Raw genomic sequence first — 57,497 nt, 5'->3', positions numbered from 1 at the left:
GGGCAATCCATGCTGTTGCAAAGGAATATTGAAGCGTTTCAATCATATCGAGATATGCATAACATTCAAGCCGGAATCGGCCATGAAATACCAAAAAAATATGCCTTTCGAATGAACCGTTTGCTTATTATCAATGCGGCGACCGGGCGCCGAGATCAATTTGAAATTTTTTCAATAAAATGGATGCGATACTGGCGGAACCATGGTCTTTACCTCCTGTTGCACTTCGACTTTCTGCGGCTTGCAGCCCTTCAGGAGACGATCGTGAGCATCGAAACCACCGTTACCCTCTTCAAGGACAACACCACGTCCCGTCAGGTCCTTCAGGAGCTTTACAACGCCGGCTTCAGGAACGAGTTCTGGATCTTCGGCGACAGCAGCGAAGCCTGGGGCAACGAAACGGCCGGGACGAACCCGATGGAAAGCTCCAAGCACCAGTACGGCGGCGAGACGACGGAAGTCGGCATCCTCAGCCGGCTCGGCGTGCCGGAGAACGAAGCGGAAGCTTATATGGACGATGTCCGGAAAGGCGGCGTGCTGGTGATCGGCCAGGTCAACGATGAGAGGGCGCAGGAGGTCCGTGACATCCTGGGCCGGCACGAGCCGGTACGGAGTTCCATGCCGGCCGGCTGAAGCGGCGGATTAAGTGAAAGACGGCGCGCGAAGCTTCCGGTGCCGATGCCAGCGTCGGCACCGGAAATCCTGCCAGCGGACCATCAAGTAAAATCGCCGTACTAGTTATTGCGAAACGTAGAAGCGGCTCCCAGCCGCTTTTTTCGAAAAATGATTTGTCGAACAATCCGCATTGTGCACACGTAGTTATCAATATGCACACACGAAGCAAATGAATAACAAAATTTTTCAAAATCCCTAAGCACTGCATTAATGATTTTTTAACTCTGAATGAAGTTGCCGTAGTCAGATGCAGAATATACCACAGCCATTACTTGGTTTTATGCCCAAAATCATATGACTAAGAGTTATAACAAATTTGTCTATTATTTTGCTATCGGTTGTTCGTCGGTGCAGACTGTCCGGGATTGGGATGCGATCTGCTGAAGATGGACGCTGAACGCGTTGTTTCACGAAATAGCATTTGGATGAGGTTCCCAAGATGGTTTCGCAGTCGCCTTCGGGCTCGATCAGCTCCCGCTTCAACAATCTGCGGATCGGGACGAAACTGTTCGCGGCATTCGCCATTGTCCTGTTCATCACCGCAGCTATCGGCCTGTTTTCCATACAGCGGTTGAGCGCGGTCAATGACGCGTCCCTGGAAGTTCGGGACAATTGGCTTCCTAGCACCGTCCTCGTTTCCCACCTGCGTTCCGCCGTCCAGAAGTATCGCCTTGACGAAGCCCGGCACATCATGTCGCTGACCGAGGCCGACATGGCGAATGCCGAGAGCGAGTTGAATGCCGATGTCGTCGAGATACAAAAGCTTCGTGCCGAGTATGAACCTATGGTCGGGGCTGGTGAAGAGCGCGGCTACATCTCGGATTTTGACCGCGACTGGCTGGAGTATCAGCAAGGCCATAAGCGCTTGCTTGAACTTTCGCGGAACAATGAGAATGAGAAGGCGGGAAATCTGTTCCGTGGGGAATTTCGTGACCAGTATCTCAAGGTCGTCAAGAGCCTCGAAAACAGTGTAGCGCTGAACATCCGCGAAGGCAGGAGGTCGGCCGATGCTGGTGCGCAGACTTACGAATCGGCGTTTTTCTGGATCCTCGGCGCCCTTGCCGTTGCGGTCGCGCTGTGCATCGCCGTCGGACTGATAGTCGGGACCGGCATCTCGCGTCCCATTCTCGCGATCACCGACACCATGCGCAGGCTTGCCGACCGCGACATGAGCGCGGAGATCGCGGGGGTGGGTCGAGGAGACGAAATCGGCGCCATGGCCAATGCCGTCCAGGTTTTCAAAACCAGTATGATCGAGACCGACCGGCTGACTGCCGTTCAGGCTTCCGAGAACGAAGCGCGGCTTAAACGGACGAAGGCCATCGAAGCCTTGATCGCCGATTTTGACGGTTCGATGGCATCGATCCTGCGCACCGTCTCCTCGGCTGCCACCGAATTGGACAGCACCGCCCAGAGCATGGCGGCAACTGCCGAGGAATCGAGCCGACAGGCCACAGCGTCGGCGACCGCTGCCGAGCAGACTTCGGCCAACGTGCAGACGGTGGCCTCGGCAGCCGAGGAGATGACCGGTTCCTTGCAGGAGATCTCGCGTCAGGTCAGTCGATCGACCGGCATCGCCAACGACGCGGTCGATCAGGCTGAGAAGACCGACAGCACGGTCCAGGGCCTAGCCCAAGCGGCCCAGAAGATCAACGAGGTGGTCGGGCTTATCCAATCCATCGCCGGACAGACCAACCTGCTGGCACTCAACGCCACGATAGAGGCGGCAAGGGCCGGTGAACATGGCAAGGGCTTTGCCGTGGTGGCATCGGAAGTCAAGAGTCTGGCCAACCAGACGGCCAAGGCGACCGAGGAGATCACATCGCAGATCGCTTCGATCCAGGCGGAAACCGGCAACGCCGTCGGCGCCATCCGCGACATAGGCGGCACCATCCGGCAGATGAACGAGATCACCACCACCATCGCGGCCGCGGTCGAGGAGCAGAACGCCGCAACCGCCGAGATCTCGCGCAACGTTGCCCAGGCTGCCGCCGGAACGCAGGAAGTTTCGCTGAACGTCGGTCAGGTCATGGAGGCTTCAGCTCAGACGGGTTCCGCCGCGACCCAAGTGCTGGGTGCAGCGGGTGAACTTTCCCAGCAGGCGGAGATGCTGCGTACCGAAGTCGAGCGCTTTCTGGCCGGTATCCGGGCAGCCTGATGTACGGAACGGCCATACACTTGGCCGTTCCAATCTTCCAAATCCAGACGTAAATGTCGTGACGTGCCGGTGATAATATCATGAACAATTCAAGTGACACCAAATTAGACCAATCCGACTACTTGACGTTGATGGCTTACTGGGCAGCGATACTTCGAGCGCAGGCAGTCATCGAATTCGATCTGGAAGGCAAGGTCCTCACCGCCAATCAAATTTTCCTGGACGCCATGGGATATCGGCTGGACGAGGTCACCGGCAAGCACCATTCCCTTTTTTGCGATGCGGATTACGTTGGTTCCACCGCCTATGGAGACTTCTGGAAGACGCTGCGAGCCGGGGAATTCAGTTCCGGCGAATTCAAGCGCGTGGGCAAAGATGGGCGGAAGGTCTGGATTCAGGCGACCTACAACCCGATCTTCGACGCCGACGGCCAGACGTTCAAGGTCGTGAAGTTCGCCACCGACATAACCAGCGCCAAGCTGGTCAACTCGGAATACCAGGGCAAGGTGGATGCCATCGGACGGGCCCAGGCGGTGATCGAGTTCGACCTGGACGGCAATGTCCTGATGGCTAACAAGAATTTCCTCGACGCGATGGGCTACCGGCTGGATGAGGTGATCGGACAGCACCACTCCCTGTTCTGCGATGCCGACTATGTGCGATCGGACGCCTACAAGGAGTTTTGGCAGGGATTGAGTGCGGGCCGATTCAATTCCGGCGAATTCAAGCGCCTCGGCAAGGATGGCCGCACGGTGTGGATCCAGGCGACCTACAATCCGATCTACGACTCGGAATGCCAACCGTTCAAGGTCGTGAAGTTCGCCACCGATATTACGGCCGCGAAGCTTGCCAATGCGGAATACCAAGGCAAGGTGAACGCCATCGAGCGCGCCCAGGCGGTAATCGAATTCGACCTGGACGGTAGGATCCTGACGGCCAACAGTAACTTCCTGGACACGATGGGCTATCGGCTGGACGAGGTGGCCGGGCAACACCACTCGATGTTCTGCGATCCGGCTTATGTCCGCAGCACCGACTACCGCGATTTCTGGCTCAAGCTGGGGGCTGGAGAATTCCACGCCGGGCGGTATCTGCGCATTGGCAGGCATGGGCTGGAGGTTTGGATCCAGGCGACCTACAATCCGATCTTCGATGCCGAGGGCAAACCGCACAAGGTCGTCAAGTTCGCGACCGACATCACCGAACAGGTCGGCCTTGAACAGCGCGTCCAGGCCAAGACCGCCGCGATGACGGAAGGCATCCGCGACCTGATCTCGTCGATCGCCGGCATCGCGGAAGGCACGCGTAAGGCGACGGAACTGGCCAAGGACAGCCAGGAGGAGGCGGACCGCGGCTCGCGTGCCCTGGAAAGCTCGATCATCGCCATCGGGCTCATCGAAAAATCGTCCGAAGACATCAGCGACATCGTCCGGCTGATCGGCGATATCGCAAGCCAGACAAACCTGCTTGCCTTCAATGCCGCCATCGAGGCAGCCCGGGCAAAGGAGCATGGCCTTGGTTTCTCCGTCGTCGCCGACGAGGTTCGGAAGCTTGCCGAGAAATCGGGGCAGGCGGCGCGTGACATCGACAAGCTGATCCACGAATCGGTCAAACGGATAGCAACCGGGAACGAAGCATCCGGCAAGGTCAAGGAGACGTTCGAGAAGATCGTCAACGGTGTCACGAAGACGACCTCGTCCATCCAGGGGATCGAGTCCGTGAGCGAACGGCAGCTCAGGGTCGCCGAGAAGGTGAAGCTGCTGATCGAGGAGCTTGTTCGGACGTCGCCAAACGGCTGTCCGGCCGAAACCGGACATGCTTCCGGTACAAGGACAAGACCGTGATGGGGGGGAGCCGGTTATACGGAGTTGTGCGGGCCGGCTCAACCGAAGTCGCGATCCCGGCGGACGTCATCCAGGAAGTCGTGAACTGGAATGGAAGTATTTTCCGCAACGTTCAGGATGCCGGCTATATGCTCGGCTTCTTCGATTTTCGGGGCCGAGCCGTTCCGGCGCTGGGACTGAGGCAGTTTATCGACGGCGCCACATCCCCCGACGATGCCAAACATGTCGTGATACTGCACACCCCGAAGGGACGCTTCGGCATAGCCATCGATGCCATCCACGATGTCATACCGATCGCAAGCGACCGGATACAAAGATTCGAGAACCAGTCCGCCAACGTCGCCAACGAGTTGTTGGACGGCGTGTTCTTCGACCCTGGAACTAACAGGGTCATCCGGCTTTTCAATGTCGATGCGTGTCTCGAAAAATCGATGATCCCTTTGCTGGTCGAGAACCAGGCGTCGGCGTCGGACGCGCTCGATACGGAGGAACCCGCATCGCGTTACCTTTGCTTCGACTGCCTTGGACAGGATTTCTGCCTGGATATCGCTGTTATCCACCAGATCGTCCCAAAGCCCGAGATCAAGTCGTTCAATCTTCCGGTCCCGCTTCTCCATGGTATGATGAACCTGAGAGAAGAAGTCGTTCCGGTCATAGACCTGCTGCATCTGCTTGGCTTGAAGAAGAAGCAGGATGCGCAGGACTCCGTTATCGTGCTTAGCCTCGATCAGCAGTATATCGGAATATTGGCGTCCGGTCTGACTACCATGAAAAATATCAGAAAGGACGCGATCCTTGAATTTCCGATCTTCTGGCATCCGGGGAACGGCTTTCTACACGGTGTCTTGAATTCCGACGAAGCGGCTTCCCTCGACAGGAACAGGGAAAGGACTGTATTCGTACTGGACCACGACGCCATCTTCCGAACGCCCGAGTTGAAGTCCATCTGCCGGCTGCACGCTCAGTTGACGAAGGAAATTGCCAAGACCCGCGGAAGCAATGACGGCGCCAACGATCTGGAAGTACTTGTTTTTCAGTGTGACGACAGGAAGTTCATCACGGACCTGTGCATGATCAGTGAAGTCCGCCTCCTGCCCGCCCGGTTCATGAAAATAGAAAATGGGGCGGAGTCGGTAGTGGGTTTGATAACTTTCGGCGGCGTCCTGGTTCCGCTGGTTTGCGTGCGCAAGCTGATCGGAAAGCCGTCGATCGATCCGACCGAGGAAACACGCGTGCTCGTCGTCTGGTCGGATGCCGGGACCTTCGGCTTCGTGGTCGATAAAGCCATCGCGGTCGAACGCGCCTTCATCCACGATGCCGGATGCCGATTCCAGCAGGGCATGCCGGACAGCGAAGATTTGCTTCGTGCGGTGACGAGTACCGTCATGGTCGAGATACGGCGGCAGATGAGCAGCATGACCCTGTTGAACTTTGACGACTTGGCAAGAAGGATCGCGCGAAGCTCGCTCCAGCGTGTCGGCCTCAAGGAGACAGCCGAGGATCTGTTGTGCTGATCCTCAACGGGGTGCGGCGTTCGAAACCGAAGTTTTTTCGCTGAAAGGGTTAGGGTCGCCGCTCCCGCCTTTGTTGTAGGGTGCGAGCTTTCTTTTCGGCGGAGTTCTGCGATGTCTATCAAATCCCTGTCCTGGGGTACGGTCCTGTTTGTTTCTCTGGCGTCCGGATTGGGAACGACTGTTCAGGCCGCGGAGACGGTCACCGCTCCGGTCAAGGTCAAGGTCTTCGCGGCATCCATGTTCGAGATCGGCAAGAATACCGGAGACAGGGCAGGGGAGTTCCAGCACTGGTACGAGCGCTACTGGAAGGACAGCGAGCCGGTCGCGGTCAAAGGCGCCCTCAATCCGGTCTACTGCGACGGCGACGGGGTCTGCGGCTCGGTGCTCGGCATGGGCAAGGTCAGTTCGTCGGCCTCGATGCAGGCGATCCTGCTCGACCCCAATCTTGATTTTTCGCAAGCTTACTTCATCATTTCGGGGGTGGCCGGGACACCGCCGGCGCGCGGCACGATCGGCGAGGTGAACTGGGGAAGCTGGGTCGTGGATTATGACCTGGGACACCGTTGGGCACCGGAGGAAGGCGAACCCGGAGCGCCGACCTTCATGCCGCGCAAGGGCTACGAAGCCGTCCGCCTGTTCCGTTTGAACCCGGATCTGGTGACCTGGGCGATGCGGCTGACGGCGGACACTCCCCTGAAGGATTCGGACGCGGCGCGGGCCTATCGCCAGCGCTATCCGCAGGAAGCGGCACGCCGCGCTCCGTTCGTCGGCGCCGGGACGCATATGACGGGCGATACCTTCTTCCATGGTCCCGGCATGTCTGAGCAGGCGCAGTACATCGCCAAGCTCTACGGCGCCGACGACTACGTGATCACCGAAATGGAGGCTGCCGCGATCACGCTGGTCATCAAGCGCCTGCACGGCGACGACCGCGTCATGAGCCTGCGGGGCGCGGTGAACTACGACCAGGGCAATCCCAACGAAACGACCTTGCAGCACCTTGATCCGGCCCCAGGCCAGACCGCCGGCGGCTTCGCGGAGACGGTCGAGAACGTCGCGGCTGTCGGGTCGAGGATGGTGGACCACATCGTCGGCAATTGGGACACCTGGCAGGCCGGGGTTCCGGCGCCGTCGAAGTGACGGGACAGGCGACACCAGCGTTCCAGGCAGCTCAAGCTTAAGGACCGCTGGTATGATACCAGGGGCCGGGGACATCGACCTGTGAGGACGGTGTTTGTTGGGCCACGGCCCAACCTACAGGCTCCTGCTTGGTAGGTTGGGCCGTGGCCCAACACTTGCCGACCGCCGTACGCCGATGCCCGAAACATGATGGCGCAGGACCCGGCTCATCTCCGATTCGATGCTCTCATTCTCGTAAAATGACTGCATGTTCTCGGTTGACGAATGTGCGATGTGTTGTAGCGGAAATATTCGTTACTGATATTCTATAATAGACATACATTAGTACATGGCAAGATGTCTGAATCAATAATAACTGAAGAAACTAATTAGATATTTAGATTTTTATTTAATGTCGATATTCATTGTACAATAGTAAATTCATACACCGGTCAGGTGTCGGCCCAGATAAGGAGACGCTCGTGTCCTCGCGCCCCAATATAATCATCGTTACCGTCGATGAATTGCGTTTCCCCATGAATTTCCCAGCCGGTACGATGACCTCGGATGAATTCATGAAGAATTATATGCCGTATACCTATAATTTCCTGTGGAAGGACGGCATCAAGTTCTTCAATCATCAGGCTGCCGGTTGCGATTGCACGCCCGGCCGGTCCACGATGGTCACCGGCCTCTATACCCATCAGACCTTTATGTTCCTGACGCGCGGCATCAAGAATCTGAACGCTCCGTCGCCGCAGGCTGCTCTCGATCCGCGCTTCCCGACCTACGGCAAGTTCCTGCGCAAGCTGCAATACGAAACCCCGTATGTCGGCAAATGGCACCTCAGCAACTCCTCGTTCGACAGCAATGCCCCGCTCAACTATCTTGAGGACTACGGCTTCGACGCGCTGACGACGCCGGATCCCGTCGGAGGCCCCGGCGAGGGCCTGGGCGGCGTGCCGCCCAGCCACCAGCACGGCTCGGTCACGCCGAACGACAGCCTCATCGCCGCCCAGGCGATCGGCTGGCTGAGGAACTATGTCACTCAGCAAAGCGCCGACGATGGGCAGGATAGTGGGCAGGGTAAAGGGCACGCCGAACGGGCCGGCGAGTTCTGCCTGTCGGTCAACTTCGTCAATCCGCACGACAAGCAGTTCTTCTGGGCCGGCATCGAAGCCGACCGCTACAACGCCCTGTTCGAGGGCACCGGCCTGACGCCGGCGATCGCCTATGGCGTCAACATCGTGCAGCAGGTGACGCCGCCCGACTTCGACTACGACCTGCCGGCCAATTGGGAGTCGACAAAGGAACTCGCGGCAAAGCCGAAGCTGCAACGCTATTTCCGCGCCTGGTCGGACGTGATCTGGGGCGGTATCAGCGACGACAAGACGGAAACCGGGTTCAAGGTCGTCAAGTCGAGCGGCGACGGCCCCTATGGTCAGGACGACCAGGGAGCGGCCATCGGACCCTTCGAATACTGGATCAAGGCCCAGAACGTCTATACCCAGACCATTCTCGAAGTGGATCGCCAGATCGGACAGTTCCTGGGCAATATCCCATCCGACGTCCTCGCCAATTCGGTCGTGATCTTCACCTCCGACCATGGCGAGTATTCCAGCGCCCACGGCCTTCAGGGCAAGGGCGGCGGCGTCTATAAGGAATCGGTGCATGTGCCGCTGATCGTCCGCGACTTCACGGGCCGCTACGCCGCCGCCCCGGAAATTCCGCGCACCCAGCTGACCTCCAGCATCGATCTCGTGCCGTTCTACCTCTCGCTGGCATCTGGCGGCATGGACTGGCTGGAAGACACGACGCTCGAAGCCCTCTACGGTTCCCGCGCCAACCTCTTCGGCATACTGTCCGACCCGGCGGCTCCCGGTCGCGGCTATGCGCTGCATACGACCGACGAACTCTACGCCAATCTGGACGACTACTGGCTGGCACCGGAGCATGTCGTCGGTATCGTCACGGAAACCGGCAAGCTCGGCACCTATTCATTCTGGAAACGTAACGACGTGACGCCGCAGCCGGAAGGCATGGAGTACGAATACTATAGTTACCTGACGGAACGCGGCAAGCTTGAGCTGGACAGCCATCCCGACAGTCCCGAAGCCGAGGTTCTCAAGAAGCTGCTCCTCGACAAGCTGGTGCCTGACGAGTTGCAGAAGCCCCTGCCGCTCGAATATGCCGAGGCCCAGCATGACGCGAGGACGAGTTACTGGAACTATGTCGAACGCTTCCAGAATGCCAGGCTGGAGATCCCGACCTGGTGCTACGGCTAAGCTGTAGCCGCTGGGAGCAGATCGTCGAGGGCCGCCGCCGCGCGGCGGCCCTCCGGTTCACCGGATGCATCCCGCCTTCGCGCGGCAACCAGCACCGCGTCCCGTCCGTCCGGACGGCCCCTTGAATGTCTCAAATTGTTTCATTCGTTATCATTTCGGCAAGTTGTTTGTGTTGAAACTCAGTCCGCGCTCGTTGAAGTGCGGATTTAAAGTAATGAATTGCCTTATGACTTTGGTCTGAGCGTTTCAGTATTTGCTAAAATCCGTCATTTCATTGGAAGCAAGTCTGAGACCATGCCTGTCGAAAGTCATAAGCATGATTCAAATTCGTTCAATTTCCATGCGGCTGGTTGTCGCCATTTCGGCAACGGCGGCGGTCGCCTCCGGTGCGCTATGCGTCGTCGCAATGACCAAGCAGAACGAGATCACCGGTCTGGCGCTCGACCGCGAAATGAAGCTTCAGTATGACGGCGTGCTGGCTGCTTTCGAGTACGAAGGACGGACGGCGGCCAGCGTCGCCGCCGTGGTCAGCGGCCTGCCGGGCGTTCAGGACGCGCTGGACCGCGAAGACCGTGCGGCGCTGGGCGGGCTGCTGACCCAGGCTCAGGCTTCGGCCAAGGCCCTGGGTGTCGGCCCGTGGTCCTTCACCAAGCCGCCGGGGATCACGACGTACCGCGTGCATGAGCCGAAGTCGTTCGGCGACGACGTTTCCCAGCGCCGGCGCACGGTGGCGCTGGTCAACCAGTCGGGCAAGGGCGTTACCGGCATCGAGCCGGGGCGCGACAACCTGGGCGTCTACAGCGTCGCTCCCGTCATGCGCGACGGCCGCTTCGTCGGCGCGATCGACATCGGCATCACCTTCGGCAAGTCCTTCGTCGACCGGATCAAGACCCAGTTCAACGTCGATTTCGCCGTCCACCGCTTGCAGGACGACCAGTTCAAGACGCTGGGCTCCAGCCTGAGCGACAAGTCGCTCGCGACACCGGAAGAAATGAAGCTGGCGCTCGACGGTACGGTCGTGCTGCGTCGGACGGAGTTCGAAGGGCATCCGGTCGCCCTTTATCTCGGCCAGTTGAAGAACTTCGCCGGCGAGCCGGTCGCCATCATCGAACTGGTCAAGGACATCTCCAGCTTCACCGCCGTCGAGACGGGCACCTTCCGGTACCTGATGACCGCGACCGGCGTCGTCCTGCTGGGTTCCGTCCTGGTGGCGCTGCTGGTCGGGCGCGGGTTGTCGCGTCCGCTGGACCGGCTGCGCGGGTCCATGGGCCGGCTGGCGCAGGGCGAGACGGATGTCGCTATCCCCGGACGCGACCGAAGGGACGAGCTTGGCTCGATGGCCGACGCGGTCGCCGTCTTCAAGGACATGATGATCGAGGCCGAGGCCCTGCGCACCCAGCAGGAAGCCACCCGCACCGCCGCCGAGGCCGATCGCAAGCGCGGCATGAACGAGCTGGCCGACCGTTTCGAAGCGAGCGTGCGCCATGTAATCGACGCGGTGTCCGCGTCGGCCGACGACATGCGGGGCGCCGCCCAGTCGATGTCGGTCACCGCCGAGGAAACCCAGCGCCAGACGCTGGCGGTCGGATCGGCGTCGGAGCAGACGTCCAGCAACGTGCAGACGGTGGCGACCGCCGCCGAGGAGCTTTCCGCTTCCATCAGCGAGATCGCGCGGCGGACCGCCGATGCGTCGCAGGTCGCGATCCGGGTCAGCGAGGAAGGCAAGCGGACCGACAGCATCGTCGCCGGCCTGACGACATCGGCCCAGCGGATCGGCGAGATCGTGCAGATGATCCAGCAGATCGCGTCCCAGACCAACCTGCTGGCGCTGAACGCCACGATCGAGGCGGCGCGGGCGGGAGAGGCCGGCAAGGGCTTCGCCGTCGTCGCATCGGAGGTCAAGCAGCTGGCGACCCAGACGTCGCGGGCGACCGAGGACATCCAGTCCCAGGTCAGCGAGATCCAGTCCGAAACAGCCAAGGCGGCCGAGGCGGTTCGCGGCATCTCCACGCGGATCGAGGAATTGAGCGGGATCACCGCGTCGGTTTCCAGCGCGGTCGAGGAGCAGGGCGCCGCGACGCAGGAGATCGCCCGCAACGTCCAGCAGGCCTCGCTCGGGACCCAGGAGGTATCAGCTACCATCGGTGCGGTCACGGCGGCCGCCAACGAGACCGGCAGCGCCGCGGCGCAGGTACTCGCCTCGGCCGACGGACTCGCCAGCCAATCGGCGCGGCTGCGGAACGAAGCCATGCAGTTCCTGGCGACGATCCGCGTCGCCTGATCGAAGCCGGCTTACCGGCTCAACTTCGACTTCAATACCCGAGGGATCACTTAAGCAGATGACTGAAGCATTACCCCGGCGCCGGTTTTTGATCGGCGCCGCGACCGGAACCGCTGCCGTGACGGTGGCCGGAGCCTTCGCCGCCCCCGACCTCGCGGCGGCCCAGCCGCAGGAAACGGCCCCGGAAACCAAGTCGGCCCCCAAGCCGGAAACGACCGCCGCCGCAGCGGAAACTCCGGAATACATCCCGGAACCGATGCAGGTCCTGACCGCCACCGAAGCCGCCTTCGTCGCGGCGGCGGCCGACGCGATGATCCCGGCGGACGACCTGTCGCCGTCGGGTTCGGAATGCGGCGTGGTCACTTACATCGATCGCCAGTTGGCGGGCGCCTATGGGGCAGGGGCCAGGATGTACCGGGCGGGGCCGTTCCACGCTGCGGTCCCCGGCGCCGGCAACCAGTCGCCACTACCCCCGCTGGAGTTCTTCCGCGCCGGCATCAAGGCGGCCAACGACTGGACCAAGGCGACGCACGGCAAGCCGCTCGACGGGCTGGAGCCCGCCAAGATCGCCGAGGCGCTGAAGACGATGGAAGCGGGCAAGGCCGAGTTCGCCTCGATCGGGTCGCGTCCGTTCTTCAACGCGCTGCTTACCATGGTGATGGAAGGCTTCTTCGCCGACCCGATGTACGGCGGCAACCGCAACATGGCGTCGTGGCGGATGATCGGCTACCCCGGCCTGCCGGCGACTTATGCCGACAAGATCGATGCCTTCCGCGGCAAGCGCTACGACGTCGAGCCGCAGTCGATCGCCGACTTCTCCTGACGCGCCGACTTCTCCCGACTGCCGCCAAAATAACGGTTAGAGACAATACGACATGGCTAAGAAATTACCGGAAGTCGACGCGGTGCTCGTCGGCATGGGCTGGAGCGGAAGCATCATGGCCCGCGAACTCAGCAAGGCCGGACTGACGGTCGTGGCGCTGGAGCGCGGCGCCAACCGCGTCCCCGGCGAAGACTTCACGCTGCCCGGCATCCGCGACGAGTTGCGGTTTTCAGTTCGTCAGGAACTGATGCAAGACCCGTCGCAGGAAACCGTCACGTTCCGCCACGGCACCGACAAGCAGGCGCTGCCGATGCGGCGCTTCGGCTCCTTCCTGCCGGGTGACGGCGTCGGCGGCATGGGCACGCACTGGAACGCGATGACCTACCGCTTCCTGCCCAGCGACCACAGCCTGCGCAGCCACCTGACCCAGCGCTACGGCAAGAAATCCGTCCCCGACGACATGCTGATATCGGACTGGGGCGTCACCTATGACGAGCTGGAGGGCCACTACGACCGCTTCGAGAAGCTGTGCGGGCTGTCGGGCAAGGCCGGCAACATCAAGGGCAAGATCCATCCCGGCGGCAACCCGTTCGAGGGCTGGCGCAGCGCCGAGTATCCGAACAAGCCGCTGAAGCCGTCGCTGGCCGGCACGATGTTCGAGGCGGCCACCAAGGAGCTGGGCTACAACCCGTTCCCGGCACCCGCCGGCAACATGAGCGCGCCCTATGTCAATCCGGAAGGCGTGCGGCTGGGGGCCTGCCAGTATTGCGGCCACTGCGAGCGCTTCGGCTGCGAAGCCAACGCCAAGTCCAGCCCCAACACGACGCTGCTGCCGGTGCTGGCGAAGGAGCCGAAGGTCGATATCCGCGACCGCTGCTACGCCAGTAGGCTGGTCTACGACAAGGCCGGCAAGAAGGTGACCGCCGTCGTCTACGTCGATCTGCGGACCGGCGAGGAATACGAGCAGCCGGCGGGCATGGTGTTCCTGTCGGCCTGGGTGTTCGGCAACACCCACATGATGCTGCATTCCGGCATCGGCCAGCCGTACGACCCGAAGACCGGCAAGGGCGTCGTCGGGCGCAACTACTGTCATCAGGTGCAGTCGCAGGTCGGCGTCTTCTTCGAAGGCAAGGAGATGAACCCGTTCATGGCCGCCGGCTCGCTCGGCATGGTCATCGACGACTTCAACGGCGACAACTTCGACCACTCCGGCATGGACTTCCTGGGCGGCGGCTACATCGCGCTGAACTCGACCAATGCCCGGCCGATCCTGACCCGTCCGGTCCCGCCTGGCACGCCGCGCTGGGGTTCGGAGTGGAAGGAGGCGACCGCCAAGTGGTATCGCAGCTCCGCCAGCATGAACTGCCAGGGCTCCAACTATTCCAGCCGGGGCAACTACCTGGACCTCGACCCGACCTACAAGGACATCCTGGGCCGGCCGCTGATCCGGATGACCTACAACTTCACGGACAACGACCGCCGCATGTCGGCGTTCCTGACCGAGAAGGGCGCCGGGATCGCCAAGGCGATGGGGGCGACGCATATCGCCGCCAATGCCCGTAAGGGCGACTTCGACGTCGTGCCGTACCAGTCGAGCCACAACACGGGCGGCACGCCGATGGGCACCGATCCGAAGACCAGCGTGGTCAACAAATACCTGCAAAGCTGGGACGCCCATAACCTGTTCGTCCTGGGCGCCTCGGTCTTCCCGCAGAACGCCGGCTACAACCCGACCGGCGCCGTCGGCGCGCTGACCTATTGGGCGGCGGACGCCGTGGTCAACAAGTACCTGAAGAACCCCGGCCACCTGATGAAGGCGTGATTTCGATGCGTGGATTTGTACTGAACGCGGTTTGCGCGGCGGGTTTGCTCGCGGCGGCGCCCGCCGCGTGGGCGGCGGATGCGGGGCAGGGCGAGGAGGTCTATGCGACCTGCGCCGCCTGCCACGGCGAGAAAGGGGAGGGGACGGAAACCGGCCCGGCGCTGGCCGGCATCGTCGGCCGCAAGGCCGCCGGGGTGGACGGCTTCCGCTACTCGGCCGCCATGAAGCGGAGCCGCATCACCTGGGATGCGGCGTCGCTGAAGGAGTTCATCGCCGACCCGCAGGGCAAGGTGAAGGGCAACCGGATGCCGTTCGACGGGATCGCGGATGCCAAGGAAGTCGATGACCTGGTGGCCTATCTGGAGAGCCTGAAGTAACTGGTTGCCTTGTATGAGCCGTTGCCTTGGACCGGCGGGGATTTCGATCCTCGTCGGTCCGGAGCATGGCAAATTGGCGTGGTTTCGGCTCCTCTATCAGATGAAGAAGTAATCCACTCCTTCTTCCAGTCCCGTCTTGTCGACCGTCACGGTCGTCACACCGAAGTTGTAGTATCCGTTGGATTCTATTTCGAACTCGGTCTTGCCGCCGACTTCCGTGACGGTGCTCTTGATCGATCCGCCCCAGCTGTCGTCGAAATAGATCCTGTCCCCGCCATAGGCGCCGGCGCCGTTGAAGCCGGTAATGATCGCATCGACAGGAGCGGTGGCGTCGAAGTAGATCCGGTCACTGTCGCCGGTCCCGCTGACGACAGTGTCCCTGCCGCCCGTGACGTAGAAATCGTCGTTGCCGCCGCCGCCGCGCATCGTGTCGCTGGCGCCGTAGCTGCGGAACACGTCGTTGTTCGCGGTTCCGGTGATGTCGATGCCTTTGCCGACGGAGTAGGTTCCGCTGAATTCCAGCTTTCCAGCTCCCGTAACGGTGAGTTTCTCGACTTCCTGGAAGTGTCCGACATCGATGGACTGGTACTTGTTGGGAGTGGGATTGTAGAAGTAGATGTCGCCGGCGTTCCGGCCACTCATGTTGACCTGGGTCAACGACGCTTTCTCAGCCGTGCCGGACGTATAGGTCGCCTTGTTGTAGATGTTCAGCGTATCGCTGCCAGCGTCGCCGTCGAGCACGCTGTCCGCGAGATAGTCACCAAGCTTGCCTATGTTGCCCGTGGTGGGATCGTAGTAGAGGCTGTCGTTGCCGTCCCCGCCATACAGGAACGCACGGCCGGTCCCGCCCTTGATGATGTCGTTCCCGGCTTCGCCCTTGACGGTGTCCGTCCCGGCATCGCCATAGAGGCTGTCGTCGTCGGCGCCTCCGTACAGGATGTCGTTGCCGGTCGAGCCGTAGAGGGTGTCCTTACCGGACTCGCCGCGAAGAACGTCGTCGCCGGTTTCCCCATACAGCTTGTCGTTCCCCGTTCCACCCCACAGGGTGTCGTTGCCGGCACGCCCATAAAGATAGTCGTTGCCACCATAGCCGTAGATGGTGTCGGCGCCGGAGGTTCCGTATTTCGTATCCGCCTTGTCGGTACCTTTGATGATAGCCATGGGATTTGCCCTGTTTTTAAGGGAACTCATCTTCCCACAACTTTAGGCATCAAAGATGCGAGCGCCCGGTATAGGCCATGAGATAGTTTTGGATTATTACGGCTACCGAGACATCTTATGAGAATATAATGAAACTAATTTACAGTCATAAGGGGCGGTGATGAGAATGCCGAAAGGGGCTGCCTAAGCATTATTTTCCATAATCAATATTATAAGGTTTGACCTCACTACCGGTGTCGTCACAGAAAAACGGCCCGCTCCCGGTTGGGTGGCGGACCGTCCAGTTATTCAATGGAGGCGAGGTATGCAACGTACAATTATATAACCACACCCCAGCGTAATGGGTGCAAGGCGCATTGTGAGTTAGCCGTATGGGTAACTATAGGTTGCATTACAGATAAAAATACGCGGACATTATCTTCAATCCGGCATCTTCGATCCGGCTTTTCTGAATAATTGTTAATTTGGGCCGATTTGGATCGGCACGTAAGATCCGCACCGAAGCCTCGCGGCTTCAGTCGCGTGATTTTTCGGGAGAGTCCACCATGACTCCGCAGGAAAAAGAACTGATTTCCTCGCTGATGGGCAGGCTGAAGAAGGTCGGGTCCGAGCCGAAGGATGCCGAGGCGGACGTGCTGATCCGGCAAGCCATGGAGGAGCAGCCGGACGCTCCGTACCAACTCGTCCAGACCGTGCTGATCCAGGACATGGCACTGAACCAGGCACAATCGCGGATCGCCGATCTGGAAAGACAGCTTGCCGGTGCCAAGGCCCGGATGCAGCCGGCCAGCAGCTTTCTCGGCGGGCTTGCCGCAGGGACCGGAGCGGTGATGCCGCCGTTCGGTCCGTGGGGACAGCCGGTGCCACAGCCAGCGAACCAGCCCGGTCATGATCCGGTCGGCGGCTATGCGCGGCCAGATTACGCACCCCCTGCCCCTCCTGTCCCCCATGGCGGCTTCCTGCGGTCGGCGGCGACCACGGCGGCCGGCGTCGCCGGCGGCGCGCTGCTGTTCGAAGGCATCCAGTCGATGTTCGGCCGTCACGCCGACGGCATCCTCAGCGGTGTCGCCCAGCAGCCGGCGATAACGGAAAACGTGGTCAACAACTACTATTACGGCGACGACTCAAGCGATCCGGGAGATCCGCAGGACTTCGGCGCCGAGGACGTGGACACCGGGCAGGATTTCCAAGGCGACGACGGCGTCGGCGACGATTTCGGCGGCACCGAAGACATCTGAGACCGGAATTATATTCTTCATACGGGGAAGAGGTTATACCGGAAAAATCAAACACGGAGAGTTCAAAGGCATGTTCGTAAGCTTCTTCCCCGCGCCCCGCTTGTTCTTCGGGTCGGTCGTGCTGTGGATCGCGATCTGCGTGGCCGTCTGGTACATGGGGGCCGATTCCCTGGGCGAGTGGTTCGGACTGGGCGAGGTTGCCGCCGAAGAGGGCGCCCGGACTGTCGGCGTCGAAGTCTTCTGGTCGCCGCCCTTCCTGTGGTTCTATATCTATTATGCCGTCGCGGTGGCGATCTTCGCCGCCTTCTGGATGTGGTTCGCGCCGCATCGCTGGGCGCACTGGTCGATCCTGGGGTCGGCGCTGATCCTGTTCGTCACGTATTTCCAGGTTCAGGTCAGCGTCGCGATCAACGACTGGTATGGCCCGTTCTACGACCTGATCCAGACAGCACTCGCCAAGTCGGGGCCGGTTACGGTCGAGCAGTTCTACCTGTCGCTGCTGGACTTCGCGGGCATCGCCTTCATCGCCGTTGCGGTCGGCGTGCTGACCCGGTTCTTCGTCAGCCACTATATCTTCCGGTGGCGGACGGCGATGAACGACTACTACATGTCCCACTGGGGCCGGCTGCGCCTGATCGAAGGCGCCTCGCAGCGCGTTCAGGAAGACACCATGCGGTTCTCGACCACGGTCGAGGGCCTGGGCGTCAGCCTGATCACGTCGGTCATGACGCTGGTGGCCTTCCTGCCGGTACTGCTGCGGCTGTCGGAGTCCGTGAAGGAACTTCCCCTGGTCGGCGAAGTCCCGCACGCCCTCGTCGTCGTCGCCATTCTATGGTCGGCTTTCGGGACGGCCTTCCTGGCGCTGGTCGGCATTAAGCTGCCGGGGCTGGAATTCCGCAACCAGCGGGTCGAGGCGGCGTACCGCAAGGAGCTGGTCTACGGCGAGGACCACGCCGACCGGGCAAGGCCGCCGACGGTGGCGGCGCTGTTCGGCAATGTGCGCCGGAACTATTTCCGGCTGTACTTCCACTATATGTACTTCAACGTCGCGCGGATCCTGTATCTCCAGACCGACAACATCTTCCCCTATGTCGTCCTGGCCCCGACGATCATCGCGGGCGCGATCACGCTGGGAGCGATGAACCAGATCCTCAACGCGTTCGAGCAGGTCAGGTCGTCGTTCCAGTACCTCGTCAACTCCTGGACGACGATCGTCGAGCTGCTGTCGATCTACAAGCGCCTGCGTGCGTTCGAGGCGGCCATCGTAGGCGACCCGCTCGATGCGATCGAGCAGGTAGCGCCCTCGACGGTCTGAGTGCTTGGGCGCGGGATCGGCGCGGGGTCAGAACTCCTTGCCGATCCTGCGGTCCACCGAGAACCGGCCGCCGCCATGGACGGCGAAGAACAGGGTCATGCCGACCCACAGGATCGACTTTTCCGACCCCGACCAGCCCTGGTCCTTGAAGATCCAGTGATAATAGATCGTCACCAGCAGGATGACGGACGCGGCGACGGCCGCCGGCCGGGTCAGCAGGCCCAGCGCCAGCAGCAGACCGCCGAAGAACTCTGAGAACGAGAGCAGCGGCGACCAGAAGGTGCCGGGCACGAAGCCCAGGCTCTCGACCATGCCGACAGCAGCGAACGGGTCGGTGACCTTGCCGTAGCCGTGGACCATCAAGGCGACGCCCGCGATCCCGCGCATCAGCGCGAACGTCAGGTCGCCGAAGGCGGCGTAGACCCGGCGAAGCGGCGGAATGATCAGGCGGGTGCCGTACGAAGTAGATCCGTTCAAGGAAGCCATATCCGGTGTCCGAGCCTTCATCTGTGACAGAATATCAGCCCGAAGGGTAGATGAAGCCTCCCCATTGTGCAACGCACAACGGACCTGACCTTCACGCCTCCTGCCCTATCACTCCGCGCCGGATCTGGTCTTCCTCGATGCTTTCGAACAAGGCCTTGAAGTTGCCTTCGCCGAAGCCCTCGTCGCCCTTCCGCTGGATGAATTCGAAGAAGATCGGGCCGATCACCGTCTTGGAGAAGATCTGGAGCAGCACCTTGGTCTGGCCGCCATCCACCACGCCCTCGCCGTCGATCAGCAGGCCCAATTCGCGCAGCCGCTCCAGCGGTTCACCGTGGTTGGGCAGACGTCCGTCCACCTTGTCGTAGTAGGCTGCGGGAGGCGCCGGCATGAACTCCAGCCCGCGCTCCCGCAGGTTCGCCACCGTTTCGTAGATGTCGCGGCAGCCGCTGGCGACGTGCTGGATGCCCTCGCCCTTGTAGTCCTTGATATATTCCTCGATCTGGCTCTTCTCGTCGGCACTCTCGTTGATCGGGATGCGGATCTTGCCGTCCGGGCTGGTCAGCGCCTTGGAGAACAGGCCGGTGTGCCGGCCCTCGATGTCGAAGAAGCGGATCTGCCGGAAGTTGAACAGGCGCTGGTAGAAGTCCGCCCAGACGCCCATGTTGCCGCGCCGGACGTTGTGGGTCAGGTGGTCGATGTAATACAGCCCGGCCCCGGCCGGCTCCGGCTCCCGCTCGCCGGTCCAGAAGAAATCGACGTCGTAGATCGATCCCCGGTCGCCATAGCGGTCCACGAAGTAGAGCAGGCTGCCGCCGATGCCCTCAATCGCCGGGATGTTCAGTTCCATCGGGCCGACCCGCGTTTCCACCGGCTTGGCGCCCAGGCCGACGGCGCGCTTGAAGGCGTGTCCGGCATCGGCGACGCGGAAAGCCATGGCGCAGGCGCAGGGGCCGTGCTGCTCGGCGAATTGGCGGGCGAAGCTGTCGGCCTCGGCGTTGACGACGAAGTTGACCTCGCCCTGGCGGTAGAGCGTCACGTCCCTGGAGCGGTGCTTCGCCACCGCCGAGAACCCCATGGTCTGGAACAGGGCGTGGAGCTTTTCGGGTTCGGTCGAAGCGTATTCGACGAACTCGAACCCATCCGTGCCCATCGGGTTCTCGTCGGAGATTACGGCTCGCGGTGCGTCGTGCGGATATGGACCCATGGTGCCCTGCTCCCTGCTCGCTGCTAAGACCTCCCTTTCAAAGTTGTGCAGCGGACAGGACATTATCAATGATCGATGATCCTTCTCGTCATGCCGGCATGACGAGAAGGATCGCGGCGGGTTGGCCGGTCCGGTTGGCCAGCGCGCGCTTCTCGCCGGGAGCGATGCGGACGCTGTCCCAGGGACGCAGCGTCGCTTCCTCCTCCCCGTTGGAGATCACGACCTCGCCTTCAAGGACGACGTACATCTTCTCGACCCCCGACGCATCCAGCGTCGTTCCGCCGCCGGGATCGATGCGGGAGAGGCCGAGCCAGACGGTGTCGGACGGCCCGGCCTCCCGCCCTTGAAGGCGCGACATGCGCATCCGGTCGTGGCCGGGGGCGTCGTAGGCCGGAGCCGATTCGAAGCGGACGACGTGCATGGCCCTTAGCCCTCCCCGGCCGGACGCAGGATCACGCGGTCGCGCGACGATCCCAGCACGGTCCGATAGGCCTCCGCCGCGTCTTCCAGGCGGTAGACGGAGTCAGCCTGGATCGGGAAGGGGCGCAGGTCGCCGCCGGCGAAGCCGGGGACCAGTTCGCGCAGCAGATCCGCCGTCTCGACCGAGGAAAGCGCCAGCGTATCGATGCCGACATAGGTGTGGCGGCCGCGATAGAAGGCGAAGATGTCGAACTCCACCGGCTTGAAGACCGATGCGATGAATATCTGCCGGCCGAGCTTGGCGAGCGACTTGGCCCCCGCCGCGTAATACGGCTCCCCGACCGTGTTGTAGACGATGTCGGCGCCCTTGCCGCCGGTCAGTTCAAGCACGCGCGCCGCCACGTCCTCGGACGCGGAATCGACGATCTCGACGGCGGAGGTGGCATGCCCCTGATACGCTTCGGCGCGGCGGACGACGCCGATCGCGCGGGCGCCCCTCCAGGTCGCGATCTGGACCGCCGCCTGCCCGACCTTGCCGTTGACGCCCAGGACCAGCACCGTGTCGCCCGCCTTCGGCATGCCGGCGCGGCGCAGTCCCTCCAGCGCCGTGACGAAGGGCACACCTATGCCGGCCGCCTCCTCCAGCGTCACGCCGTCGGGCTTTTCGACCACGGCATCGGCTTCGACCGTCAGGTGCGTCGCGTGGGTGCCGTCGCGGCGGATGCCGAGGTCGCCGGACGAGCCGAAGACCTGTTTGCCGACCAGATCGGCCGGACCGTCGACGACCGTCCCGGCGAAGTCGCGGCCCGGCGTGCGCGGGAAGACGGCGTAGGGCATCAGGCCCATCGCGGCCTTGACGTCGGACGGGTTGACGCCGGCGGCCGCGATCTCGACCAGGACGTCGTCGGGGCGCTGGATACCCAGGGAGAAGCGCTCGACGGCCGGCTTGACGCTGGCGGCGTCCGCCGCCTTTTCGTGCAGGCGGAGGCTGGTCGCATCGACCGCCATGCGGCTGTGGGAGGAGAGTGCGGCGGTCATTGCGGCTGGTTCCTGTTCTTGGTGAGTCCGAGTATTTCGCGGGCCTGGACCGGGGTGGCGATCTCGCCGCCGAGGTCCTCTACGATGCTGCGCGCCTTGGCGACAAGGGCGGCGTTGGACGGCGCCAAAAGGCCGCGCGACAGGTAGATCCCGTCTTCAAGCCCGACCCGGACATGGCCGCCGGCAAGGTAGGACAGGGCCACGGTCGGGAACGACGCGCGCCCGATCCCGATGGCGGTGAAGGTCGCGTCCGGCGGCAGCAGGTTGCGGGCGTAGAGCACGGTTTCCATGCCCGGCTGGAAGCCGTAGCGCACCCCCATCACGAAGGAGCAGAGAACCGGGCCGGCGAGAGTGCCGTCCTTCAGCAGGTCGGCCATCAGGGCAATGTCGCCTGAGTCGAACAGCTCGATTTCCGGCGTCACGCCCGCCTGCCGGATGACCGCCGCCATGCGGCGGACGGTTTCGGGCGTGTTGATGACGACTTCCCGGCCCGAGTTCATCGTGTTGAGGTCGAGCGTGCAGATATCGGGCCGCAGCGCCGCGATATGGGCGACGCGCGCTTCGGGCGGCATCAGCGTGGTGCCGGGACCGGCGATCTTCGGGTCTTCGGCGGAGGGCACGAAGCGCCCGCCGGGTCCGGTCGTCAGGTTGATGATAAGGTCGGCGTTCTTCTCCCGGATGCGCTCCACCACTTCCCGGTAGAGCGGCAGGTCCATCGAGGGCTTGCCGGAGGCCGGGTCGCGGACGTGAAGATGGACGACGGACGCTCCGGCCTCGGCGGCGCCGAGTGCCGCTTCGGCGATCTCGCCCGGCGTGATCGGCAGGTAGGGCGTCTGGTCCGGCGTCGTCAGGTTGCCCGTGACGGCGCAGGTGATGATGGTTCTTCGGTTCGGCTGGCGCATGTTCCCCCTCCCCTTTCTGTATGTCTGGCTCAAAGCGCCCGGCCGCCGTCGACCTGGATCGTGTGTCCGGTCGAATAGCCCAGCAGCGTGGCGCAGGACGTGATGGCGGCCGCGATGTCCTCGGCGGTGCCGATCCGCTTGAGCGGAGTGGAGGCCGCCACCTTGTCGTTGAAATCGACGTTGCGGCCCGGCACGAAGCCGGTATCGACGACGCCGGGTGCCACGGCCAGAACGCGGATCTCCGGGGCCAGGGCGCGAGCGAGCGACTTGGTCATCACGTCGATGCCGGCCTTGGCGGCGCAGTAGGCGATGGAGGAGCCGACGCCGGTAAAGGCGGCGATGGACGATATCGACACCACCAGCCCATCGCCCGAGGCCTTGAGCAGCGGCGCGAAGGTGCGGATCGTGGCGAACTGGCCGCGCCAATTGACGGCGAACATCCGGTCGATCAGCTCGTCGTCCAGCGCTTCCAGGTCGGCATGCGGCACCGGCTTGGTGAAGCCCGCCGCGTTGATCAATATGTCGAGCCGGCCATAGCGCTGCTGGACGGCGTCGCGCAGGGCGATCAGCGACGGTGTGTCGGCGACATCGGCGGGAAAGGCGGAGTGGCCGGTGCCGGGCAGATCAGCGATCAGGCCGGCTGCCGCATTGGCGGTTTCCGGGCGGTCGAGATGCGTGACGGCGATCCGGGCTCCTGCTTCGGCCAGCATCCTGGATGTCGCGGCGCCGATGCCGCCGGCTCCGCCGACGACGAGCGCAACTTTCCCTTCGAGGGAAATCGGGTATCCCATGGCGAGGTACTTTCTTTAAAGGAAGGAGGCGCCGGCGATCAGTCGGCGAAGACGCCAGCGATCAGTCGGCGAACACGCCTGCGGCCTGGACGATCGGCTTCCAGCGCTCGATCTCGGCCTTCAAATGGCTGTCGAGTGCTGCGGGAGTCGCCTGATCCAGCGGCACCGGCTCGGTTCCCAGATCGGCGAAGCGCTTGACGACATTCGGGTCCTTCAGGGCTGCCTGGAGAGCGGCTTCAAGCTTGCTCACCGCCGCGGCCGGCGTTCCCTTGGGCGCCCAGATGCCGTGCCAGATCGAGACTTCGAAGCCGTCCAGACCGGACTCCGCCAGCGTCGGCAGGTCGGGAAGCGAGCCGAGGCGCTTGTTGACCGTGACGCCGTAGGCCTTGATGTTGCCGGACTTGATCTGGCCCGACGTATTGGTGCTCTGATCGCACATCACGTCGACCCGGCCGCCGATAAGATCGGTCATCGCGGGGGCCGTCCCCTTGTAGGGAATGGTCGTCATCGGCACGCCCAGCGCCTTCATCAGCACCATCCCGCAGAGATGGGACGCAGATCCGACACCGGCATTGACCAGGGTGACGTCTTCCTTGTTCTTCGTGATGTAGCCGAGCAGGTCGCCGGCCGAAGCGGCTTCCATCGTGGGCCGGGCGACCAGCGTCATCGGCACGTCGGTGACGCGCCCGACCGGCGTGAAATCCTTGGCGGGATCATAGGGAAGCTTGCGGTAGAGCGAGACGCTGGTCGCCTGACCGATGTGATAGAGCAGGATGGTGTGCCCGTCGGGGTCGGCCTTGGCGACGCGGGCGGCGCCCAGCGTCCCGCCGGCCCCGCCGACGTTCTCGACAAGCACCTGCTGGCCGAGCATCCGGGTCATCGGCTCCGCGATCAGGCGTCCGACGGTATCGGTCGGACCGCCGGCGGCGAACGGCACGATCATCGTGATCGGCCGGCTGGGAAATTCGGTCTGGGCGTAAGCGTTGGTGCCGGCAAGGATCAATGCTGCGGCAAGAAGGGTCGTGCGGCGCATGGTTATGCCTCCCTGTTTTGGACGCTATTTGGGTCTGATGGGGACGTTTGTTGGGCCACGGCCCAACCTACAGGCTCGTGCTTCGTAGGTTGGGCCGTGGCCCAACAGCACGCCGTCAGTAATTCGCGTTAAAAGAAAGGTTTTTACTTGATCGGCGGCGTCGGAAGTCTTGCTTCGCCCGGTTCCATGACGAAGGTATAGTCCAGCGTGTATCCCGTCCCGGCCTTCTTGAAATCGCCGATCAGGTGGCGCGTCACCCCGAAGACGACATCGGTTTCAAGATGCTGGTCCTCGTCCACGAAGACCTGCGTGATCAGCGTCTTGTATCCTTCGCGGAATGCGAGGAAATGCAGGTGTGCCGGGCGGAACGGATGCCGCGCTTGAGCACGCAGCAAATCGCCGGCGGGGCCGTGGGTCGGGACGGGATAGCCGGCGGGGCGGATGGAGCGGAAGCTGAAGCGGCCTTCCGCATCCGTGGTGAACTTGCCCCGCAGGTTCATATCGGCCTGGGTGTCGTCCTGGTTCTCGTAGAGCCCGACTGGAGAAGCCTGCCAGACATCGACCTCCACCCCTTCGATCCCCCTGCCCTGCGGATCGACGACCCTGGCATCGACCAGCAGCGCCGGTCCGGGTGTTTCGCAGCGGACGATCGAGCCGCCGTTTTCAGTGCGCGGCGAGTTCATCCGCCAGAACGGCCCGAGCAGCGCCGAAGCGGTTTCAGTCGCTCCGCCCGCACCGTTGTTGAGCAGGCAGACCAGCGTCGAGAAGCCCAGCACGTCGGAGAACAGGATGCCCTCGTTATGGGTGTCGTTGGTCGCCTGCCCGATGCGGTTGAGGAAGTCGATGCCGAGGTCGAATTCCTCCTCCGTCAGGTTGACCTCGCGGGCGAAGGCATGGAGGTGGCGGACCAGCGCCGCCATGACTTCCCGCAGCCTCGGGTTATCCGCGCCCTGCATGGCGGCCAGCACGGTTTCCGTGACGGTGTTCTGGTCTTCGATGATCGAGGATCGCGTTTCCCGTACCTCAGGCAGCGGCTTTTCCAGCGTTGCCATGGTTTCCTCCCGGTGTTGTGCAATCGATTGCACAGAGTTTCTGCAATCGATTGCACAATGTCAACCAGTTTGTTTGCTGTCTCAGGAAAAATCAGGCCGGGCTTGAGGCGTCGAACCGTCGTCGCGCATCCTCGATCTCTCCGTGGCGGCTTTCCGCCCAGAAAACCAGTTGGGCAAGCGGGTCCAGCACCGACCGCCCCAGCGGCGAAAGGCGGTATTCGACGCTCGGAGGTTTCGTCGGAAAGACGTGACGGGTGATCAGCCCGTCCCGCTCCAGATCGCGGAGGGTCTGGGTCAGCATCTTCTTGGAGATGTCGGGGATTAGCCGCTGCACCGCGCTGAACCGTCGGCCCTCCTTCGCCAGGGAAATCAGGATCAGCGCCGTCCACTTGTCGCCGATATGGTCGAGCACGTTGCGCACTGGACAGCGCGCGGCATCGAAGCCGAATTTCTGCCATTCGTCGAAGCGGTCGGCCAGTTCGGGTACCGGAACCTGGAGGAGGTTCCCTGCGAGTGCCCTAGTCACGAAAAGCTGCCTCCTTACACCGGTCGAACATAGTCTCTATTATAGACCATATCTTCAACAGAGACCAGATCGAGGGATCTCCCATGTCCAACCCATCGCATCGCTATCTCGTGACCGGCGCCAGCGGCCAGCTCGGCCGCCTCGTGGTCGAAGGCCTTGTCCGGAAGGTTCCTGCCGAGCAGGTAGCGGTGATCGTCCGTAATCCGAAGGCCGGTGAAAGCCTGGCGGCGCTTGGCGTTGAGGTCAGGATCGCCGACTACGCCAAGCCGGAGACGCTGGACGCCGCCTTCGCCGGGATCGATCGGGCGCTCCTAATTTCATCAAGCGAGGTCGGCCAGCGCACCGTGCAGCATCGCAACGTCATCGATGCCGCCAAGCGGGCCGGTGTGACCTTCTTGGCCTATACCAGCCTGCTCCATGCCGATACGTCGCCGCTGGGCCTCGCGGTGGAACACCGGGAAACCGAGGCGGCGCTGAGTTCGTCCGGCATTCCGTTCGCGGTGCTGCGCAATGGCTGGTACACCGAGAACAAGGTCATGGCCATACCGGCGGCGCTCGAGCACGGAGCCTATCTGGGAAGCGCCGGCGAGGGACGTTTCTCCACGGCCTCCCGCGCGGATTATGCCGAGGCGGCGGTCGCCGTCCTGCTTGCCGACGACGCCGGGAACGGCTGCATCTACGAACTGGCGGGAGACCGGTCGTTCACGCTTCCAGAGTTCGTTGCAGAAGTCGCCCGGCAGTCCGCCAAGCCCGTGGCATACAAGGACCTGCCGGAGGCGGAGTACAAGTCCGTCCTTCTCGGCGCCGGCCTTCCGGAACACTTTGCCGAGTTGCTGGCGGACTCCGACGCTGGCGCCGCCAAAGGGGCGCTCCTCGATGAAAGCGGACAGCTCGGCGCCCTGATCGGCCGGAGGACGACACCCTATGCGGCGACGATCGCCGAGGCGCTGCGCGGCTGATGCCGCCGATGCGGCCGATGCGGCCGGACTGCTTGCCGGAGCGCCCGGCCGGCCACCGTTCGTCACGCCGCCGACCGCCACCGTGCGAACCGTTTTTTACCATTGTGGTTTGACCGTCTGTTATCACTGGATAGCTGCCCCAGTACGGACAGCGGGAGCGTAGCGAACGAAACGAGGATGCCGTGACGATGAATGAACTGACCCGCCAGCCCGCGACCTTGCAGGAAGTGGCCGATGCGGCCGGCGTTCACCGTTCGACGGCGTCCAGGGCGTTGAACCCGGAGAAATCGCACCTGATCGGGCAGGATGTCGTGGAGCGGGTCCAGGCCGCCGCTCTCCGGATGGGCTATCAGCGCGACGTTCTGGCGGCGGGGCTGCGCACCCGGCGGTCGCGCCTGATCGGCGTGGTGGTGCCTGACATGGCGAACCTCGTCTTCGCGCCGATCCTGAGCGCCATCGAAACGGTGCTGGCGGAGAACGGCTATTCCGCGCTGATCGCGAATGCCGGCGGCGGCGTCGAGCAGCAGATCCGGATCGTCGATCAACTGATAGCGCACCGAGTCGAGGGCGTGGTGCTGGCCACCGCGCAACGCGACGACCCCGTGCTGACGCGCTGCCTTGAGGCCGGCGTTCCCGCCGTGCTGGTCAACCGGGCGGAGACCGGGACCAGGGCATCGACCGTGATTTCGGACGATATCGGCGGCATGCGGCTGGCGGTGGAGCATCTGGCCAGCCTTGGCCACCGGCGCATCGGCCACATCGCCGGCCCTCAGCATCTTTCGACCGGCGTACTGCGGCGTCAGGGTTTCGAACAGGCGATGGCTCGGGCCGAGCTGCCCGCCGGAGCCATCGCCGTCGCCTCGGCCTATACCCGCGACGCGGGGCGGGTGGCCGCAGCGGAACTGCTGGATCGCCACCCGGACCTGACGGCTGTCGCCACGGCCAACGACCTGCTGGCGCTGGGCCTCTACCTGGAAATGCGCGCCCGGGGACTTGCCTGCCCCAAGGATATCTCGGTCGTGGGCCACAACGACATGCCGCTGATCGACATGGTCGATCCCCCCCTGACCACAGTGCATATCCACCACGGCGACATGGGACGGCAGGCGGCGGAGCTTCTGCTGAAGCGGATCGTCAGCCAGGAAGCGGCGCCGGTCACCCGGATCATCGAACCGGAACTGGTGCTGAGGGGCTCGACCGCTCCGCCATAAAGGAGGGTCGTTTCCAAAGACGAAATTTGATATACTTTGTAAATTGATGTGGAGGGATCGGGGAGACGGTCGTCATGACGGTGAGTTTCAGCTCCGTCGCCTATGATGCGGACACCGTAGCGGATTACCGCCGCGACGGCTTCGCGATCGTCCGGGGCGTCTTCGACCCATCGGAAATAGCTGTCTTGGCCAAGGCTTTCGACCGGCAATACGCCGCAGGTCTGCCCCATCCGCGCGATTTCCGCCACGGCAACCTGATGGTTCGGGTCGGTTCCGATCCGGCATTGGGCAGGATCGTCAAGATGGTGCAGTGGCCGTCCTACGGCGATGCCGATCTGGCGGCCGTGCGGACCGACATGAGGCTGTTCGGCCTGATGGCCCCGCTGCTCGGCGCCGATATCAAGCAGATCATCAACCAGCTTCACTGGAAGCCTGCCGGCTCCCTGATCTCCGACTTCGCGTTCCACCAGGACGCCCGCTTCCGCAAGCCGGCGGCGTGCTACCGCAACCTTGCCGAAAGCTACGTCCAGACCGGCATCGCGGTCGATCCCCACACGGTGGAAAGCGGCGCGCTGCGCGTGATCCCCGGCAGCCACCGGCTGGGAGCGCTCGACCTGGGCCGCGACGCCGTCATGGGCAGCGGCACACCGGAGGACGCGCTGAGGCAGGCCGGCATCGACCCGGACCGGCTGGTCGATGTCCTGCTGGAGCCGGGAGACGTCGCCTTCTGGAGCCCCTACCTGATCCACGGCTCGGGCCGCAATCTCAGCCCGCGCGACCGCCGCTTCTACCTGAACGGCTACGTCAGGGCGGCGGACTGCGATCGGGGAGAATGGGCCTGGAAAGCCGGCCGCCCCTGCCCTCTCGGTGCTCCGGTCATGGTGCATTACGAGGAATTGATGGAGCGGCCGGACCCGCATTACGTCGGCGAGGGGTGAGCGTCACCCGACCCTTCCCCGAAGTGTCGGCAGCGGTATCCGGGTGCGCAGGTCGGGCCGCTTAAGCCCGACACTCTGACGTCCCTGACAGCTCCAATCCTTCGGTCGCTGGTATCCTCCCTGCCGCATTCTCCTTGATGAGGATGAGCTTGCCTGACTCCAAACTCACGGTGTTTTAATTTGTCGCCGTAGCGATGGCTTCATGAAGTCCTATAGCCCGTCGTTCGGCAATATGTACAAGCCTACTGCTGTGACGAAGCTTAACAAGGAGCAAGGGGAATGCCTGGCATCAACGTCCCTGACTCCAGAGCCGCCGATTTTACAGACGTTGAAGCTGTGAAGAGCGAGTCTGAGATCGTCAAAGCCGATGACTGTGTGACAGCCGCAAAATCTGCACTCTTCGATACTCCACCCGCCAATTTCCGCATTGGTATCGCGAAGGGCCGTTTCATTGCACCCGATGACATCGACACAGATAAGGAGTTTATCGAGAAGCTGTTCATCGCATGAATTGAAGCAGGTCGACGACGGGTTCTTCCGTCGTGGGCAAACGGGCACATACCTGGACGAGATGCCGGACGAACTCCAGGACCGCTTTTGGTCGTCTGGCAGAGCGACGTGAAGCCGCCGTGCGGGCCGTCCGCAACGCAAAAAAGATCGCATTGGAAGCAGGAGGAAAGCTGGTGGTTTTCGGCTCCCTGGCCGAAGGCGGATTTCACGAGCGCTCCGACATCGACATCGCCTTGATGTCGATCCCCCGCCGACTGTGACGCCGACGTTGCCGTGGATGTGGAACTGGCGCTGGCCGATGCCGGCTTCGTTTCGATCATAACTCCCGAGCGCTTCCTGTCCCCATCGCTGCGTGACCGAATCAAGGAGCGGGGCGAGAACCCTGCGCTTTAGGCTGATGTTCCCCGCGATCTGGACGCGGCCACTCGATGCGCCAAATCGGCTGTCCAGTGTGCGGTGTCCTTGAAAGATCACTCCGAAGACATGGACGATGATGTCCGTTAGAGCCGCCAAGCAGCCATTTGACTGTTGCCATTCATTCCACGAGCGCTAAGCATTAGCCGGTCTGAAGCGTTGAATGTCGGGCCTCTTCAGCCCGACATCTCAGCCGGAACTCATCGATCAATCTTCAATGCCGTCGGTGTGATTTCTGACTGCTAGATCATACACCGCCATCGAATTGACCTTCCGCTCAGGATAGGCTAAAATTCCTCCAGCCTACTCCCGAAATCCGTCAACTCCGTCCCCTACTCCGCTGCATCCCCAGCCGGAGCGATCCCACATGCCTATTTCGGAAACAGGAACCATGTCATCACTCCGGCCCATACAGCTCAGTCTAAATGATTACATTTGCGTACAATCGCTGTCGCATCATCCCCAGCGCAACACCAGCGGGTCAAGCCGCTTTGCCGTGTCCAACAGCCCCGCCCGCGTCGCCGGGTGCATCGGCGTGATAGGATGACGCGGGGCGTCGCAGCGGATCACGCCGCCTTCCTTCATCAGCGCCTTGGCCGCCAGCAGCCCGCATTGGCGGTTCTCGTAGTTGATCAGCGGCAGCCAGCGGGCGTAGCCGGCGACTGCCTCCTCCCGGCGGCCCGCCAGATAATCGTCCACGATCGGGCGCAGCCCGTCCGGGTAGCCGCCGCCGGTCATCGTTCCCGTGGCGCCGGCGTCGAGGTCGGCCAGCAGCGTGATCGCTTCCTCGCCGTCCCACGGGCCTTCGATCGCGTCACCGCCGAGCTGGATCATCTCGCGCAGTTTGGACGCGGCCGCCGCGACCTCGATCTTAAAATAGGCGACGTTCTCGATCTCCTTCGCCATGCGGGCGAGGAACGGGGCGGACAGCGGGGTCCCGGCCGCCGGGGCGTCCTGGATCATGATAGGGATGTCGATGGCATCCGACACCGTGCGGTAGAAGTCGTAGATGCCGACCTCCGGCACGCGGATCGTGGCGCCATGGTACGGCGGCATCACCATGACCATGGAGGCGCCCGCCTCCTGTGCCCGCTTGCTCCGCGCGGCACAGATCCGGGAGCTGAAATGGGTGGTCGTCACGATCACCGGCACGCGTCCGGCGACATGGTTCAGGATGGTGGAGGTCAGCACCTCCCGCTCGTCGTCCCCCAGGACGAACTGCTCGGAGAAGTTCGCCAGGATCGACAATCCGTTGGAGCCGGCGTCGATCATGAAATCAAGGCAACGCTTCTGGCCTTCCAGGTCCAGATTGCCGGACTCGTCGAAGATCGTCGGCACGACGGGGTAAACGCCCCGGAAACGTGGGTTTTTAGCTGAATGGCTCATGATTTTGCGGCCTCTCCCTCTGATTTGTTCTTGGGGCGAACAATATCCGGGCATCCCGCTCCGGGCAACTCCACCGCCCCCCGGCTCTCCAAAGAAGCGGCTGGACTGCCACTTCTGCTGTCATGGACGGCAGCTGCTAAAAAGCATTCAATCCTTTCTTAAAATTGACCTTTCGCAAAATCTTCCCGGATGAAGGTTCTCGTCTATGTCAGCAAACGGGATGGCGTTGGATTCCTTCGGTCCGCTTGACCGCGTCAGCTTCCATGACGAGCAGGCCCGGCGCCGCCGGGGCACGTGGCGGATGGCGTTGGGCTGCCTGCTGATCGCGGCGGCCATGGGCATCGTCACGGCTGCCATCGCCGGTCCGGCGGTCATCCTGATCGCGGGCGGGTTGCTGCATCTCGCGGCTTGGGCTGGGATCGAACCGGCCTATTGCCTCCAGACCGCCACTGCCCTGGGCCATTGGGCGGGGTCGAAGATGGACCTCCTCAGCGGGATCATCGACGGGCTGGACGACAAAGTCGGCTGGCCAAGCTATTGGGCAGCACTCCGCCGGACGCCGGAACTGCTGACCGCCTTCGTGCCGGGGCTGATCGCCTCGGGTTTGCTCTGGATCGGCTTCCGCCGCCTGCTCCGCCGGGACCGGGCGGAAGACCTGATCGCGGCGCTGAACGCCCGGCCGCCCAACCTCCGCGATCCGGAAGAACGCCAGCTTTCCAATATCGTGGAGGAAGTGGCGATTGCCGCCGGCCTGCCCGCCCCGCGCCTGCTGCTGGTGGACCAGACCGCAGCCAACGCCGCCGCCGTCGGAAGTTCGCACAAGGACGCGACGCTGCTGGTCACCCGTGGGTTGCTCGACACCCTCAACCGGGAAGAAACGCTCGCCATCGTCGCCCATCTCGTCGCCTCCGTCGGCAACGGCGACTTCGCGGTGATGCGCTCGCTGCTCGCGGTCTTCCAGGTCAAGGGCTTCTTCCTGACGCTGCTCGACCTGCCGTTCCGCCGCTCCGCCTGGGTAGCGCTCTACCGCCTGATCGCCGCCGTGCTGTGGCGGCGCGGCTCTCATCCGGTGGAGGCCGCTGCCCATGACATCGAGCGGGCGATTTCCCCGGATTCGTCGGAGGAAATCAACCGCACCTTTTCGGAGGGACGGTTCGCGACGCTGCGCAATGTGCTGTTGTTCCCGCTGATCCTGCTGATGCTGGTCGTGGTGATGCAGAAGCTCATCATCCAGATCTGGACACTGTTCTTCCTGGGCTGGCCCCTTGCCGCCCTCTGGCGAACCCGGCGCTATCTGGCCGACAGCACCGCCGTCCAATTGACCCGCAACCCGGACTCGCTGCGGAGTGCCCTGCTGAAGCTGGCGGACTCCGGCGCGGTCCCAACGGGAGGCGAGTCGCGCGACTACCTGTTCGTCCACGCCGCCGCCCATAACCAGAGCGGCTTCGCCGCCAAGCGCGGCATCGCGGATTCGATCCAGCCTTCCCTCCACGCCCGCGCCAGCCGGCTCGCGGCGCAGGGCGGTGGCACGCGGCGGCGGCGATTTAATCCGCGCCACGCCATCGGCTATGCCGTCCTGGGCCTGATCCTGTCACCGCTGATCGGCATCCTCGTTTTCCTGGTCGGAATGCTGACCTTGGGCACCATCGTTCTCAGCTTGGCACTCGGCCTGACGGTCGCGTCGGCAATCCTGACATGAGGACCTTATGAATACCTGGATTCCCTGGATAATCGGCGCCGCCGTCGTCGTCTACCTGATCTATCTCTACAACGGGCTGGTGACCTTGCGGAACCGCGTCCGCAACGCCTGGTCCCAGATCGACGTGCAGTTGAAGCGTCGGCACGACCTGATCCCCAACATCGTCGCCAGCGTCAAGGGCTACATGGCGCATGAGCGCGGTCTGTTCGAAACCATTACCCGCGCCCGCGAAAAGGCGGTCGCCGCCGGGTCCAACGTGCCCGCCAGGGCAGCGGCGGAAGCCGTGCTCGACCGCTCGCTGCACAGCCTGTTCGCTCTTGCCGAGTCCACGCCGCAGCTTCAGGCCAGCGTCAATATGCTGGCGCTCCAGGAAGAACTCAGCTCGACCGAGAACCGCATCGCCTTCGCCCGCCAGCACTACAACGACGCCGTTCTGGCTTATAATACAGCGCTCTCGACCGTCCCAAGCGTGTTCATCGCCCGTGCCTTCGCCTTCCAGCCGGACACTCTGTACGAGGTCTCGGACATGCGGGAGCGTGAGCCGGTGACCGTCAGCTTCTGACCTGCTATGGTGCCCGAAACGGGGAAACCGGGGTCTCGGTAGGGTGGAATGCGGATCGGCGTTGATGTCGGCGGTACGAAGATCGAAGCGGTAGCCCTGGGTTCAACCGACCAAGTCGCGGCCCGCCTGCGCGTGCCGACCCCGCGCGGCGACTACCCCGCAACGGTCGAAGCCGTCGCAGGCATCGTCCGCGCGATCGAGCGGGAAACCGGCCGTCACGGAACCGTCGGCGTCGGAATGCCGGGATCGATCAGCCCGACGACCGGCCTGATCAAAGGCTCCAACTCGGTCTGGATGACCGGCAAGCCGTTCCGCGACGATCTGGAAAAGGCGCTCGGCCGCCCCGTCCGCTGCGCCAACGACGCCAACTGCCTCGCCGCATCCGAGGCATTTGACGGCGCCGGCGCCGGGGTGGATATCGTCTTCGCCGCCGTCCTCGGCACCGGCTGCGGCGGCGGCCTGGCGCTCGGCGGCAAGGTCCACGAAGGCCGCAATACCGCCGCCGGCGAGTGGGGCCACAACGCCCTGCCCCTGCTTCACGAGACCGTGCTGGAAGCGCCACCCTGTTTCTGCGGACGTTCCGGCTGTATCGAAACGTTCCTCGCCGGCCCGGCGTTCGAGGCCGATTATAGCGCCCGCGCCGGCCGGTTCCTTCCCGCCGCCGCCATAGCCGAATTGGCTTTGCGCGGCGACCCGACCGCCGCCGAAGCGCTGGACGCCTACGAAGACCGCCTCGCCCGAGCGCTCGGACTGGTCGTCAACCTGATCGACCCCGACATGATCGTGCTGGGCGGAGGCATCTCCAACATCCGGCACCTCTACCGAGCCGTCCCGGCCCTGCTCGCCCGCTACACCTTCGGCGGCGAATGCCGTACGCCTGTCGTGCCCGCCACCCACGGCGACAGCAGCGGCGTCCGGGGCGCCGCCCGCCTGTGGCCGCTTAGCGGCTGAATTCCCGGACCAGTTCCGGCAAATCGGCCAGCTTGTCGAAGACCATCGCCGCCCCGGCCTGGATCAGCTTTTCGCTATGACTGCGCTCCCTCGCCACATTGCCCCGGATGTGGCTGCCGCCTATAAAGCCCAGGACTGTCATCCCAGCCGCCTGCCCTGCCCTGGCGCCGTGGATACTGTCCTCGACCACGATGCACCGGGCAGGCTCCGCCTTCATCCGCTTCGCCGCCAGCAGGAAAAGGTCAGGGGCCGGTTTGCCGTGGACGACCATGGTGGCGCTGAAGATGTCGGGTTCGAACAGCGGCAGCAGACCCGTGATGCGGAGCGAGTAGCGGATACGCTCCGGGATGCTGCTCGACGCCACGCAGAACGGTCTGTCCAACCGTTCCGCCGCCCTCGCGACACCCGGCACCGCCTTCAGCTCCCGCCCGAAGGCGTCCAGGATCTCCCGCCGCAGGTCGTCGAGAGCCTCGGGCGCCAAACCGCGCCCAAGGCTGGCTTCGACCGCCGCTACCATGGACGCGGTACTGCTGCCCAGGAAGCGGTCGAAAACGTCATCTTCGTCAACGGGATAGCCGAAGCTGTTGAGCGCCGCCGTGGTGCAGCGGAGGCTGATGGGTTCGCTGTCCACCAGCACGCCGTCGCAGTCGAAGATGACGAGACCGCTCATGGGCCGAGTCATGGAACCGGCGCGTCCGCGCGGATCAGCTCGGCCGACCGCAGGTCGCGCCAGAACTCCGCCGGGATCGCCTCCGTCATCAATGCCACGTTGCGCTCCGCCTCCTCCCTGGATTTCGACCCCGGAATCACCGTCGTCACCGCCGGGTGGAACAGCGGGAACTGGAGTGCCGCCGCCGGCAGACTGACGCCATGGTTCCGGCAGACCTGCTCGATCGCCGCCACCCGCTGCAACACCGGCTCCGGCGCCGGCAGGTAGTTGTAGCGGGCATCCGGGATGGCGCCGGTCGCCAGGATGCCGGAGTTGAACGGGGCGCCCAGGATGATCGACACGTTCTCCGCCACGCAGCGCGGCAGGAAGCTATCCAGCCCGCCCTGCTCCAGCAGGGTATAGCGCCCGGCCAGCAGGAAGGCGTCGAACCGGCCGATATCCATCAGCCGCTCGCACGCCTCGGCCTGATTGACGCCGGCACCAAATGCCCGGATCACCCCGTCTTCCTTGAGTTTCTGGAGCGCCGGAAGCGCCCCCGTCCTGACATCCTCAAGCCGGGCTTCGTACTGGTCGCCATGGGTCCACATGTCGGCGTCGTGGATCAGGACCATGTCGATCCGGTTCATCCCCAGCCGTTGAAGGCTGTCCTCGACCGACCGGATCGTGCCTTCATAGGTGTAGTCGAAGACCGGCTGGAACGGCAGTTCGCCGGTGAATATGCCGCCCTGCGACGGGTCCAGCTTGGGCGGCGGCACCTTGCCGTGCGGCTTCAGCAGCCGCCCGACCTTGCTGGACAGCACGAAGGCGTCGCGCGGGTAGCGCCTCAGGGCCATGCCCATCCGGTGCTCGCTCAGCCCGTGCCCGTACAGGGGAGCGGTGTCGAACAGCCGGATGCCGCTCTCGAACGCGGCGGCGACGGTATCGAGCGCCGCGTCCTCCTCCACCGTCGCGTAGAGGTTGCCCAGCACGTTGCCGCCGAAGCCCAAGGGGCTGACCGCGACGTCCGAGTTCCCGACCCGTCTCAACTCGTCAAGCCTGATGGCCATCTCGGTTCATCCCTACCAGCAGGTGTAGCCGCCGTCGGCCAGCACGATGCTGCCGGTCAGAAGGCTGGACGCGTCGGACGCCAGGAACAGCACGACCGAGGCAATTTCCTCCGGCTGTCCGACCCGGCGCATCGGCGTGTTCTCCAGCCACACCGGATACATGCGCTCGTCTTCCATGCCGAACTTGGTGAGCGATGTCTCGATATAGGTCGGCGCCACCGAGTTCACCCGTACGCCCCGCTCCGCCCACTCGGCAGCCAGCGACTTGGTCAGGTGATGCACGCCGGCCTTAGAGGCGTTGTAGTAGCTCTGCGGCTGCGGCTTGTTGACGATGAAGCCGGACATCGATCCGACATTGACGATCGAGCCCTTGCCCTTCGCCAGCATGTGCTTGCCGACCGCCCGGCAGCACCAGAACACGCCGTTGAGGTTGACGTCGATCACGTTGAGCCAGTGCTCGTCCGGCACTTCCTCCGCCGGGACGTCGCTGCGGGCGATGCCGGCGTTGCAGACCAGGATGTCGATGGCGCCGTTGGACTTGACCAGCCCGTCCACCGCGGCGTTGACGTCGGCCGGCTTGGTCACGTCCAGCACCACGGCCTGCGCCTTGTGCCCCGCCTTGACCAGATGGTCGCGGCCCGAAACCGCCAGTTCCTCCGAGATGTCCGCGACGATGACGCTGGCGCCCGCCTCGGCCAGCGCTTCGCCGCAGGCGAGACCGATGTTGCGGCTGCCGCCCGTGATCAGCGCGGTCCGGCCCGACAGGTTGAACTTTTCCAGATACATAGTGCTGCTCTCCTAAAGCTTCTGTGCGGTCAAGCCGAGCGCCGGCCGGCGGCGGGGCTGTCGATCAGGTGATGGCGGCTGGTGTGCTCGATCGCCAGACCGTCGCGGCCGAACATGTGGCAGCCGCGCGGATTGACGCTGAGCCGGACGTTGTCGTGCATGCTGGCGGCCTCGTCGCCGTCGGCCTGGACGACCATGGTCTGGTCGCCCGCGACTTGGATATGCAGGAAGGTCAGGCCGCCCAGACGTTCGGTCACCAGCACGGTGCCGGGGATCTCGCCGTCGTCGGACAGGCGGATATGCTCCGGCCGGATGCCGACCGTGACCTCGTCGCCACCCCTCAGAGTCTCGCCCTTGACCGGCACCGCGATCGGATTGCCGCTCGCCAGTTCCACGGTGATGCCGTTCTCGGTATTGCCGATAACGCGGCCGGGCAACAGGTTCATCTTGGGCGATCCGATGAAGCCGGCGACGAACAGGTTGCGCGGGTGATGGTAAAGCTCCAGCGGGCTGCCGACCTGCTCGACCACGCCACCCTGGAGCACCACGATCTTATCGGCCATGGTCATGGCCTCGATCTGGTCGTGAGTGACATAGATCATGGTGGCGGCCAGCTTTTCATGTAGCTTGGCAAGCTCGATCCGCATCTGCACGCGCAGGGCGGCGTCGAGGTTGGACAGGGGTTCGTCGAACAGGAAGACCTTGGGCTGACGGACGATGGCGCGGCCGATGGCGACGCGCTGGCGCTGACCGCCGGAAAGCTCCTTGGGCCGACGTTCCAGCAAAGGGCCGAGGTGAAGGACGTTGGCCGCTTCGGTGACCTTGCGCATCCGCTCTTCCTTGGATACGCCGGCCAGCCGCAGGCTGAAGGCCATGTTGTCGGCGACGGTCATGTGCGGGTAGAGCGCATAGGACTGGAAGACCATCGCGAGGCCCCGGTCCGCCGGGCCGATGTCGTTGGCCCTGGCGCCGTCGATCAGAAGGTCGCCGTCGGTGATGCTCTCTAAACCCGCGATCATGCGCAGCAGGGTGGACTTGCCGCAGCCGGACGGGCCGACGAAAACGACGAACTCGCGGTCGGCGACGTCGAGATCCACTCCCTTGATGATTTCGACTTCGCCGTACTTCTTGCGGATGTTCCGCAGGGTAACGGTAGCCATGGGACGTTCCCTTTACTTTAAAATTCGTTATTTTACTTGACGGCGCCGAAGGTAAGGCCGCGCACCAACTGCCGCTGGCTCATCCAGCCGAATACCAGGATCGGGGCGATGGCGAGCGTGGATGCCGCCGAAAGCTTGGCCCAGAACAGCCCTTCCGGACTGGAGAACGACGCGATGAAGGCGGTCAACGGTGCGGCGTTGTGCGCGCTGAGGTTGAGGCTCCAGAAGGCCTCGTTCCAGCACAGGATGATCGACAGCAGGGCGGTAGAGGCGATCCCAGGCAGCGCCAGCGGCAGCAGCAGTTCCGTCACTTCCTGACGTGCCCGCGCGCCATCCATCCGGCCCGCTTCCAGGATCTCGCCCGGCACTTCCTTGAAGAAGGTGTAGAGCATCCAGATCACGATCGGCAGGTTCATCAAAGTATAGATGATGATCAGCCCGGTCCTGGTATCCAGAATGCCGAAGTCACGGAACAGCAGGTACATCGGGACCAGTACGCCGACCGGAGGCATCATCTTGGTGGACAGCATCCACAGCAGCGTCCCGCGCGTCCGTTTCGTCGGGAAGAACGCCATGGCGTAGGCGGCGGGGACGGCGATCAGGATCGCCAGGGCCGTCGCCACCACGGAGATCACGATGCTGTTGATCGCGAAGCTCATGTAGTCCGCCCGCTCGAACACCGCGTAGTAGTTCTCCAGCGTCGGCGTGAAGAACAGCTTCGGCGGCGTCGAGATGGCTTCGACTTCCGTCTTGAAGCCGGTCAGCAGCATCCACAGTATCGGGAAGAAGATGACAAGTGCGGCGCCCCAGCCCAGGATGAAGACGCCGATTTTCGATTTGCTCGAATCCATGGCTCCTCCTCCCCCTATGCTTCGAGGTTGCGGGCGACGGTCCGCACGACGAAGAAGGCGACGATATTGGCGAGGATGATGGCGATCACGCCACCGGCCGAAGCTCCGCCCACGTCGTATTCCAGCAACGCCCGGACATAGATCAGGAAGGCGAGGTTGGTGGTCGCCAGACCGGGACCGCCGGAAGTCGTCACGAAGATCTCGGCGAAAACGGTCAAAAGGAAGATCGTCTCGATCATCACCACCACCGAAATGGCGCGTCCAAGATGCGGCAGGATGATGAAGAAGAACATCGAGATCGGGCCGGCGCCGTCCATCCGCGCCGCTTCCTTCTGCTCGTTGTCGAGCGACTGGATGGCGGTCAGCAGGATGAGCAAAGCGAAGGGAATCCACTGCCACGACACGATCATGATAACAGCCGTCATGGGATACTCGGCGAACCAGTCGACCGGCTGAAACCCGAACAGCCGGGAAAACCACCCGAAGATGCCGTTGATCGGATGCATCAGCAGGTTCTTCCAGATCAGCGCGCTGACCGTCGGCATCACGAAGAACGGAGCGATGGCGAACAGCCGGGCGACGCCGCGTCCCGGGAAGTCCTGATCGAACAGAACGGCAAGCAGAGTACCCGCTACCACGGTAATCACAAGTACCGAACCGACCAGAACCAGCGTGTTCCACATCGAGGTCCAGAGGCTCGGGTCTTCCAGCAGGTACTGGTAATTGCCGATCCCGGCGAACTCGACGACCGGGTTCAGCAGGTTGTAGCGCATGGCCGAGAAGTAGAGGGTCATGGCGAGCGGCACGATCATCCAGACCAGGAGGATGAGCACCGCCGGAGCTACGAAGGGAAGTGTCCGGACCTTCTGTCCGGATCTTCGCACCGTCGGGGCCGACTTGACGGCCCCCGTTGCTATGCTGGCTGACATCGATTGATTTCCCAGTGTGCTGCGACACGTTTCCCGTATCCCGCAGCGTTGGAAACTGCTGCGGGACTTGGGGAGGAGCGGAGCCTTCGGGTGTTTCGCTTAATTACTTCTTGGGGTAACCGGCCTGCTTCATCGCCCGCTCGGCGGCGGACTGCGCGGTCTTCAGCGCCTGATCCAGCTTCATCTGGCCGGTCAGGGCCGCGGCCATGGTCTGGCCGGTCTGGGTGCCGATAGCCTGGAACTCAGGAATACCGGCGAACTGGACGCCGACATAGGCCTTCGGGTTCTTGGTCGTATTCACCGGATCGGCTGTTTCGATCGCGGTCTCGACGAACTTGGCGAAGGGAGCCGCGTCCAGATACTGCTTGTTCTCATAGGTGGACTGCCGGGTGCCCGGAGGAGCGGAAACCCAACCCTCGGTCTCGCCGACAAGCTGGATGTATTCCTTCGACGTTGCCCAAGTGACGAACTTCTTGGCCGCGTCTTCCTTCTTGGAGGATTCCGGCACCGCCAGCGCCCAGGACCACAGCCAGTTCGACCCCTTCGGCCAGCTCGCGATCGGAGCCTGGGCGAAGCCCAGCTTGTCCGCGACCTTGGACGTCGCCGGGTTGTAGAGCATGCCCGAGGCAACCGTGGAATCGATCCACATGCCGCACTGGCCGTTGGAGAACATCGCGAGGTTTTCATTGAAGCCGTTGCTGCTGGCGCCCGGCGGGCCGTAGTTCTTCAGCAAGTCGATATAAAGGGTGATCGCTTCCTTCCATTCAGGACTGTCGATCTTGGTGTTCCAATTCTGGTCGAACCACTGGCCGCCGAAAGTATTCACCATCGTGCTGATGAACGCCATGTTCTCGCCCCAGCCGGGCTTGCCGCGCAGGCAGATGCCGTAGACCTGGTTAGCCGGATCGTGGATCTTGGCGGCCAGATCCTTGATCTGCTGGTAAGTCGGCTGGTCCGGCATGGTCATGCCGGCCTTCTGCACCAGATCCTTGCGGTAATAGGTCATCGAGCTTTCCGCGTAAAACGGCAGCGCGTAAAGCTCGTTGTTGTAGGAAAGGCCTTCGCGGACCGGCTTCAGGACGTCGTTGACGTCATAGGCGGCCGGAAGATTGTCGAACTTCTTGATCCAGCCCTGCATGGCCCAGATCGGCACTTCATAGGTGCCGATGGTCAGCACGTCGTACTGGCCGCCCTTGGTGGCGATGTCGGTGGTGACGCGCTGGCGCAGCACGTTCTCTTCCAGAACAACCCAGTCCAGCTTGATGTCGGGGTTGGCCTGCTCGAACTTGCTCGACAGCTTCTGCATGACGATCATGTCGCCATTGTTCACGGTCGCGATCGTCAGGCGCGTCTGCGCCTGAACCGCCGTCGTTCCCGCCAGAATGGTAGCCGTCAGCAGCCCAAGAAAATGGGTTTTCTTGATCATTCCGCTCCTCCCTTTTGATCGCCTTCTTTGAGCATTTGCCCGGACGTTGGGCAAACATCACATGAGGTTCGGAGAGCGTCAAGAAAATCATCCCGTCTACGCCGTTTGGATACCATTTTTCGGCATAATCTTGCTGCGCTTGCGAACATGAGGTCGGCAAGTGTCGGGCAATAGCCCAAATTTCATCTTTTGCTCAGATTGTTTCAGTCGAGTTCAAGGACGCGGACGGCTGTCGTTTCGTCCGTGATCAGCCCATTCGCCAAGCGCCCGCGTAGTGCGGCGCGGATGGCGGGAGCCTTGGCCGCCCCTGCCCCCATGATGATCGTCGGCCGCTCGGCCGGCACGATCAGCGGCGGCGCCGTCAGCCGCTCGTTGAAGGCGGTGGAAAGCAAAACCCCGTCCTGGTCGAAGGCCCAGCCCAGCATCTCGCCCACGGCATGGCTGCTGACGAGGTCGGCCAGCTCCTGGTCGGTGATGAAGCCGTCGACATGCAGCGGCGACCCCCAGCCGATCTCGCCGATCCCCATGAACGACGCCTTGACCTGCAACACCAATGAACTGACCGTCTTGTACCAGCGCTGTGATTGAAGCAGCTTGCGCTGCTCGATATCGTCGGCCACCACGGGAGTCGGTAGCGGATAGCACTGCGCGCCGGTCCGGTCGCACAGGCGCATCGCGACGTCATAGGGGCTGGCCCGGCCGTCGCGGGTCAGGTTGCCGACGAGCGAGACGATCTTGTGCTGCGGCCGCTCCATCGATGAGACCTGCGCCACCGCCGCCCGCAGAGTCCGTCCGGTTCCCAGTGCCAGCACGGCGGGCGCCTTGCTGGACAGGTAGCTCTCGATCCGCTCGGCGGCGCTGATGGCGATACCCGCCACCGGAGCCTCGTCCCGCCGCTCCCCCGGAATGATGTCGCAGAACACAAGCCCGAAGCGGTCCTTCAGCCGCTCCGCCATCTCGACGCATTCCGTGATCGGATAATCCATCCGGAACTTGATGAGCCCTTCCGAAGTCGCCAGCGCGATCAGCCGCTGTGCGTTCTGGCGCGAGACGTTCAGCTCCGTCGCGATCTCGTCCTGCGTCCGGCCCCTGATGTAGTAAAGCCACGCCGCCCGCGCCGCCAGATCCAGCTTGCGATTGGAAGTACTGTTGTCCCTACCCGCCACCCTGCCGATCCCCTTGGCCCCTCAAGTGGCCGGAAGTAGACCATATACCCCGTTGGTGGCGCAATCGATGGTGATGGTCTATGATCGGCAAGCTAGCCTTGAGTGCTGATCGCGCAAGGCTGGAGGCCCGATCGTCGATGTCCAAAGATACCCCTATTTCCGGCCTGCCCGCGATGCACCCCGGCGAGTTGCTGCGCGAGGACGTGATCTCGGCACTCGGGCGCTCGGTTGCCGAGATCGCCGGGCTGTTGAAGGTGTCGAGGCAGACGCTCTATGCGACCCTTCGCGAAGAGGCTCCGGTCACGGCGGCCATGGCGTTACGCCTGGGCAAGCTGTGCGGGAATGGGCCGGAGCTATGGGTCAATCTCCAAGCCCGTTACGACCTTGATCGGCTCGCGCGCTAATCCCGTTGGGTTTAGACCGGCCTGGAACGTTAAATGTCGGGCTGAAGAGGCCCGACCTAGGTCAGCGTGCTTTTGGCAGAATGTCCTTTTGTAGGTCGGGCCTCTTCAGCTCGTCATCGGAGATCGCTTCACGATCCCCCGCAACTCCGCGCAATTTCTTCCGGCGTTATCACCCGCCGCTGTTCCGGGCGCTTCCAGCCGATGAAGACGCTTCGGCTGGGCAGCATCGGCATGTCGGTGCCGAAATAGGTGTTGAAGACGACGCGGTAGAGGTTGGTCAGGTTGATGTCCGGCGGCAACGCCTGCTGCAAGCGGCCGTCGCTGGAATAGACCGCCAGCAGTGGGGCGAAGCGTTCGCCCATGCAGCTCTGCTCGGCGCTGTCGTGGTCGAAGTGCTTGCCGCCGCCGTGGTCGCCGTGGACGATGACGATGGTCGGCCGTTTGGCTTCCCCGATGACGCGGCGAACCAGCGAGAGAATGCCGTCGTTGGTGTAGACCAGCTTCTCGACATAGCCGCGCCGGTAGGATTCCTCCCGCTCCGGCTGGTGCTTGGTATAGTGCGAGCCGTCGTTCATGCTCCAGAAGCCGCCTTCCGGCGGCAGCACCTCGCCGTTCCTGGTGATATCGAAGGGCGGGTGCGGCGTCAGCATATGCATATAAAGGAAATACGGTCCCGTCAGCTCCCGTTCGTAGGGCTTGGTGAAGGTTTCCGGCGGGACGCTGGCTTCACGCAGGCCCAGCTTCAGCGCGATCGGGTAGAAGACCGTCTGCCGCAAGCCGGTGACTTCGAAATTGCTCAGCGGGTGCCGGTCCAGCAGCCGGTCGAGCTGGTCCATCCGAACGGGATCGTATCGGATGTCCAGGGCCGCCGTCTGGTATCCCAACCGGTCCAGCGTCCCCATGACGGGATTGTGCTTGAGCCGGTCGCGCAGGGCGTCGCGCAGCTCCGCCCCCGTCCTATCGCCGCCGACGCCATCCAGGTCCGATGCCGTGAAGATGCTGGTCATGCTTTGAAGCGTCTGACTGAAGGGAGACGTGGCGCGGTCGGCCACCGCGAACCCCATGCCCTTCAGCCCGTCCAGGAAGGCCGAGTTGTCGAAGCCGTAGTAGCGCGCCAGCACGTCGCCCCTGGAATAGCCGTCCAGCACGATGTGCACGATATCCGGACGTTCTCCGCCGTCTTTGACGGCATCGAACGCCGCATCCGTCTGCCCGGCGCTCTGCTGCCCGCCTGCCACCGCCGTATTGACCACCAGCGCCCGCTGGGCCAGCGAGACCGCCGGGAAGGCCACCATGACGGCGACGATCACGTTGGCGATGCGCGTGACGTTGGCTCCTGGCCGCGCCCGCCAGCCGATCAGCAGCGCCACGACGACCATGGCGGCCAGCGCGTAGATCCCCGGCAGTTCCTTGATCCAGAAGCTCAAGGCACCGTCGATCATCTGCTGAAGCAGCCGGAAATCGAAGATGACGATGAACGCCATCGCGACCCAGAGCGCCGCCCGGTGGACGTCGCGCAGCACACGTCCGAGCGCCCACGTCGCCGCCAGGGCCAGCACTACGCAAACCGCGAGCGGCCTGACGACATCGACGAGGTTGGTCATGCCAAGGTCGGCGGACATCAGGTATAGCGGGAAATAGGCCGCGAGAAGCAGCGGATAGAGGGGGAAATCCGATAGTTTCCTGGTCACGTCAGCTCTCCCCGGCTCCGGTCGCAGCTCCGGAAGCCGTCAGCTCCGGTCATACCAGAACAGCCGGCGGCCGCTGTCGGCGATGGACTCGGCCCGCACGACGCGCGCCCGGTCCTCCAGCGCCGCCGTGAAAGCCTCCACGCTGTAGCCGTCGAAGATGTCCTCGCGCAGCGCCAGCATGCGCTGAACGGTCGGGTCGTCCTTGGGGACGAACTCAATCACGCCGCGCGGAGCCAGTCCGGTCAGCCAGCCGATCGTCTGGTCCAGCGGCACGTTGCGCCCGATCACCAGATGATGCTCGAAGGCCAGGGCCAGCAATCCGTCGGCGTCGCCGCGTCCCTGGATGCCGCGCCGCTCCGCCTGCTTCCAGCCCTGGTCGGGACTGGGGTTGGCGGCATCCTGGAACAGCGGCAGCAGGTTCAGCTTTTCCGACATGGCCCGGTCGAACGCCAGTTCGAGCGCCTTCTGGTCGAAGTCGAAGCCGACCGCGGCCCCGGCTCCTGCCCCCAGGGCGACGGCCGAGTAGTTGGCGCTGTTGCAGCCGAGGTCCCACAGCAGCTTCGGTTTCACCGCCGCCGCGAATTCCGCGATGAAGCGGCACTTCGCCTCTTCCGCAGCATCCGTATAGGTGTTGTTGCGGGCATAGTCGCCCCAGACCGTCTTGCCGGTGTCGGCCGGCTTCAGCTTCTCGATCCAGCCGCGTAGCTGGGTCAGGATGCCGAGCAGCGACGACTTCGTAAGGCCCTTCTTCCGGATAGCCCCCGCATCCGCCGTCCCCTTGTCGTTGGCCGACGCCTCCAGCCGGGCCTGAAGCACGACATAGGTCATCACCTGCCAGGACAGCTTCTTGTGGAACGGCAGCAGCCGGTTCAGCTCCGATGTCGGAATACCCTCGAGGCTGCCGCGATACCACTGGTTATGCGGCACGCCCAGCACTGCCCGCAGCAGCAGCGGATTTAAAAACTGTTCACAGAACTGCCGCAGCCCCGCCCAATACTCACCCTCGCGATAGCGCCGCAGCGACAGCAGGTCGATCAGGACGGGACGCGGTCCGATGAACTGGACGTTGTAGGCGCTGGCGTCGCTCATCATGACGCCATCGGCCAGCAGGTCGATCTGGAGGTCCAGGTGGAACAGCGCCGCCGCCTTCAAGGCCGGGAACGGCCATTCATACGGGTATGAGACGAACGGGATACGCGGATGCTCGACGACGATCGGCGCTCCCCGCGCCTGCTCGCCCAGCAATGCCGGATCGACTTCATTCGACGCTACCAGCCGGCCGCCGTCTACCAGCCGGTTGAGCACGCCGCTGTCGCGGATGAAGGTGTAGTCGGCCAGAGCGCGGGCCGTGATCGTGCGGAAGATCCGGCCATCGTTCTCGAAAACCTGGCCGGAAGGGTCCCGGAACGAACCGGGTTCGACAGCGGTCATGCGTCAGCGGGCCTTGTCGGTGGGGGAGTCTACGCCGTCTCGTTGCGTCACCGATGCCGGCGTCCGTCCACCCCCGAACCGGCTTTTCAGTTTGCTCCAGTAAAGACGGATCGCAAACATTCCCCCAGCGATGCCGCCGATCAGCCCTTGCAGAAGCATGCTGCCGGTGCCCGGATCAAGATAAGCGTAAGCATTCTGGGTGGAAAACAGCAACAATGCCGGGACCGCCAGCAAAGCCATGTATATGCGGTTCATGCCGATCGCCCTCCAGCGAAAATTTTATCTTGTTTGAAGACATCGATAGTCTTCGCATGAATTCAGCACGGTCGAAGGAGGGCGATTGGAACACGGTGAGCGGGGCTCAACAACCCACCCATCGTACATAAAAACGACACATCAGTGTAATAAACAGAAGGACAGGACCGGTCGGAAAAGCCGGTCCCGGTCAAACCCCTTCGGAGCTGCCTTATCCCAAAGACCACCGATCCAAAGGCTGCTGACCCAAAGGTCACCGATCCAAAGACCGGGCGCGCGTCCGAAGACTCAGCGCTGACTGATCTGCGCGACTTGGCTTTCCCTGGTCAGTCCTTCCGGGTCCATCGCCACCGCGACGTAGAACGGCTCCCGCATCAGCGCGCAGTAATTGGCATTGCCCATCCGCAGCATCCGCATCGACTCGCCGTTGGAGATGCGGGTGTGCATCTGGTCGAATTCCGCCATGCTGCCCATCCGGTCGGCCAGCTCACGCTGGGAACTCCGCAGGATTGCGGCATTGCGGACGGTGAAGCTGGCATAGCGAGCGAAGGCCTGGGGATCGCCCCACGCCGGACCGCAAGCCAGCCCGGCCAGCATGGTCCTGGTCTGAAGCGATACCACCTTGTCCGCCGGGGTCTCGCCCAGCATCAGCGGCGTCTTGGCGGTTTCCAGTACAGGGTCCGATGTCTCGGCACATCCGGCCAGCAGCGCCGAGCAAAGCAGGATGCCGCATAGCGATACGGAACTTTTGAACGAGGTTTTCATGGACGCCCACCAGCAAATCTAACACTGGCAGCAGCCTAACATTATTTGGTTACCGGAATCGATAGCCGAAGACTTTTCATCTCCCATGATTACTCCCGCAGAGTCATCCCATTAACGATATCGGCATTGACACCGATATTACCGTGGAAGGACGCCGGTTCTGCGCCCGTGCCGATCCGGCCGTCTCGCGCGTTATCAGGAAAAGTCTAGACCGGAGAACCCCCGATCATGCTGTTCAGACCGAAAGACTTGGCCGACGGTGCCGTGATCTGTATCCCGCAGCCTAGCCATTCCTGGCTGTCGGGCCAATTGGTCCGCGCCTGGGGCAACGATGGTTTCGCGCGTCCCGCTCCCTACGAGGAAGTCTGCCTGGGCGCAGCACTCCACGACATAGGCTGGTTAGAATGGGAGGCCGAACCGACGCTCAACCCCGAGACCGGCCTGCCGCACAATTTCCTGGATATGAAGCCGCCGACCCATACCCGGCTGTGGACCAAAGGCGTGCGCCAGGCACTGGCTTTCGGCCGCTATCCGGCACTGCTCGTTTCGCTGCACGCGAAGACCATCTACACCACGTTCTTCGATTTCAACAAGGCGGCGCCGGACGACGCCCGGCTGATCCGCTCCTTCCTGGACACTCAGGAAGACTTCCAGCGGGCGACTGTCGAAGCCTTGGCCGCCGATCCCCGGATGGCTCCCGATGTCACGCCGGATGCCATCGAACGGAACCGGCGCCTCGTCGCCGCGACCGACCGCATGTCGCTGGAGATCTGCTGGGGCATCACCGGCGAAGTCGCGATTCCCGGCGTTCCGACGGCGACCGGGGACGTCACCGAGCTTCACATCCGATCACCTCATGGCGACCCGGCCGACCTGACGCTCTCCCCCTGGCCCTTCGCCGCCGACCGTGTCGAGGTCTTCTGCGAGGGCCGCCGGCTGGAAGGCCGATTTGCCGACGAAGCGGCGCTCCGCGATGGGCTGCAAAAAGCGGAGCGGGTCGAGATCCGCGCCGTATTCAACCCGGCATGACAACATTCATACGACCATTTACATACAAGCAAAATCTGCGGCCGGCGAGATTCGGATGTATTATAAATTTTAGCAAAAACGCGCTTGCCGGATATCAGGAACGTTGCATCAGGGACGTTGCAGTTCGTTGAAGGACGCAAGCGGGCACGAATAGATGCACGCTGGGAGCGAGTAATGGATACCCAAATATTCGGCTCTCCTGCACTTGGGCAGGACGTTCCGGATCATGCTTTGCTCCAGGCGATGCCGATAGCGGTATACACGACCGACGAAGCCGGCCGGATCACCTTCTATAACGAGGCGGCGGCCCAGCTATGGGGACATCGGCCCAAACTGGGCGAGGACCGCTGGTGCGGTTCCTTGCGGCTTTACTGGCCCGACGGCACGCCGCTTCCGCATGACGAATGTCCCATGGCCGTGGCGCTGAGAGAGAACCGCCCGATCCGCAATGCCGAAGCCGTGGCGGAGCGGCCGGACGGAACCCGGATTCCCTTCGTGCCCTATCCGACTCCCTTGCGCGATGCCAAGGGACGGCTGACCGGAGCCATCAACATGCTGGTGGACATCACGGAGCGGAAGCAGTCGGAGTTGGCCCTGCGCAGGCAGGAACATGAACTTCACGAAGCGCAGCGGATCGCCCGCATGGGCCATTGGCGGCTGGATATCGCGTCCGGCGGTCTGGCATGGTCGGCCGGCATTCATCTGCTCATGGGGACCTCGCAGGCCGGACATGTCCCGCATCTCAAGGATTTCATCGGACGCGTCCATCCCGACGACCGGCGGCCGCTGCTACGCGCCTTCGCCGCCTGCCTGAGGTCCGGCAGGACGAGCCAGTGGGAGTTCCGTGTCCGCAACGACGATGGCCGCGAATGGGTGGCCTGGATCGAGGGCTGCTGCGAAAGCGACGACTCCGGCAAGGTGAGCGCCCTGTTCGGCATCTGTCAGGACGTGACGGAACAGCGCCGGATGCAGGCGACGCTTCGCGACGCCTGCGATGCGGCACAGGCGGCAGACAGGGAGAAATCGACCTTCCTCGCCTGCATGAGCCACGAGTTGAGGACGCCGCTCAACGCGATCATCGGGTTCAGCGACCTGCTGCAATCCGAGATCTTCGGTCCGCTCGGCAGCGACCAGTATCTGGAATATGCCGCCGACATCAGCCGCAGCGGCCACCATCTGCTCGAATTGGTCAACGACGTGCTCGACATGGCACAGATCGAGGCCGACAAGATCTCCCTCCAGGAGGAAGCCATCGACTTGGCGGCCCTGATCCGGGAGGCCGCAAGCTTAGCGAGCGGACCGGCAGCGCACGCCAACCACAGGATCGAGATCCGGCTTCGGGAACCTGCCCCGCTGCTCGTCGCCGATCGGCGGCGCATGCGGCAGGTGCTGATCAACCTGATCGGCAATGCAGTCAAGTTCACTCCGGACGGTGGCCGCATCGCGATCGCCGTGGGCGAGGAGGCCGAGGGCCGGCTGCCGATTACGATAACGGATACCGGCATCGGCATAGCACCGGATAAGATCGGCGGGCTGTGCCAGCCCTTCAGCCAGATCGAGGAAGTGGCCGCCCGCCGCTACGACGGCAGCGGCATGGGGCTGTTCATCACCAAGGCCCTGGTCGAACGCCATGGCGGCGATCTTTCGATCGTCAGCAAGCCGGGCGAGGGAACGGCCGTTACGGTAAGCCTGCCGTCGCACCGGTTCGTCCCGATGTTCGTCGAGACGGCTTTTCTGATCCGCGCCTGATCCCCGCACGCGCTTCGGCATCCCTGTTTCGGATCAGTCGATACAGTTCTCCGTACCTCCAAATTGCAGCTTCCAAACCATCAGCGGAAAGGCGCAGATTAAATTAAATATGTGACAAATTTCAGTAATGGAGCAAATCCATGGGTAAATTCAATGCTGCGCTGCTGTGGTTGGGCGCCCCGCTGGCACTGGAGTATGCCGGCCTATTGCCGGTCTGGGGCGCGATCGCCTGGCTCCTGGCGCCGTTCATCGCGCTGGCCGTCCTTGGGCTCGGCGCCGGAGCGGTCGCATCGGTGATGGACGCCTGTACCGGTGACCGCGCGGTCCGCAGTCAGGGCGCCGGCAAAGCCAAGGCTTCCCGGACCGCGGTGATGCCGCCTTCGGCCTGGACCATCCATCACCCCGGTTCGCCCTGATCCCGGCGCCGCAAGCTGCCGGCATAACCGGAACTTGCGCGGTCTGCCGGTAAATCCAATTGCACATTGAACCAAAACCCGAACCCACCCTCCCTCGATGCGGCGCATCATCACGATGATGGCCGGATGAGGCCGGACATGTTACGAGAGCGGTCGACCATCATGGACAGGTCGCACCGTTCCGGGCATGAAGTCCGGCTGAATTGCTCATCCGCGGCCAGTCGGTCGGCCGCGCCCCGAGGGAGAAGGCATGACCCACGAGCAGTTCCTGTCAATGGCCGTCCTGGCGGTGACCCTGGGCCTCTTCATCTGGGACCGGCTGCGCTACGACGTCGTTGCACTGATCTCGCTGCTCGCGGCCATCGTGACCGGTGTTGTGCCGATGGCGAAGGCCTTCACCGGTTTCAGCGACCAGATCGTCGTGGTGGTCGCCAGCGCCCTGGTCATCAGCAAGGCGCTCAGCCTGTCCGGGACCGTGGAACGGCTGCTGGAACCGCTGGCGCACCGGCTGACGACGACCACCCGCCAGGCCGCCGTGCTGGTCGGGGCCGTGACCGCATTGTCCGCCTTCATGAAGAATATCGGTGCCCTTGCGATCTTCATGCCGGTGGCGCTCCAGTTTTCCCGCCGGATCAAGGCGTCGCCCTCGCGATTGATGATGCCGCTGGCCTTCGGATCGCTGCTGGGCGGCGTCATGACGCTGATCGGCACGTCGCCGAACATCATCGTGTCCCGGGTGCGCGAGGACCTGACCGGCCAACCCTTCTCGATGTTCGACTTCTTCCCGGTCGGCGCCGGCATCGCGGTCACCGGCCTGATCTTCCTGATCTTCGGCTGGCGCCTGCTGCCGGAGCGCCGGTCGCCGACGTCGTCGGCGGAGGGCGAGCTGCATATCCGCGACTACCTGACGGAAGTCCGGCTGCTGCCCAATTCCCCGCTGGTGGACGGCACCGTCGGCGATCTGGAAGCCTTGTCGGGCGGTGCCGTCACGGTCGCCGCATTGATCCGCGACAAGGGCCAGCGCTACATTCCGGGAGAGCACTGGCGGCTTCTCCAGGACGATATCATCATCGTCGAGACCGATCCCGAGAACCTCAAGAAGCTGCTGGCGGCCGGAAAGCTGGAGATCGCGACCGGAGGGGGAGCGGCCAAGGGCGCCGGCATGGAGCCGTGGGAGGAGCTTGTCCTGATGGAGACGGTCGTGGCGCCCTCGTCGCCGCTGATCGGCTGCACGATCAAGGACTTCCGCCTGCGTTCCCGCTTCGGGGTCAACGTCCTGGCGCTTGGCCGGGGCGGACGGCAATTCGTGACCCAGCTTCGCCAGATCCCCATTCAGGTCGGCGACGTGATGGTGGTGCAGGGGCCGGGCAACGCGATGGCGACCGTGCTGGCCGACCTGGCCTGCCTGCCGCTGGCCTATCGCAACCTTGCCTTCGACAAGCCGCGCCGGTTCAATCTGGCGGTGCCGATCCTGATGATCGCGATCCTGCTGATCTCGCTCGAGGTCGTCACCGTCGCCGTCGGCTTCTTCGCGGCTGCCGTCATCATGGTCGTGACCCGCCACCTGTCACTGCGCGAAGCCTATGAGGCGATCGACTGGCCGATCCTGGTCATGCTGGGAGCGCTGATCCCGGTCAGCGACGCCATCCAGAGCACGGGCGCTTCCGACCTGATCGCCGGCGGCTTGGCCAGCCTCGCCGCGACGCTGCCGGCGGAGGGCACGGTGGTCATGATGCTGCTGGCCGCCATGCTGCTGACGCCCTTCCTGAACAACGCAGCGACCGTGCTGGTCATGGCTCCGATCGCCGCCAGTCTGGCCCAAAAGCTCGGCCTGAACGCCGACCCCCTGTTGATGGCCGTCGCCATCGGCGCCGCCTGCGACTTCCTGACCCCGATCGGCCACCAGTGCAATACGCTGGTGATGGGACCGGGAGGCTACAAGTTCGGCGACTACTGGCGGCTGGGGCTGCCGCTCAGCATCATGGTGGTCGTGATGGGAAGCTCGCTGCTGCTGCTGTTCTGGCCGCTGAAGTAGGGTGGCCAAGCGGAAGGTCAGCGCAGTCATCCCGTCCCTTCCTTTGAGTCTTTCCGTGACGCAAGCAGCGCGGCGATAGCCTCCACCAGATCGTCGGGGTGGACGGGCTTCCTCAACACGGGTGCTTCGCGCAGCGACGCCTCGGCGTCGTTCAGCATGTTGTATCCGGTACAGAAGAGGAAAGGCACGCCCATGGCGATCAACGATCTGGCGATGGGATAGGACGGCTGGCCGAGCAGGTTGACGTCCAGCACCGCCACGTCCGGCCGCGACTGCCGCACCATGTCGATCCCGTCCTGCACCCGACCCACGGGGCCGAGAACCTTGTAGCCGGCGTCTTCTACGGCCTGGGTCATCGCCAGCGCGGTGAGCGCCTCGTCCTCGACCAGCAGCACCCGCGCGCCGGGCACATGCGGCGCGGGATGATCGTTCGCATGCCTGGGAGTGGAAGGTGCTACGACGGTTACGCCGCTGACCATGAAGTAGTCGGATGGCAGGACCATCCGGAAACGGAGCCCGGCCGGCGTCCAGGAAAAGTCCACGTCGCCGCCCAACTGATCCTTCACGGTCCGTTCGATGATCAGCGAGCCGAAGCCGCGCCGCGTCGGCTCCGTCACGCCCGGTCCGCCGCTTTCTTCCCAGTCCAGGATCAGGCTGCCGTTTCGCTGGTTCACCCCAAAAGAAACATTCACCACGCCCTTGGGAACGGTGAGTGCGCCGTGCTCGAGCGCATTGACCGTCAGTTCGTGCAGCAGGATCGACACCGCCTGGGCCGAGGCCGCCACGATCGTCACCGGACCGCCCGCTATGACGAATTGCCCCGGCAGGACATGCGCCTCCAGTTCCTGGCGGATCAGGGTCGCCAGATCGGCGCCGGACCAGCGGGTGTTAGCCAGAAGCGTATGGGCGCGGGCGACTGCCGCCACGCGCCCCTGGACGACCCGGGCGAAATCGGCGGAGTTGTCGGCCTGGCTGAGGATGACGATGCTCTGGACGACGGCGAGCGCGTTCTTGGCCCGATGATCGACTTCCTGCATCAGCAGGCGCTGATGGGCTTCCGCCTCATGGCGGTCGGTCAGGTCGGCGGCCATGCTGACGACCAGACGCCGGCCGCTGCCGTCGCGGCCAATGGGCGCCGACCGGAACGACCAGATGCGTTCGCGTCCATCCGCCGTCCTGATCGTGTATTCGCTCTCGTCGAGCGGCCGGTCCAGCTGGTAAAGCCGTTCGATATCGTACGACGGGGCGATGCATGTTTCATGGGCGCGCCTGCCCCACTCGGCAATGGTCGGGATCTCCTGCGCCGAGTATCCCGATGCTTCCGTCCAGGCCCGGCTGAGATAGATGATCTCGCCATCCTCGGCGTGGACGATGGCGGGGAACGGTGCTCCCTCGACCACGCGGCGCAGTCTTTCCTCGCTCTCCCGGAGCGCCGCCGTCCGGCTTTTTATCAGCGACGCCGTGTCATGAAGCGCCTTGCCGACAGTATCGATTTCCGCGATGCGGGGATGAACCACGGTCATGGGATGACCCTCGCCCAAGGCCCTGGCCGAGTCGGATAGTTGCGTGATGGACTGGGCGAGTATCCGTGAAAGATACACCGCCACCAACAGGCCGATCAGGAAGAGCAGCCCGCCGCCGCCCGCGAACAGTGTCAGCGTCCATCGGGGCTGAACGCTGACCAGGGATTCGGGCACGCTTACGCCGACCAGCCAGCCGGATGCCTGGGAGCGATGATAGGCCTGGAGCGACAGGATGCCCTCCAGGTTGCCTGTGCGGTCGATTCCCTTGGGGAAGTCCTTGATCCTGATCCAGGTATCGGCGGGAACGCTGGTGCCGACGAACTCATCCGCTCCTTTCGAGCGGGCAATGACAACCCCGTCCCGGTCGATCAGGCCTGCCAGCCATCCGGGCGGCAGGCGGTCGGCGGAGAGGATGGATTGCAGCCGTTCCAGCGATAGGGTCAGGCTCAGCAGGTAGCTGACCTGGTCATTCCGCATGACCGGAATGACTACGATCAGGAGCGGAGTTCTCGACACCGCACCGGTCAGGAGGTTGGAAATCTGGGGACGCCGGGTTTCTATGGCCCTCAGGTCGACGTCGAAGACGGGATTGCGCGGCAATGGCGCGCCCCATGGCAGCCGTGTATTGACCAATTGCTGGCTGGAGATGTCGCGAATCAGGATATTGGTGTCCAGAAGGTCGCGGACCTCCGTCGCATACCGGTAGAAGCTTGCGAAATCACCGGTGTCCAGGCTTTCCGAAAGCGCCAGCACCTCGCCGACAGCCAGGATGCGGGCGAGTTCCCGGTCGATGTCGTCGCCCAGCAGCCGTGCGCGGTCCGTGACCTGTGCCTCCGTCGCCACCCGTTCGTCGCGGGTATTTTGAATGAGAAGAGCCGCCGAGAACAGGAGAGGCGGAACGATGCAGGCAATCACAAGCAGGATGAGCCACGTTCTGACCCGATAAGAGCGCCGGAACAGTAGAGACTTCACAGTGTTGGACAAAGCAAATATCAAGCGGCGATTTTCCTAATCAGCAGCCAAACATCACCAAAAACAACCATGATGTGTGCTGATAAGGGAGAGCAACATGGTTAATGTCCTTAAGTACAGGATTATCCCACTTACTTCAAATATTTTCGAGATCTCGCAGTACCTACCTTGTCTTGACCCGGGCGTTGCATAATCATCTAAACGTCATTGACATCGCTTATGCTCCGGAACTTATCGCCGTGCTCCTTCTCCGTCATCCTACCGGCAGGCTGAACCGGAAAGTCGTACCGAATCCTTCCACGCTTTCTGCGCCGATCCAGCCACCGCATCGCTCGACCAGTTCCCGGCAGAGGATCAGGCCGAGGCCGGTGCCCGGCTCGCCCTCGGTTCCCGGCATCGAACGCGGGAGACAACCGGCTTCGCCGTCCGTAGGCGGGTACTGCGCCGGGAACAGCGATTCCAGAGTATCGGCGCTCATCCCGACGCCGCTGTCGGCGACGGAAACCAGCAGGCCGTACTCGTACGGATGTGCCGTCACCCGTACCGTTCCTCCGGATCGGGTGAACTTGATCGCGTTGTTGACTAGGTTGCGGACGACGGTACCGATCACTTCGGCCTCGGTATCGACCTCCAGCGGCGGGGCGTAGACGATCAGGTCCACTCCTTTCGCCTCGGCCGTGGCGAAGCTCAGCGACAGGGCATCATGGATCGTCTGGCGCAGTTCCGCGGGGGCGCTCGCGGTGGAGACGTCCATCTGGAGGAAGGCCCAGCGCAGCAGGTTGTCCAGCAGGTCCTGCATGTTGCGCATCGCCGCGAAACAGCCGGCCGCCGCCGCCGCGCGGTCCTCGCCGCTCAGGCGGCTGCGCGGGTTCGCCAGGGTTTCCGATAGCGACATCGCCGCAGTCAGCGGCGAGCGGAGGTCGTGGGCGATGGCGCGCAGCAGGGACTCGCGCTGGTGGAGCGAGCGGCCGATCCGGATCGACTGGCGTTCGCCCTCGCGCATGCGCAGATCCAGCGTCTGGAGCGAGCGGCTGATCGACTGCACCTCGGCATAGTCGCTGACGCTGGGGACCGGCATCCTGTCGTCGCCGGCGGCCAGCCGGCTTGCCGCCAGCCGGATCGCGGTCAACGGGCGGGTGACACGCGTCGCGATCACCCAGCCGCAGGAGAACAGCACCAGTCCGGCCAGGGCCGTGAAGCCGGCGGTGCCGACGGACATCGACACGAGCGGCCTTGCCGCGAAGTCGAGCGGCTGGGCCGCGACGACGCTCCAGCCCAACCGTTCCAGGTCGGGGGTGCGCTGCCCGACCGCCCGGCCGACGTCGAACTCGCGCCCGCCGATGTTCACCAACTGGAAGAAGCGGTCGTCCGGCGTGCCGCCGCCGAAAGACACCATCGCCCCGATCAGCGCGGGCGGCCCGTCGATCACGGCGCCCTCTCGGTTCAGCAGCAGCAGTTCGGTTCCGTCGCGCAGGGGATGGTGGTCCGCCAGGGCGGCCCGTTCCGGTTCGAGCGGCGGCGATGAGCCCGTCGGCGCGGCGCCGACCTTCGCCAGAGCCATGTGCAGCGCCGGCTCGCGCGACGCCAGCGCCCGTTCCAGCAGACGCTGGGTCAGGCTGGCCTGGGCCTGCGTCGCCATGGTGCTGAGCGACACGCCGACCTGTTCTCGGATGCGCGGCATCACGACGACAGCGTCCATCACCCAGGCGAAGACCAGCAGCGTCGCCACGATCACGGTGCCAAGGGCGACGACGATCTTGCTGCGCAGCGGAAAGGCTATCTTCATGGTCCCTGTCCCTTCTTAGATCGTCGGCTCGGCGTGTGCCGGCGTTTCCGCCCCGACCGCCAGCGGGCGCAGCCAGCGGCCGAGCAGGCGTTCCAGGTCGTCCATCACGGTGAAGAAGACCGGGACGTAGACGAGACTGAGCACCGTGGACGACAGCAGCCCGCCGATCACCGCGATCGCCATCGGCGCCCGCGTTTCCGCATCCGCTCCCCAGCCGAGGGCCAGCGGCAGCATGCCGGCCCCCATGGCGAGCGAGGTCATGACGATCGGCCGCGCCCGCTTGGCCGCCGCGTCGAGCAGCGCCGAGGTCCGGTCCAGCCCGTGTTCCGCCCGCGCCATCAGCGCGTAGTCGACCAGCAGGATCGAGTTCTTGGCGGCGATGCCCATCAGCAGCAGCAGCCCGATCAGGGCGGAGATCGCCAGCGCATGCCCCGACAGCAGCAGGAACCCCAGCGCTCCGCCGACCGACAGCGGCAGCGCCACCATGATCGTGACCGGCTGGATGAAGCTGCGGAACAGCAGGACCAGCGTCGCGTACATCAGGAAGATGCCTGCCGTGAGCGCCGTCGCGAAGCCGGTGAACAACTCCCGCATCCGCTCCTCGTCGCCGCGCTTCAGTTCGGTGACGCCCGGGGGCAGCGCCCGCATCGTCGGCAGCGCCGCAACCCGCGCGGATGCCTCGCCCAGCGTCAGGCCGGACAGGTTGGCTTCCA

At 63.5% G+C, this 57,497-nt stretch carries 51 protein-coding genes (1 of these 51 only partly in view); 25 read left to right on the top strand and 26 right to left on the bottom strand.

The genetic code is table 11. The features are described from left to right. Positions 1–264 precede the first annotated feature (264 nt). From N826_RS23665 to N826_RS23620, 10 genes are all read left to right on the top strand, one after another. Positions 265–633: a hypothetical protein gene (locus tag N826_RS23665; protein ID WP_147040935.1), complete on the top strand. Its 369-nt coding sequence runs from the start codon at positions 265–267 to the stop codon at positions 631–633. Positions 634–1,114: 481 nt separating this feature from the next. Beyond that, positions 1,115–2,833, top strand: coding sequence for a methyl-accepting chemotaxis protein (locus N826_RS23660; RefSeq protein ID WP_044432867.1), 1,719 nt, complete (start codon positions 1,115–1,117; stop codon positions 2,831–2,833). 80 nt (positions 2,834–2,913) lie between these two features. After that, complete coding sequence (locus N826_RS45385; protein ID WP_157599360.1) at positions 2,914–4,677, top strand: methyl-accepting chemotaxis protein; 1,764 nt, start codon at positions 2,914–2,916, stop codon at positions 4,675–4,677. Then, entirely contained in the window at positions 4,677–6,191 is a 1,515-nt protein-coding gene (locus N826_RS23650) for a chemotaxis protein CheW (protein ID WP_084721098.1), read from the top strand. The genes N826_RS45385 and N826_RS23650 overlap by 1 nt, the downstream gene beginning before the upstream one ends. Positions 6,192–6,302: 111 nt before the next feature. After that, a complete protein-coding gene (locus tag N826_RS23645; RefSeq protein WP_044432829.1) occupies positions 6,303–7,331 on the top strand; it encodes a purine-nucleoside phosphorylase in 1,029 nt (342 codons plus the stop codon). A gap of 461 nt (positions 7,332–7,792) precedes the next feature. Beyond that, the gene (locus N826_RS23640; RefSeq protein ID WP_147040939.1) at positions 7,793–9,595 is read left to right on the top strand and encodes a sulfatase-like hydrolase/transferase; all 1,803 of its coding nucleotides are present in this window, start codon (positions 7,793–7,795) and stop codon (positions 9,593–9,595) included. A gap of 316 nt (positions 9,596–9,911) precedes the next feature. Next, positions 9,912–11,876: a methyl-accepting chemotaxis protein gene (locus N826_RS23635; protein ID WP_044432827.1), complete on the top strand. Its 1,965-nt coding sequence runs from the start codon at positions 9,912–9,914 to the stop codon at positions 11,874–11,876. Between the two features lie 58 nt (positions 11,877–11,934). Next, complete coding sequence (locus N826_RS23630; RefSeq protein ID WP_044432826.1) at positions 11,935–12,699, top strand: gluconate 2-dehydrogenase subunit 3 family protein; 765 nt, start codon at positions 11,935–11,937, stop codon at positions 12,697–12,699. A 52-nt stretch (positions 12,700–12,751) separates the two neighbouring features. Next, on the top strand, positions 12,752–14,521 hold the full coding sequence (locus N826_RS23625; RefSeq protein WP_044432825.1) for a GMC family oxidoreductase: 1,770 nt from the start codon (positions 12,752–12,754) through the stop codon (positions 14,519–14,521). 5 nt (positions 14,522–14,526) lie between these two features. Further along, complete coding sequence (locus N826_RS23620; RefSeq protein WP_044432824.1) at positions 14,527–14,898, top strand: c-type cytochrome; 372 nt, start codon at positions 14,527–14,529, stop codon at positions 14,896–14,898. A 96-nt stretch (positions 14,899–14,994) separates the two neighbouring features. Here the strand turns inward: N826_RS23620 and N826_RS23615 are convergent, their stop codons facing one another. Next, positions 14,995–16,059, bottom strand: coding sequence for a calcium-binding protein (locus N826_RS23615; RefSeq protein ID WP_044432823.1), 1,065 nt, complete (start codon positions 16,057–16,059; stop codon positions 14,995–14,997). A 545-nt stretch (positions 16,060–16,604) separates the two neighbouring features. Here N826_RS23615 and N826_RS23610 point away from each other — a divergent pair. Next, positions 16,605–17,297, top strand: coding sequence for a DUF2076 domain-containing protein (locus N826_RS23610; protein WP_044432822.1), 693 nt, complete (start codon positions 16,605–16,607; stop codon positions 17,295–17,297). A gap of 70 nt (positions 17,298–17,367) precedes the next feature. Beyond that, the gene (sbmA, locus tag N826_RS23605; protein WP_044432821.1) at positions 17,368–18,612 is read left to right on the top strand and encodes a peptide antibiotic transporter SbmA; all 1,245 of its coding nucleotides are present in this window, start codon (positions 17,368–17,370) and stop codon (positions 18,610–18,612) included. A 27-nt stretch (positions 18,613–18,639) separates the two neighbouring features. On the opposite strand, the gene N826_RS23600 is transcribed toward sbmA, so the two are convergent. The 9 genes from N826_RS23600 to N826_RS23560 form a co-directional block, all read right to left on the bottom strand. Then, on the bottom strand, positions 18,640–19,089 hold the full coding sequence (locus N826_RS23600) for a DoxX family protein (protein ID WP_211099360.1): 450 nt from the start codon (positions 19,087–19,089) through the stop codon (positions 18,640–18,642). A gap of 100 nt (positions 19,090–19,189) precedes the next feature. After that, positions 19,190–20,302 (bottom strand): 4-hydroxyphenylpyruvate dioxygenase, encoded by a 1,113-nt coding sequence (hppD, locus tag N826_RS23595; protein ID WP_044432819.1) that lies wholly within the window; start codon positions 20,300–20,302, stop codon positions 19,190–19,192. A gap of 88 nt (positions 20,303–20,390) precedes the next feature. Then, positions 20,391–20,723, bottom strand: a complete 333-nt coding sequence (locus N826_RS23590) for a cupin domain-containing protein (protein ID WP_044432818.1) — start codon at positions 20,721–20,723, stop codon at positions 20,391–20,393. Between the two features lie 5 nt (positions 20,724–20,728). Further along, a complete protein-coding gene (locus N826_RS23585) occupies positions 20,729–21,760 on the bottom strand; it encodes a quinone oxidoreductase family protein (protein WP_044432817.1) in 1,032 nt (343 codons plus the stop codon). Continuing rightward, positions 21,757–22,662, bottom strand: a complete 906-nt coding sequence (locus N826_RS23580) for a beta-keto acid cleavage family enzyme (RefSeq protein WP_044432816.1) — start codon at positions 22,660–22,662, stop codon at positions 21,757–21,759. Before N826_RS23580 ends, N826_RS23585 begins: the two co-directional genes overlap by 4 nt. Positions 22,663–22,691: 29 nt before the next feature. Then, positions 22,692–23,453 (bottom strand): SDR family NAD(P)-dependent oxidoreductase, encoded by a 762-nt coding sequence (locus N826_RS23575; RefSeq protein WP_044432815.1) that lies wholly within the window; start codon positions 23,451–23,453, stop codon positions 22,692–22,694. 61 nt (positions 23,454–23,514) lie between these two features. Continuing rightward, positions 23,515–24,486 carry a tripartite tricarboxylate transporter substrate-binding protein gene (locus tag N826_RS23570; protein WP_044432814.1) on the bottom strand — a complete coding sequence of 324 codons (972 nt, stop codon included), beginning with the start codon at positions 24,484–24,486 and terminating at the stop codon, positions 23,515–23,517. A 143-nt stretch (positions 24,487–24,629) separates the two neighbouring features. Then, entirely contained in the window at positions 24,630–25,538 is a 909-nt protein-coding gene (locus tag N826_RS23565; protein ID WP_084721094.1) for a dioxygenase family protein, read from the bottom strand. 91 nt (positions 25,539–25,629) lie between these two features. Continuing rightward, a complete protein-coding gene (locus N826_RS23560; protein ID WP_044432813.1) occupies positions 25,630–26,064 on the bottom strand; it encodes a winged helix-turn-helix transcriptional regulator in 435 nt (144 codons plus the stop codon). Positions 26,065–26,147: 83 nt separating this feature from the next. Here N826_RS23560 and N826_RS23555 point away from each other — a divergent pair, with 83 nt between their 5' ends. From N826_RS23555 to N826_RS44285, 5 genes are all read left to right on the top strand, one after another. Beyond that, positions 26,148–27,023: an SDR family oxidoreductase gene (locus N826_RS23555; protein WP_044432812.1), complete on the top strand. Its 876-nt coding sequence runs from the start codon at positions 26,148–26,150 to the stop codon at positions 27,021–27,023. Between the two features lie 188 nt (positions 27,024–27,211). After that, a complete protein-coding gene (locus N826_RS23550; protein ID WP_044432811.1) occupies positions 27,212–28,234 on the top strand; it encodes a LacI family DNA-binding transcriptional regulator in 1,023 nt (340 codons plus the stop codon). Between the two features lie 74 nt (positions 28,235–28,308). Continuing rightward, positions 28,309–29,172 (top strand): phytanoyl-CoA dioxygenase family protein, encoded by an 864-nt coding sequence (locus N826_RS23545; protein ID WP_044432810.1) that lies wholly within the window; start codon positions 28,309–28,311, stop codon positions 29,170–29,172. A gap of 279 nt (positions 29,173–29,451) precedes the next feature. Next, entirely contained in the window at positions 29,452–29,682 is a 231-nt protein-coding gene (locus N826_RS23540; protein ID WP_044432809.1) for a hypothetical protein, read from the top strand. A 119-nt stretch (positions 29,683–29,801) separates the two neighbouring features. Further along, the gene (locus N826_RS44285; RefSeq protein ID WP_169789407.1) at positions 29,802–29,942 is read left to right on the top strand and encodes a nucleotidyltransferase domain-containing protein; all 141 of its coding nucleotides are present in this window, start codon (positions 29,802–29,804) and stop codon (positions 29,940–29,942) included. Between the two features lie 610 nt (positions 29,943–30,552). On the opposite strand, the gene N826_RS23535 is transcribed toward N826_RS44285, so the two are convergent. Next, positions 30,553–31,482: a dihydrodipicolinate synthase family protein gene (locus N826_RS23535; RefSeq protein ID WP_044432808.1), complete on the bottom strand. Its 930-nt coding sequence runs from the start codon at positions 31,480–31,482 to the stop codon at positions 30,553–30,555. A gap of 220 nt (positions 31,483–31,702) precedes the next feature. On the opposite strand from N826_RS23535, the gene N826_RS23530 reads away from it, so the two are divergent. Genes N826_RS23530 through N826_RS23520 form a run of 3 tightly spaced genes read left to right on the top strand, consistent with a single transcriptional unit; the run spans position 31,703 to position 34,694 of the window. Beyond that, a complete protein-coding gene (locus N826_RS23530; protein ID WP_044432807.1) occupies positions 31,703–33,181 on the top strand; it encodes a M48 family metalloprotease in 1,479 nt (492 codons plus the stop codon). A 7-nt stretch (positions 33,182–33,188) separates the two neighbouring features. Next, on the top strand, positions 33,189–33,743 hold the full coding sequence (locus N826_RS23525; protein WP_044432806.1) for a LemA family protein: 555 nt from the start codon (positions 33,189–33,191) through the stop codon (positions 33,741–33,743). A 48-nt stretch (positions 33,744–33,791) separates the two neighbouring features. Next, positions 33,792–34,694, top strand: coding sequence for an ROK family protein (locus N826_RS23520; protein WP_044432805.1), 903 nt, complete (start codon positions 33,792–33,794; stop codon positions 34,692–34,694). Here N826_RS23520 and N826_RS23515 read toward each other — a convergent pair. The 8 genes from N826_RS23515 to N826_RS23480 form a co-directional block, all read right to left on the bottom strand. Next, positions 34,684–35,376 carry an HAD family hydrolase gene (locus tag N826_RS23515; protein ID WP_211099359.1) on the bottom strand — a complete coding sequence of 231 codons (693 nt, stop codon included), beginning with the start codon at positions 35,374–35,376 and terminating at the stop codon, positions 34,684–34,686. The genes N826_RS23520 and N826_RS23515 overlap by 11 nt on opposite strands. After that, positions 35,373–36,410 carry an aldo/keto reductase gene (locus N826_RS23510; protein WP_044432803.1) on the bottom strand — a complete coding sequence of 346 codons (1,038 nt, stop codon included), beginning with the start codon at positions 36,408–36,410 and terminating at the stop codon, positions 35,373–35,375. The genes N826_RS23515 and N826_RS23510 overlap by 4 nt, the downstream gene beginning before the upstream one ends. Before the next feature lie 12 nt (positions 36,411–36,422). Beyond that, positions 36,423–37,196: an SDR family NAD(P)-dependent oxidoreductase gene (locus N826_RS23505; RefSeq protein WP_044432802.1), complete on the bottom strand. Its 774-nt coding sequence runs from the start codon at positions 37,194–37,196 to the stop codon at positions 36,423–36,425. Between the two features lie 29 nt (positions 37,197–37,225). Continuing rightward, on the bottom strand, positions 37,226–38,356 hold the full coding sequence (locus N826_RS23500; RefSeq protein WP_044432801.1) for an ABC transporter ATP-binding protein: 1,131 nt from the start codon (positions 38,354–38,356) through the stop codon (positions 37,226–37,228). A gap of 32 nt (positions 38,357–38,388) precedes the next feature. Continuing rightward, the gene (locus N826_RS23495; RefSeq protein WP_044432800.1) at positions 38,389–39,207 is read right to left on the bottom strand and encodes a carbohydrate ABC transporter permease; all 819 of its coding nucleotides are present in this window, start codon (positions 39,205–39,207) and stop codon (positions 38,389–38,391) included. A gap of 14 nt (positions 39,208–39,221) precedes the next feature. Beyond that, the gene (locus tag N826_RS23490) at positions 39,222–40,136 is read right to left on the bottom strand and encodes a carbohydrate ABC transporter permease (protein ID WP_044432799.1); all 915 of its coding nucleotides are present in this window, start codon (positions 40,134–40,136) and stop codon (positions 39,222–39,224) included. A gap of 103 nt (positions 40,137–40,239) precedes the next feature. Beyond that, positions 40,240–41,562 carry an ABC transporter substrate-binding protein gene (locus N826_RS23485; protein ID WP_044432798.1) on the bottom strand — a complete coding sequence of 441 codons (1,323 nt, stop codon included), beginning with the start codon at positions 41,560–41,562 and terminating at the stop codon, positions 40,240–40,242. 203 nt (positions 41,563–41,765) lie between these two features. Then, a complete protein-coding gene (locus tag N826_RS23480; protein ID WP_044432797.1) occupies positions 41,766–42,728 on the bottom strand; it encodes a sugar-binding transcriptional regulator in 963 nt (320 codons plus the stop codon). 137 nt (positions 42,729–42,865) lie between these two features. On the opposite strand from N826_RS23480, the gene N826_RS23475 reads away from it, so the two are divergent. Next, positions 42,866–43,132: a HigA family addiction module antitoxin gene (locus N826_RS23475; protein ID WP_044432860.1), complete on the top strand. Its 267-nt coding sequence runs from the start codon at positions 42,866–42,868 to the stop codon at positions 43,130–43,132. Between the two features lie 128 nt (positions 43,133–43,260). On the opposite strand, the gene N826_RS23470 is transcribed toward N826_RS23475, so the two are convergent. The 4 genes from N826_RS23470 to N826_RS23455 all read right to left on the bottom strand — a co-directional run bounded on the left by N826_RS23470 (position 43,261) and on the right by N826_RS23455 (position 47,274). After that, a complete protein-coding gene (locus N826_RS23470; RefSeq protein WP_044432796.1) occupies positions 43,261–44,823 on the bottom strand; it encodes a sulfatase-like hydrolase/transferase in 1,563 nt (520 codons plus the stop codon). A gap of 39 nt (positions 44,824–44,862) precedes the next feature. Further along, positions 44,863–46,254, bottom strand: coding sequence for a hypothetical protein (locus N826_RS23465; protein WP_044432794.1), 1,392 nt, complete (start codon positions 46,252–46,254; stop codon positions 44,863–44,865). Between the two features lie 3 nt (positions 46,255–46,257). After that, positions 46,258–46,509, bottom strand: a complete 252-nt coding sequence (locus tag N826_RS23460) for a hypothetical protein (RefSeq protein WP_052831894.1) — start codon at positions 46,507–46,509, stop codon at positions 46,258–46,260. Positions 46,510–46,797: 288 nt separating this feature from the next. Continuing rightward, positions 46,798–47,274: a hypothetical protein gene (locus tag N826_RS23455; protein ID WP_044432792.1), complete on the bottom strand. Its 477-nt coding sequence runs from the start codon at positions 47,272–47,274 to the stop codon at positions 46,798–46,800. A gap of 228 nt (positions 47,275–47,502) precedes the next feature. Between N826_RS23455 and N826_RS23450 the strand changes: the two genes are divergently transcribed. The 4 genes from N826_RS23450 (at position 47,503) to N826_RS23435 (ending at position 52,503) form a co-directional block, all read left to right on the top strand. Further along, complete coding sequence (locus N826_RS23450) at positions 47,503–48,303, top strand: DUF3891 family protein (RefSeq protein ID WP_044432790.1); 801 nt, start codon at positions 47,503–47,505, stop codon at positions 48,301–48,303. 174 nt (positions 48,304–48,477) lie between these two features. Next, positions 48,478–50,052 carry a PAS domain-containing sensor histidine kinase gene (locus tag N826_RS23445; protein ID WP_084721088.1) on the top strand — a complete coding sequence of 525 codons (1,575 nt, stop codon included), beginning with the start codon at positions 48,478–48,480 and terminating at the stop codon, positions 50,050–50,052. Between the two features lie 140 nt (positions 50,053–50,192). Continuing rightward, positions 50,193–50,468: a hypothetical protein gene (locus N826_RS23440; RefSeq protein WP_044432787.1), complete on the top strand. Its 276-nt coding sequence runs from the start codon at positions 50,193–50,195 to the stop codon at positions 50,466–50,468. A 250-nt stretch (positions 50,469–50,718) separates the two neighbouring features. Beyond that, on the top strand, positions 50,719–52,503 hold the full coding sequence (locus N826_RS23435; RefSeq protein ID WP_044432785.1) for an SLC13 family permease: 1,785 nt from the start codon (positions 50,719–50,721) through the stop codon (positions 52,501–52,503). 26 nt (positions 52,504–52,529) lie between these two features. On the opposite strand, the gene N826_RS40435 is transcribed toward N826_RS23435, so the two are convergent. The 3 genes from N826_RS40435 to N826_RS23415 all read right to left on the bottom strand — a co-directional run. Beyond that, positions 52,530–54,941 carry an HWE histidine kinase domain-containing protein gene (locus N826_RS40435; RefSeq protein ID WP_147040941.1) on the bottom strand — a complete coding sequence of 804 codons (2,412 nt, stop codon included), beginning with the start codon at positions 54,939–54,941 and terminating at the stop codon, positions 52,530–52,532. Between the two features lie 310 nt (positions 54,942–55,251). Further along, entirely contained in the window at positions 55,252–56,784 is a 1,533-nt protein-coding gene (locus N826_RS23420) for a sensor histidine kinase (RefSeq protein ID WP_044432784.1), read from the bottom strand. Positions 56,785–56,799: 15 nt separating this feature from the next. Beyond that, positions 56,800–57,497, bottom strand: the 3' portion of a protein-coding gene (locus N826_RS23415) for an efflux RND transporter permease subunit (protein ID WP_044432782.1). 2,440 nt of this gene lie beyond the right edge of the window; only the last 698 of its 3,138 coding nucleotides appear in the window; the start codon falls outside the window, past its right edge; it ends in the stop codon at positions 56,800–56,802.

Source organism: Skermanella aerolata KACC 11604 (assembly GCF_000936425.1).
Lineage (GTDB): Bacteria > Pseudomonadota > Alphaproteobacteria > Azospirillales > Azospirillaceae > Skermanella > Skermanella aerolata.
This window is presented reverse-complemented; position numbering and strand designations above follow the sequence as displayed.

What these genes read in the sequence shown, in the direction of transcription:
- N826_RS23465 (WP_044432794.1), bottom strand. Translation starts at nt 46,254, where the DNA reads ATGACCGCTGTCGAACCCGGTTCGTTCCGGGACCCTTCCGGCCAGGTT.
- N826_RS23435 (WP_044432785.1), top strand. Translation starts at nt 50,719, where the DNA reads ATGACCCACGAGCAGTTCCTGTCAATGGCCGTCCTGGCGGTGACCCTG.
- N826_RS23455 (WP_044432792.1), bottom strand. Translation starts at nt 47,274, where the DNA reads ATGAAAACCTCGTTCAAAAGTTCCGTATCGCTATGCGGCATCCTGCTT.
- N826_RS23515 (WP_211099359.1), bottom strand. Translation starts at nt 35,376, where the DNA reads ATGACTCGGCCCATGAGCGGTCTCGTCATCTTCGACTGCGACGGCGTG.
- hppD (WP_044432819.1), bottom strand. Translation starts at nt 20,302, where the DNA reads ATGGGTCCATATCCGCACGACGCACCGCGAGCCGTAATCTCCGACGAG.
- N826_RS23660 (WP_044432867.1), top strand. Translation starts at nt 1,115, where the DNA reads ATGGTTTCGCAGTCGCCTTCGGGCTCGATCAGCTCCCGCTTCAACAAT.
- N826_RS23575 (WP_044432815.1), bottom strand. Translation starts at nt 23,453, where the DNA reads ATGGGATACCCGATTTCCCTCGAAGGGAAAGTTGCGCTCGTCGTCGGC.
- N826_RS23445 (WP_084721088.1), top strand. Translation starts at nt 48,478, where the DNA reads ATGGATACCCAAATATTCGGCTCTCCTGCACTTGGGCAGGACGTTCCG.
- N826_RS23555 (WP_044432812.1), top strand. Translation starts at nt 26,148, where the DNA reads ATGTCCAACCCATCGCATCGCTATCTCGTGACCGGCGCCAGCGGCCAG.
- N826_RS23570 (WP_044432814.1), bottom strand. Translation starts at nt 24,486, where the DNA reads ATGCGCCGCACGACCCTTCTTGCCGCAGCATTGATCCTTGCCGGCACC.
- N826_RS23485 (WP_044432798.1), bottom strand. Translation starts at nt 41,562, where the DNA reads ATGATCAAGAAAACCCATTTTCTTGGGCTGCTGACGGCTACCATTCTG.
- N826_RS23540 (WP_044432809.1), top strand. Translation starts at nt 29,452, where the DNA reads ATGCCTGGCATCAACGTCCCTGACTCCAGAGCCGCCGATTTTACAGAC.
- N826_RS23565 (WP_084721094.1), bottom strand. Translation starts at nt 25,538, where the DNA reads ATGGCAACGCTGGAAAAGCCGCTGCCTGAGGTACGGGAAACGCGATCC.
- N826_RS23505 (WP_044432802.1), bottom strand. Translation starts at nt 37,196, where the DNA reads ATGTATCTGGAAAAGTTCAACCTGTCGGGCCGGACCGCGCTGATCACG.
- N826_RS23630 (WP_044432826.1), top strand. Translation starts at nt 11,935, where the DNA reads ATGACTGAAGCATTACCCCGGCGCCGGTTTTTGATCGGCGCCGCGACC.
- N826_RS23545 (WP_044432810.1), top strand. Translation starts at nt 28,309, where the DNA reads ATGACGGTGAGTTTCAGCTCCGTCGCCTATGATGCGGACACCGTAGCG.
- N826_RS23520 (WP_044432805.1), top strand. Translation starts at nt 33,792, where the DNA reads ATGCGGATCGGCGTTGATGTCGGCGGTACGAAGATCGAAGCGGTAGCC.
- N826_RS23525 (WP_044432806.1), top strand. Translation starts at nt 33,189, where the DNA reads ATGAATACCTGGATTCCCTGGATAATCGGCGCCGCCGTCGTCGTCTAC.
- N826_RS23610 (WP_044432822.1), top strand. Translation starts at nt 16,605, where the DNA reads ATGACTCCGCAGGAAAAAGAACTGATTTCCTCGCTGATGGGCAGGCTG.
- N826_RS23645 (WP_044432829.1), top strand. Translation starts at nt 6,303, where the DNA reads ATGTCTATCAAATCCCTGTCCTGGGGTACGGTCCTGTTTGTTTCTCTG.
- N826_RS23490 (WP_044432799.1), bottom strand. Translation starts at nt 40,136, where the DNA reads ATGTCAGCCAGCATAGCAACGGGGGCCGTCAAGTCGGCCCCGACGGTG.
- N826_RS23650 (WP_084721098.1), top strand. Translation starts at nt 4,677, where the DNA reads ATGGGGGGGAGCCGGTTATACGGAGTTGTGCGGGCCGGCTCAACCGAA.
- N826_RS23580 (WP_044432816.1), bottom strand. Translation starts at nt 22,662, where the DNA reads ATGCGCCAGCCGAACCGAAGAACCATCATCACCTGCGCCGTCACGGGC.
- N826_RS45385 (WP_157599360.1), top strand. Translation starts at nt 2,914, where the DNA reads ATGAACAATTCAAGTGACACCAAATTAGACCAATCCGACTACTTGACG.
- N826_RS23450 (WP_044432790.1), top strand. Translation starts at nt 47,503, where the DNA reads ATGCTGTTCAGACCGAAAGACTTGGCCGACGGTGCCGTGATCTGTATC.
- N826_RS23460 (WP_052831894.1), bottom strand. Translation starts at nt 46,509, where the DNA reads ATGAACCGCATATACATGGCTTTGCTGGCGGTCCCGGCATTGTTGCTG.
- N826_RS23530 (WP_044432807.1), top strand. Translation starts at nt 31,703, where the DNA reads ATGGCGTTGGATTCCTTCGGTCCGCTTGACCGCGTCAGCTTCCATGAC.
- sbmA (WP_044432821.1), top strand. Translation starts at nt 17,368, where the DNA reads ATGTTCGTAAGCTTCTTCCCCGCGCCCCGCTTGTTCTTCGGGTCGGTC.
- N826_RS23625 (WP_044432825.1), top strand. Translation starts at nt 12,752, where the DNA reads ATGGCTAAGAAATTACCGGAAGTCGACGCGGTGCTCGTCGGCATGGGC.
- N826_RS23590 (WP_044432818.1), bottom strand. Translation starts at nt 20,723, where the DNA reads ATGCACGTCGTCCGCTTCGAATCGGCTCCGGCCTACGACGCCCCCGGC.
- N826_RS23620 (WP_044432824.1), top strand. Translation starts at nt 14,527, where the DNA reads ATGCGTGGATTTGTACTGAACGCGGTTTGCGCGGCGGGTTTGCTCGCG.
- N826_RS23495 (WP_044432800.1), bottom strand. Translation starts at nt 39,207, where the DNA reads ATGGATTCGAGCAAATCGAAAATCGGCGTCTTCATCCTGGGCTGGGGC.
- N826_RS23440 (WP_044432787.1), top strand. Translation starts at nt 50,193, where the DNA reads ATGGGTAAATTCAATGCTGCGCTGCTGTGGTTGGGCGCCCCGCTGGCA.
- N826_RS23635 (WP_044432827.1), top strand. Translation starts at nt 9,912, where the DNA reads ATGATTCAAATTCGTTCAATTTCCATGCGGCTGGTTGTCGCCATTTCG.
- N826_RS23500 (WP_044432801.1), bottom strand. Translation starts at nt 38,356, where the DNA reads ATGGCTACCGTTACCCTGCGGAACATCCGCAAGAAGTACGGCGAAGTC.
- N826_RS23475 (WP_044432860.1), top strand. Translation starts at nt 42,866, where the DNA reads ATGTCCAAAGATACCCCTATTTCCGGCCTGCCCGCGATGCACCCCGGC.
- N826_RS23550 (WP_044432811.1), top strand. Translation starts at nt 27,212, where the DNA reads ATGAATGAACTGACCCGCCAGCCCGCGACCTTGCAGGAAGTGGCCGAT.
- N826_RS23535 (WP_044432808.1), bottom strand. Translation starts at nt 31,482, where the DNA reads ATGAGCCATTCAGCTAAAAACCCACGTTTCCGGGGCGTTTACCCCGTC.
- N826_RS23420 (WP_044432784.1), bottom strand. Translation starts at nt 56,784, where the DNA reads ATGAAGATAGCCTTTCCGCTGCGCAGCAAGATCGTCGTCGCCCTTGGC.
- N826_RS23615 (WP_044432823.1), bottom strand. Translation starts at nt 16,059, where the DNA reads ATGGCTATCATCAAAGGTACCGACAAGGCGGATACGAAATACGGAACC.
- N826_RS23585 (WP_044432817.1), bottom strand. Translation starts at nt 21,760, where the DNA reads ATGACCGCCGCACTCTCCTCCCACAGCCGCATGGCGGTCGATGCGACC.
- N826_RS23510 (WP_044432803.1), bottom strand. Translation starts at nt 36,410, where the DNA reads ATGGCCATCAGGCTTGACGAGTTGAGACGGGTCGGGAACTCGGACGTC.